Origin of the sequence: Nostoc sp. (assembly GCF_036919895.1) — a bacterium.
In the GTDB taxonomy this organism is placed as follows: Bacteria; Cyanobacteriota; Cyanobacteriia; order Cyanobacteriales; family Nostocaceae; genus Nostoc.
The window spans coordinates 1-44,379 of the sequence record NZ_JBALBW010000021.1 but is presented as its reverse complement, the minus strand read 5'-3'; the positions used below and the strand labels follow the sequence as shown (position 1 = coordinate 44,379).

The following is a 44,379-nucleotide window of genomic DNA, read 5'->3' as shown; positions in this document are numbered from 1 at the left end:
TATGTGGATGATGGGCTATTGACTTGCCGAGCCAAAAAAGAAGGTTTATCCGCCACAAGAGTAGCAGCAGCTTTTCAAAAAGTTGAGCAATGGGATTTAACTTGCATCATTAGGGCGGGCAAGATGCCCACCCCACAAGAGTTATGAGTTTTATGCTGTTAAAACTCTCCAGCTAAGGCTGCAACACAACGTTCGCAAATTAAGGGATGTTCTGCTGATTCTCCCATACGAGTAGAGTAGTTCCAACAGCGATCGCATTTTTGCCCTTCTGCGTTCACTATCCCAATTCCCCAATCTTCCGTTTGCAGTGTATATTTTAATCCTTGCAATCCTTCAGCAGAATCTAGTAATTCCACCTGGGAAGTCAGCAATAAATACCGCAGTTCGTCAATCCCGTTACCCTTCACAGGATTAAAGGCTTTGATAGCATCACCTAATTGTTTGTGGGGTATATGAATCAAAGCTTTTGCTTCCAGGGAAGAACCAATGAGTTTTTCTATCCTGGCTTGTTCTAACACCTTGTTAACATCGGTGCGAAGTTGTCGCAGTGTTTCCCAAAATTCTGCCAATTCTGGATTACGCCATTTTTCCTCAATCTGCACCCAACCAGCTTCAAACACAGATTTATAAGGTGTTTTGTAAGGGAGATATTGCCAGATATCCTCGGCGGTGTGGGATAGTACTGGTGCGATCGCTCGTGCTAAATTATCTAAAGCTATTTTCAGCACCGTTTGACAACTGCGACGGCGAAAAGCATCTTTTGCACTGATGTACAGCCTATCTTTGGCAACATCTAAATAAAAGTTGGATAAATCCACCACACAGAAATTCTGCACGGTTTGGAAAAAGCGGAAGAATTGGAAACTCTCAAAGGCTTCGGTTACTTCCTCAAATACCTCAGTTATGCGGTGCAGCATATAACGGTCAAGTTCTGGCAATTCCTCAAAGGAAACTGTATCTTTTTCTGGGTCAAAATCATCCAAGCTACCCAGCAAAAACCGCGCCGTATTGCGAATTTTGCCTCTAACATCATTCATCTGCTTGATGATGTTTTTCCCAATGCGGACATCGCCGGAGTAATCTACCGATGATACCCACAATCTCAAGACATCTGCACCGTAAGCCGGTTCTACTTTTTGATTTTTACCACCTTCAATGATTGTATTTGGGTCAACCACATTTCCTTCAGACTTGCTCATCTTCCGGCCTTGTTCGTCTAAAGCAAAGCCGTGAGTTAGCACAGTTTTGTAAGGTGGAATGTCATTTACGGCTACACTGGTGAGCAAGCTTGACTGAAACCAACCGCGATGTTGGTCGGAACCTTCCAAATATATATCAGCAGGGTAGCGTAACTCTGGACGCTGTTGGACTACAGATGCCCAAGATGAGCCTGAATCAAACCATACATCCATTGTGTCTGTACCTCTGCGGTAAGACTTACCATTATTGCGATAAGATTCCGGTAATAACTCCTCAACGGATAATTCCCACCAAGCATCAGAACCTTTTTCAGCGATAATTGCTTGAGCGTGGTTGATAACTTCCTCATTCAGCAGTGGTTCTCCCGTGGCTTCATCGTAGAAAACGGGAATAGGTACACCCCAACTGCGCTGACGAGAGATACACCAATCGGAACGTTCCGCAACCATTGGTGTGATGCGATTTTCACCTTGGGCTGGAATCCATTTTACCGTTGCGATCGCCTTTAATGCTTCTTCTCTAAATCCTTCCACAGAAGCAAACCACTGTTCAGTGGCGCGGAAAATCGTCGGCTTCTTCGTCCGCCAATCATAAGGATACTTGTGAGGATATGCTTCTTCTTTCAACAAAGAACCAGCCGCATTTAAAGCATCAATCACCGCCTGATTACCATCACCCAGCACATTTAACCCTGCAAACTCACCCGCTTCTTCGGTAAAATTGCCGTTGTCATCCACTGGTGCAAGGATGGGTAAACCGTAACGCTGACCAACAATGTAATCTTCTTGACCATGACCGGGTGCAGTATGTACCAACCCAGTACCCGATTCAGTTGTGATGTAATCGCCACCCACAACAATCGGACTTTCGCGGTCATATAGAGGATGACGGTAAGTAGTATGTTCTAAGTCATTCCCCTTAAATGTGGCTTTGACAGTTAACTCAACTCCCAACGTTGAAGATAAACGTTCGACTAAATCAGCAGCAACAATGAGGTATTTGAAATTATTCTGCGCCTCTGGATGGGAAACTTCCACCACTGCATAATTCAAATCTGCATTCACCGCCACCGCCAAATTCGCCGGAATAGTCCAAGGTGTAGTTGTCCAGATAGCCACACCCAAATCAGACTGATATTCCGCCAACAGTGGTTTTACAGCTTCCGCCAAACTTGTGATTGCAAAAGCTGCATAGATACTGCGGGAAACGTGCCCTTCAGGATATTCCAACTCAGCTTCAGCCAAAGCGGTTTTAGAACTCGGACTCCAGTGAACAGGCTTTAAACCGCGATAAATGTAGCCTTTTAAGAACATCTGACCAAACACGCCAATTTGAGCCGCTTCATAAGTCGGCTTCAGAGTTAGATAAGGGTTGTCCCAATCACCCCAAATACCGTAGCGTTTAAAATTTTGGCGCTGATTATCTACCGTAGCTAAAGCAAATTCTTCCGCTTTATGACGCAGTTGTAAAGGCGTTAAATTTTGCCGTTCTGCTGACTTCATGTTCTGCAAAACTTTTAACTCAATCGGTAAACCGTGACAATCCCAACCAGGAACGTAGCGAACTTTACGCCCTTGGAGCATTTGGTAGCGATTAATAATATCTTTGAGAATTTTATTTAAGGCATGACCAATATGGAGTGAGCCATTAGCGTAGGGAGGCCCATCGTGCAGTATAAATAATTCGCCGGGGTTATTTTCAAAAAGGCGATCGTAAATTTTATTTTCTTCCCAAAATTTTTGGATTTCCGGCTCGCGCTTGATGGCGTTTGCCCGCATCTCAAAGTTAGTCTTGGGTAGGTTTACAGTATCTTTGTAACTTCCTGATTCGGTCACAGTCTCATGCCTAGAATTAGGTGTGCAGGTTTTATCAATTATAGAAGGTGACAACTCTCACCGCTAACTGCAAGCAGTGTAGCGAGAGCATCTCAGATTCACATAAGAGACTTGCTGCTTCACGGGCTGACTAATGTCTAAGCCTCCACAGCCAGGAATCGGTAGTTCAACCGATCCACGCTTTAAAACGGCAGTCGCTCCACTTAGGCGAAGCCCAGACGCTCGCAGACTCGCTAACGCTTTTAGCGTCTCCCCTTGGGAGAAGACCGCCTTTGTAATTAAAATTATATAGATGAAAAAGAATTCAGAATTCAGAATATTTTGCTTACGCATAACTTGACGCAGACTCGCTATCGGCCAAGTGGACTTGAATCTGAATTCTGACTCCTGAATTCTTTTTTCCTAAATTAGTTTTGATCCAAGCGCAGTACTGCCATAAAAGCTTCCTGGGGTACATCCACAGTACCTACAGATTTCATCCGCTTTTTACCTTTTGCTTGCTTCTGTAAGAGTTTCTTCTTCCGACTGATGTCACCACCGTAGCATTTGGCTAGTACATCTTTTCGCAAAGCGGGGATATGTTCGCTGGCAATAACTTTACTGCCAATAGATGCCTGAATTGGCACTTTGAATTGATGGCGAGGAATTAGTTCCTTGAGTTTTTCTGCCATTGCCCGCCCAACGTTGTAAGCTTTGTCTCGATGGACAATCATCGCCAAGGAATCCACCGGATCGCCGTTAATCATAATATCCAGCTTCACCAGAGGATTTTCACGGTAGCCAATGATGTGATATTCCATACTGGCGTAGCCGCGCGATCGCGATTTCATTTGATCGAAAAAGTCAGTCACAACTTCCGCTAAGGGAAGTTCGTAAGTTAGGGTGGTTCGTCCTTGAGTGAGATATTTCATATCTTTGAAGATGCCACGGCGGTTTTGTGACAACTCCATCAAGCTGCCAACATAAGTTTCTGGCGTAATCATCTCTACTTTGACGTAGGGTTCTTCAATTCTTTCGCGATCGTTGGGAGAAGGTAAACGGCTAGGATTATCGATGTAGAGTTCCTCTCCTTTGAGAGTGATCACCTTATAAACCACCGAGGGGGCTGTAATGATCAAATCGAGATTATACTCTCGCTCCAGGCGTTCTTGGACGATTTCCATGTGCAGCAAACCCAAGAACCCGCAACGGAAGCCAAACCCCATCGCGCTCGAAGTTTCTGGTTCGTAATGCAGCGCTGCATCGTTGAGTTCCAGCTTTTCCAAGGCTTCCCGCAAATCTTCAAATTGATCCGCATCAATGGGGAACATCCCGCAAAAAACCATTGGGTTCGCTTCTGCGTAGCCTGGTAAGGGTGTCTCCGCTTTCGCCTTACTGAGGGTAATTGTGTCTCCTACCCGTGCATCAGCTACGGCTCTAATTGACGCTCCCAAATAGCCTACTTCCCCAGCGTGCAATTCTTCAACTTGCTTTTGAGTCGGAGAAAGAACGCCTAACTCATCAATTTCAAATTCCTTACCGGATGCCATTAAGTGAATGCGATCGCCTTTTTTGACAGTGCCATCCATCACCCGAAAATACACAATCACTCCCCGGTAGCTGTCGTAATAGCTATCAAATATTAACGCTCGTAAGCGTTCATTTATGGTATTAGGCGGTGACGGTATCCGTTCAACAACTGCTTCTAAAATCTCATTAATCCCAATTCCCTCTTTAGCAGAAGCCAGAATCGCCCCACTGCAATCTAAACCGATAATTTCTTCAATTTCGCCAATTACCCTTTCTGGTTCAGCCCCTGGCAAATCGATTTTATTCAAAACCGGGATAATTTCCAGGTTACTCTCTAACGCTAAATAGACATTTGCCAAAGTTTGCGCCTCCACACCTTGAGACGCATCTACGACTAATAGCGCTCCTTCACAAGCAACAAGAGAGCGAGAGACTTCATAAGAGAAATCCACGTGTCCCGGAGTATCAATTAAATTCAGCACATACTGCTGACCATCTTTCGCTGTGTAATTCATCCGGGCAGCTTGCAGCTTAATCGTAATGCCGCGCTCCCGTTCCAGATCCATGTTGTCGAGAAACTGTTCCTTCATCTGTCGGTCTTCAACAGTGCCAGTAGCTTGTAGCAAGCGATCGGCGAGGGTTGATTTCCCGTGGTCGATGTGAGCAATAATACAAAAATTGCGAATGCGAACTGCGGGAACGTCAGTCATATACTATCTTTGCCTTAGCAGCAACCAAAGTTAAAAGAGCAATTTACTTAATGTATTTTAATGCTTTCTTAGCCAAGAAGCTCTTTGCTTTTAGTGCTGAGTTAGGAGTTTGGAGTTAGGAGTTTGGAGTTAGGAGTTAGGAGTTTGGAGTTTGGAGTTTGAAGTTTGGAGTTTGAAGTTTGGAGTTTGGAGTTTGGAGTTTGGAACTTTCTCCATGCCCAATGCCCCATGCCCAATGCCCAATGCCCAATTCCCAATTCCCAATGCCCAATGCCCAATGCCCAATTCCCAATTCCCAATGCCCAATGCCCAATGCCCAATCCCCAATCCCCAATCCCCAATCCCCCTCTTCACCCTATCTTTAACTTTCGATCTAAATAGGTGGACTTTTAAGAATATTATGAAAGTCTATTTGTTGCTGCTAGTATTCAACAGCTAGGAGCGTACAATAAATGTAAATAAGTACATGTAGGGATCATGTAGGGATCGTGGGCAATTGCGACTCGTAATTCCCCATAATCACTGATTTATCGGCAAAACTTCTAAAGCCATTGTCTAGCCAGTTATATGAAAAATGCGATTTGAAACTTAAAGCTGTTACTTTGGCGCTATTTCGGGGAACTATTTAACTGTCCCCTTGAAGATTTTTCAGTGAATTAGCCCAAATGATGAATATAACTACTTTACAAAGCTTTAGACAAAACCAATTCACAGTATATCAAACCTATGAATATGCAAGAGAGAACTACCGAAGCGGAAAACACACGAACCGATAAGGTAGAAATTGCTGTCCGCCTGGATTCCGAGTTACTAGAGCAAATTCAGCATCTCACCAACGATCCAAGTAAAGTGATTGAAGTAGCAATTCGCCAGTGGTTGCGCGGTGAAATCCTCAGAGATGACGAACTGACGCGCACCCCTGTGCGTACCCCCGTTCCTCCTCGAGGTGAATGGAACGATTGATGCCATCATTCATTTGCCAATAAAAGTTAAAAAAGGTGAAGTTTGCGAAGCTGAATTTCAGAACACTAAGAAATATCCAATAAAAACAAAAAAGCTGTAAAAATTTATGCAAAAATTTGAGCAGCTTTAGTACAATTACGGTCGGATACCCTTTGTCTATCCAACTCAATTAATGACTATTACTGCCAATTCCCAATTGTCGAATGTATTTTCCCAAAATCTGGAATCTATTGCCAGTAAGACTGATGGCTCATTACCAACTCTAGGAGCCGAGTTGGTGTATACACAAGATGGGGCAGGGCGCTATCTGACCTTTTGTTGGCAGCACAGCGAACTCCTGGGGTTAAATACCGAAAAAATAGTTGACGAGTTGAACCAGACCCAAACCTTTGCGCCGGTGGATAAGGTTAATTATTTGGAACGATTGCACCGAATTTTGACAAATTTGGTGCCAGAAAGGTTTCAGTGTTGGTTTAGCTACCACCAGGAATTATTTGAGTTGGACTTAGTTATTAGTCCGATTATGCCGAGTTTAGGAACAACTGCCACTACAGTTTTAGTGATGGGACGGTTAGTGCAAGCAACGCTGAACAAAAAACAAGCGCGTGTAATATGTAAAACACCTACACAAATAGAGTTGGCTTTACGATCGCAGCAACACCAAAAACTGGTAAATCGCATTACCAGAAATATCCGCCGGACATTGGATTTAGATATAATTTGGCAGCAAACAGTTGACAGTTTGGGGAAAGCACTGCGGCTAGAACGCTGTATTATTTGTCCTTATCAACCCTCTAGCTCAAAAGTAAAAGTGAAGGCTGAGTATCGCCAGCCAGAACTCCAATCAATGCTTGGCTCGGAAATAGATATAGCTTCTGAGCCTGCTTTTGCTCAGGCTTTGACAAGCCTAGAACCAGTTGTGATGGAAATGGCTGGATACAAGGAGTCTGGGCGGCAGAAAACTTTAGTGGTTGCAACTTGCTATCAAGACCAAGCTAATGGATTGGTTGCCTTGAATTGGCAGGATGAATGTTACACATTAACAGAATCGGAATTAGAACTAGCAAAAGAAGCAGCAGATCAATTGGGAACTGCGATCGCACATGCTACTTTATATGAAGAATTAGAAGTCGCGCGTCAAAGAGCCGAAGAAGCTTCCCGCCTCAAAAGCGAGTTTCTGGCTAATGTATCCCATGAAATTCGTACCCCCCTCAACGGGATGATTGGCTTTTTGAAGCTGATTTTGGAAGGGATGGCAGATGATCCAGAAGAACAAAACCAATTTTTGGCAGAAGCTCATAGTTTATCGATACATCTGCTAAATATCATCAACGATATTTTGGACATTGCCAAAATCGAAGCGGGCAAAATGGAGCTAGCTTACGCTCCAGTCAAGCTAGATGAGCTATTCAGTGCTGTAGAAAGTTTCATGCGTCCCCAAGCAGAAACGAAAAACCTCAGCTTTCTGATGCAAATGCCTCCTACCTCTGATGAAATTATTGTCCAAAGCAACTACCAACGATTGCTACAAGTGATGCTCAACTTACTAGGTAATGCCATCAAATTTACCCATGAGGGCGGCGTAACCGTCAGCGCCGATTTAGTACTCAAAAAAACAAAGCCGAACTTTCAAGATCGGGAATTTCCCGGCATGGTAAGAGTCCGTGTAGCAGATACTGGCATCGGTGTTTCTCTAGACAAACAAGATAAACTGTTTCAATTATTCTCTCAGGTAGATGGCTCCCGGACTCGCCAGTATGGTGGCACAGGTTTAGGACTGGCAATATCCCAGAAGCTAGTGGAGGCAATGGGCGGCGAGGTACATTTTTATAGTCTTGGCGAAGGACTTGGTTCAACAGTTACATTTACAGTGCCACTATATCAACAGCCAGTCATGGTTTCATCTGGTGATAGCGACTCAATAAATAGTGCTGAATGAGTCATTGGTCATTGGTCATTGGTCATTAGTAATACTAGGTTTGGGATTTTAAATTTTAAAGTTTTTTAGTAATTATTTAGTTAAGAAATCACAAAATTGGGGATGGGAGATTGGAAAGAATTATGCCCCTAGTCCACACAATTGTATAATTATGGGCTGAGTTGTGAAGAACAAAACACAACAAACACCTAAATGTTGGCTTTTGTTTTGCTCTACTCAAATTTGCGAAAAATAAATTTTTGACCCCTTTTTACTTAAATCCTGTCTTCCGTCAGACTGCAAAGCAGAACCTAAAAGCTAAAGTAAAGTAGGAGGCTCAGACGAAAACTCTGTTCCAGACAACATGAAAAATAAAATTTTGGATAATGGTTAACCAGTAACGGCGTATAGGGTACAGTAATCACCATTATTCAATGCCCCATTCCCCATTCCCAAACCTCCATTCCCAATGCCCATCATTAACTTAGCAGGTCTAAAACTATGGAACTCACAATTGACAACGTTGAAACAGTCTTAGATGAAATGCGCCCTTATCTCATGTCTGATGGCGGCAATGTGGAACTCGTAGAACTCGATGGCCCTGTTGTAAAACTGCGCCTGCAAGGTGCTTGTGGTTCTTGTCCCAGTTCTGCAATGACCCTGAGAATGGGTATTGAACGTCGCTTAAAAGAAATGATTCCTGAAATTGCGGAAATTGAACAAGTAATGTAGGGACTGGGGACTGGAGATTGGGGACTGGGGAAGAATGGATTTTTTCATTCATAATTTATCATTAATACCTAATCCCCATTTCCTAACCCCTAGTCACTCGCTATGCCTCATCCTCTTTACATTGCTTTTATCTGGCATCAACATCAGCCTCTGTACAAATCTCCTGGTAGTGGCGTTTCACTATCTCCGAGTCAGCAGTACCGTCTACCTTGGGTACGTTTACATGGGACTAAAGATTATTTAGATTTGGTATTGCTCTTAGAGCGGTATCCTAAGTTGCACCAAACGGTAAATTTAGTACCATCGCTGATATTACAACTCGAAGATTATATTGCTGGGACTGCTTTTGACCCTTACCTCACAACCTGCTTGACACCGGATGAACAACTCACCCAGCAACAGCGCGAATTTATTATCCAACACTTTTTTGATGCCAATCACCATACGCTGATTGACCCACATCCCCGCTATAGTGAGTTGTATCAGCAAAGGCAGGAGAAGGGGCAAGCTTGGTGTTTAGCAAATTGGGAATTGCCAGATTATAGTGATTTGCTAGCTTGGCACAATTTGGCTTGGATCGATCCGCTATTTTGGGATGACCCGGAAATTGCGACATGGTTAAAACAGGGTCGGAATTTTACTTTAAGCGATCGCCAACGCATTTATTCCAAACAACGAGAAATTCTCAGCCGCATTATCCCTCAACATCGCAAAATGCAGGAGGCGGGGCAGCTAGAAGTTACTACCACGCCTTACACTCACCCGATTTTACCCTTACTAGCTGATACTAACTCTGGTCGGGTAGCTGTGCCTAATATGACACTACCTCAGCAGCGCTTTCAGTGGGAAGAAGATATTCCCCGCCACTTACGGAAAGCTTGGAACTTCTATCAAGACCGCTTTGGACAGATACCTCGTGGTTTGTGGCCTTCGGAACAGTCAGTCAGCCCGACAATCCTTCCACACATTATTAACCAAGGATTTAAGTGGATATGCTCAGATGAAGCAGTCTTAGGGTGGACGCTGAAACACTTTTTTCATCGGGATGGGGCGGGAAATGTCCAGCAACCAGAACTGTTGTATCGGCCCTATCGTCTGCAAACCGCAGAGGGTGATTTGTCAATTGTATTTCGCGACCACAGATTATCAGATTTGATTGGCTTTACCTACAGTGCCATGCCAGCAAAAAAGGCAGCAGCAGACTTGGTGGGACATTTGCAAGCGATCGCAAAAATGCAAAGAGATAGTCAAAGCGATCAACCTTGGTTAGTTACCATTGCCTTAGATGGCGAGAATTGCTGGGAATTTTATCCCGAAGACGGCAAACCCTTCTTAGAAGCTTTGTATCAAAGTTTGAGCGATGAACCCCGCCTTAAACTCGTCACTGTCTCCGAATTTTTGGAAGAATTTCCCGCCACAGCCACCATTCCCGCAGGACAACTACATAGTGGTTCTTGGGTGGATGGCAGTTTCACCACCTGGATTGGCGATCGCGCCAAAAATCGGGCTTGGGATTACCTGACGGAAGCAAGGGAAATGTTGGCAAGTCATCCCGAAGCGACGGAAGAAAATAACCCAGAAGCATGGGAAGCATTATATGCCGCAGAGGGTTCAGACTGGTTTTGGTGGTTTGGTGCAGGACACTCCTCAAATCAAGATGCCATTTTTGACCAATTATTTCGAGAACACCTATTTGGGATTTATAAGGCATTAAACGAACCTATACCGCCCTATCTCAAGCAACCAGTGGAAATCCACGAAGCACAGACAAACCACACCCCACAAGGATTTATTCATCCCGTCATTGATGGTAAGGGTGACGAGCAAGATTGGGACAAAGCTGGACGCATAGAAATCGGCGGAGCGCGGGGAACGATGCACAACAGCAGTGTCATCCAGCGACTTTGGTATGGGGTGGATCACCTCAATTTCTATTTGCGGCTGGACTTTAAAGGCGGCGTTGCACCAGGAGAGGATTTTCCCACAGAATTGAATTTGCTGTGGTTTTATCCAGAAAAAACAATGGTTAATAGCCCGGTTCCCTTGGCAGATTTACCAGATGCAGCCCCACTTAATTACCTTTTTCACCATCTTCTGGAAGTTAACTTACTCACGCAATCGATTCAGTTTCGGGAAGCTGGAGACAATTATCAATGGCAACCGCGTTTCAGTCGCGCTCAAGTAGCAATAAATAGTTGTTTAGAATTAGCAGTACCGTGGGCAGATTTGCAAGTTCCCCCAGATTATCCTCTGCGCTTGATTTTGGTGCTTGCAGATGAAGGGCGTTTTTGTAATTACTTGCCGGAAAATGCTTTGATTCCTATTGAGGTACCTTAGAACTCAATACCGTTTTTAACTTCTTACCCCTGTGCTATCTGCGTGTTTGCTAGTCAAATAAATTACTTTTAAACCGCAGAGGCGCAGAGAACGCAGAGACAAAAGAGATTTTTGGGGTTACTTTAAAAGCGCTAGTTCTACAGAGATTTATTTTTACTTTTTAAATTTTTAACAGAAAAGTAGTGATGATTTAGCAAAGTTACAGTAAGATTACTGTTATCAATAAATATTCGTCGTAAGATTAGAGACATTTCATAGCAGATAACCTATACTAATGAATCGCTTTTCTCAGAAAATAACGAATTCTCAAGAGAGCATTTCACAGCAAAGTCAACTTGGCCAGATGTGTGGTTCCAAGAGGCTGTTTCGCGATCGCTATGAAATATTGCAAGTTCTAGGTAGAGGTGGTTTTGGCATTACATTTTTAGCCAAAAATGCCGTATTACCAGGGAATCCTCTGTGTGTGATTAAACAGCTTTGTCCGAAAGTGACTAGTCCCCAAAGTTGGCAAAAGGCATGTGCGCGTTTTGAAAAAGAAGCAAGAACTTTAGGTCAACTCGGTAGTCATTCGCAAATTCCCATGCTATTAGACTACTTTGAGTCCAATGGGGAGTTTTTTTTAATTCAAGAATACATACCGGGTTTGACTTTGGCCCAAGAAATGCGGCGAACTGGGCCTAAAAATGAAGCCTCGGTTAAACAGTTTTTACAAGAATTATTACCAGTATTACAGTATCTTCATAAACATCATGTGATTCATCGGGATATTAAGCCCCAAAATTTATTGCGGTGTGAGTACGATCGGCGGGTAGTGCTGATTGATTTTGGTGCGGTGAAAGAACAATTAGTTGATGCTTGTGAAAACTCTGCCAATCAAGCGGCAAACACCAACTTTATTGGTACTAGAGGATTTGCGCCACCAGAACAATTTTCTCTGCGTCCAGTTTATGCCAGTGATATTTATGCACTAGGTGTAACTTGTATTTATATGCTGACCGCTAAAAGTCCTTTAGAATTTGATTATCATCCAAATACTGGTGAGATATGGTGGCAAAAAGAAGTAAGTATCACCGATAGTTTCGCCCAGATTTTAGGAAAAATGGTGAAGATAACCTTAGCCGATCGGTTTAAGGCTGCTGATGAAGTGATAAAAGCTTTAAGTTATGAAAGCTATTTGCCTACTTTAGCTAACTGTCTAACTACGCAAAAATTAAGTAATAAAAGTATTACACAATACGAAAACTCTAACGAAACTCCTGATGTGTACCTGCCACCTGTTGCCAGAACTGCTAGTGCTATTCGGAAATGGCGAGCAAGGCTTAAGTAAACGACTTCCAAATAAAAATTACGTAAAATATATCTCAAACTCTGATTTCTCCGTGTCCTCTGTGGTTCGTTATTCCGTAACTCTTGCGTAAGTCCTACTTTTGTTACTTTAAGTATTGGCGATTTAAAATATCAAAAACAAATCTAGTAAGCATTGTGACTATATTTAATAGTCAGTAATGGTTAATTTATCGGGGTTTCACTTAATTACTGAGTCAATTGTTGCTTGTCAATATACAAGTAAAATTACTACGGCTAGCAGTTCAAAAAAATATTTCTATTCAGATTATTATATAATCGGAAGAATAATTAATTTTATGGCTCTCGTAGTTTTCCACAGATAAGGAAGACTGACTACTATTTACAAACGCTAACTATATAAGTAATTCCCCAATCCCCAGAACAGGGTTTTCTACCACAAGTAAGCGAGAGTCAATTTTCTTAAGGGACAGTTCGGGGCAAACTTAGCCTAAGTTATCATGCAGTCGCGCCTGTCAGAGAATGATCTGCTGCTTAAATCCCGATTGCCTAAATCCCCTGAATCCCAATGGAAAGAAGTTTTGCCAAAGTTGTAGCGCCCCGTTGGTGTCACTTTTAAGAAATCGCTTCCGTGTCATCCGAGTCCTTTCAGATGAGGGGGGATTTGGCAGAACCTATCTATCAGAAGATGTCGATAAACTCAATGAACGTTGTGTTATCAAGCAATTAGCTCCTAAGTTTCAAGGAACTTGGTCGCAAAAAAAGGCGATGGAGTTGTTTGCGGAAGAAGCACAGCGACTACAAGACCTTGGGGAACATCCCCAAATTCCGACTTTGATAGCTTACTTTGAGCAAGATGGCTGTCTATATTTAGTGCAGCAGTTTATCAATGGCGAGAATTTGTTAAAGGAGTTGCAACAGCGCAAGGGGTATAACGCTAGGGAAATTCAATCTCTTTTGCTAGATTTATTGCCCATCCTAAAATTTATCCACGATCGCAAAGTCATTCATCGGGATATCAAGCCAGAAAATATTATCCGCCATAAAAGTGATGGGCGATTAAGTCTGATTGATTTTGGTTCCTCAAAGCAATTCACCGCAAAAGTTCAGCAGAAATCTGGCACATCCATTGGTTCACATGGTTATTCTCCCCTAGAACAAATTAGAGATGGGAAAGCTTTTCCCGCCAGTGACTTGTTCGGTTTGGGGGCTACCTGCTTTCATCTGTTAACGGGAAATTCACCCTTTCAGTTGTGGATGGAATCTGGGTACGCCTGGGTGAGTAATTGGCGAGAATATTTGCGGAGTCCGTTAAATCCTGAATTGGATTTTGTCATCGACAAGCTTTTGAAAAAAGATATCTATGAACGTTACCAGTCAGCCGAAGAAGTTCTTAGAGACTTGACTCCAAAACAACTCCTCGCATTACCACCAGCCGGTAAGTCATCTGGGAAAATACCACCAACGAAAGCCCCATATTTACCAAAAAGTTATCCCTTAGTGAGAATTTTAATCTTGGTAAGTGCTTTCATTTTGTTGTTCGGATTCCAAGAATCTTGGTATAAACATTTTCGCCGGATTCAAACCAGTTTAGTCACCAAGCTAAGTCAGCATAATAATTCTGGCAAAAATGAAGCGCTTTTAGGTCAACCGCCAAAGATTACTTTAGGAAAGGTTTCCTTAGCTAACACCCTCCAAGGACATGAAAACTCAGTTTTATCCGTCGCCATCAGCCCCGATGGTAAAACCATTGCCAGCAGTGGCGGCGATGGCACAATCAAACTTTGGAATCTCGCAACCGGAAAAGAAATCTCTTCACTCAACGCCTATTCTCAACAGGTAAATGTCGTAGCGATTAGCCCAGATGGTAAAACTTTGGTGAGTGGTAGTGATGACAGCACGATCAAAATTTGGAATTTAAAAACGCGAAAACAAATTCGCACTTTAGAGGGGCATTCTGACTCAGTTCATGCCCTAGCTATTAGTGCTGATAGCGAGACTCTGGTTAGTGGTAGTGATGACAACACCATCAAAATCTGGGATTTAGCAACAGGAGAGCAAATTCGGACACTAGTAGGGCATACATTCTGGGTGCGATCGGTAGCCATCAGCCCTGATGGTGTGATTCTTGCTAGCGGCAGTTTTGACAAGACGATCAAAATCTGGAATCTCACAAAAGGTTATTCAATCCGCACACTAGAGGGAAATTATCAAACAGTAACATCTGTGGCTATTAGCCCAGATGGGAAAATTTTAGCCACTGCTAGCCGCGATCGCACCATCAAACTTTGGGATCTAGTTACAGGAAAAGAAATTCGCACACTAGCGGGACACGCCAACACAGTTACAACCGTAGCCTTCAGTGCCGATGGTAAAATGATTGCTAGTGGTAGCCGCGATCGCACCATCAAACTCTGGAATTCAGCCACAGGAGAGGAAATTCTTACATTGGCGGCGCACACCAACACTGTGACATCCGTAGCCTTTAGTCCTGATAGCAAGACTCTTGTCAGTGGTAGTGAGGACAACACCATTAAGATTTGGCAGTTGTCTCAGTAAAAACCTCTCCTCTGGTAGAGGATAATCAGAAAATAGTCAATCTATATTTACCATTTTCCTGTGGGTTTTTGGAAGTAACAACTATATAGTAAGTATCATCTTCAGGCAACCTAGCTCGGTCAATTAAAGCGCTGTACACTCCATTTTTGTCTTTGTCTCTATCTATAGCGATCGTCTTTCCTTGAGAATTTAGCAAAGCTACATAAGGAGAAAATTCTTCATCAACACTATCTACACGAATACTTATAAGCTGATTTTTTTTCCCTTGGAAATTAGAAACATTGTAAGCGCCTCCATTTTGTTTCAGGGTTGAGCTTTTGGCACTTAGTTGACCGGATTCATCTAAAGTATAGCTAGCTCTATCATTCCTCAGAGCCAGACTATAGCGACCTATCTCTCCGGGATCTCGGCTAGTAACTGCAATCTTGTAAGTGCCGTTCATCGGCAGTCGTGCAAAAATGAAAGCATCATCCCCATCACCACTTTTTTGCAAAGTCCCTTTTTTGACGATCACATTGTTATTAGGATCGTGCAGAAACAACAAAGGATTTAAACTCAAGTTATTCGTTCTACGTGTATCATTACTGCCAATCAGCCTAATTTGGACTAATTGATTTTCTCTACCTTCAAACTCATAGAAATGAAAATATCTACCTTCAGATTTAAAGTCATTCCTACTCAGAATACCTAATGCGACATCTACAAAGTTAATCTTCTTATAAGTAGGTGTTACGGGCGAAGAAACTGGTGAATTTCCACTTGTAGCTATATTAGACCCTGACTTGCGAACCCTCCCGGAGCCACTATTAGAACGATTGGTATTTGAGTTAGAAACTCTATCTCCAGACGATCTAGATCCATTACTATTGGAACGATTAGAATTTGAATTAGAAGCCCTACGCCTAGATGGTCTAGAGGTATCATCATCTGAAGCGCTGGAAGCTTGCTGAGAATTTTCTGTAGTAGACGATGTTCGATTAGCCTGTATTGGTGACTCAACCGATGTCTTCTTTCTTGGAGATACTGACGCTTGAGAAGCCGGAAGTTGCTCAATTCCTTTTTCTACCGCTTCTGGTTGTCTTTCATCTGGTGATTTAGCAATTATAAAGTCTTGATAATTTTGAGGTTTTGCCAAAGCACTTATAGGCAGCACATTACTTGCGATCAACAAACTACTACTCAAGGAACAAATTAAAATGTGATTTAATTTGCGGCGATAGTTTTTGGTTTCTAGTAGCATAATTACGCTCCTAATTTTGCTGATGATTTGGTCTTGACTAGATAGACAAATTTTAAGTCTAAAATTTTATATTCCAATTTAGACTACTAATATATCGTGGTGGGAATTTACCTACCTCTAACAAAGGCATTTTGCCTAATTTTTTTGAGATAGTAACTGGATTTTTGCCAACCTGTACTAGAGTGAATTTGAACCTCGCATGACTAGAAGTCACGAGTGTGCAGCTTGCAGAAATCAATTTTGGAAGTATATGTTGAGCTAAAAACTGAAATTGCTGCTTTTGGGATTGTTGCCAAGAAGCCGATATATTTTTGCTCAATTGAGCTAGATGTTGCCAGACTACGAAATCGGGAATTCATATCTTGAATTTACGCCAATCAATTATTCAAAAGGCATCGTTAAAGCACAACTTCTCTCAAGTTATTTAAGTTGTTCAATACCTAATAAGGTAAGGGGATTGGGGATTTGTACAGTATCTCGGTAATATTTACTAACAACAGAGATTATACTGCATGACTTAAGATGAATATATACTCCCATTGAAATGGATTCCCAGTATGCTCTGTTGTGTGAATCCCGATTGCCAAAAACCCCTGAATCCTGATAAAAACAACTATTGTCACAGTTGTAGAGCGGAATTGATCCCCCTGCTGGGAGGTCGCTATCGTCCGACTCAGATGTTGTCAGATGAGGGCGGATTTGGTAGAACCTATTTGGCAGAAGATATACACAAGCTGAATGAATGCTGTGTCATTAAGCAATTTGCACCAAAACTTCAGGGAACTGGGCCATTAACAAAGGCCATTGAGCTATTTAAACAAGAAGCGAGCCGACTGCAAGAACTCGCAGAAAATCCGCAAATACCAACTTTATTAGCTTATTTTGAGCAAAATGGCTATCTGTTTTTGGTACAGCAGTTTATCGATGGGCAAAACTTGCTTAAGGAATGGCAGATGCGGGGAAGCTATAGCGAAACAAAAATTCGCGAACTTTTGCTAGATTTATTGCCAGTTCTGGAGTTTATTCATCTGAAAGGAGTGATTCATCGGGATATCAAACCACAAAATATTATTCGCCGTCAAAGTGACGGGCGGTTAGTGCTAATTGATTTTGGAGCCTCCAAGCAGTTGGCGGCAACAGTGCAGACTAAGATGGGCACTGTTATTGGCTCACACGGTTACACTCCACTTGAACAGATGCAAGATGGAAAAGCTTACCCAGCTAGTGATTTATTCAGTTTGGGGGCGACTTGTTTTCATTTACTAACAGGGGTTCGCCCATCTAACCTGTGGATACAGGAAGGCTATAGTTGGGTAGGATCTTGGCGACAACATTTGAGCAGTCCCGGAAGGGAAAAGGTTTCTGTATCTATAGAGTTGGGTGAAGTTTTGGATAAGCTGTTGCAACGAGACATCCAAAAGCGTTACCAATCGGCTGATGAAGTCATAGCTGACTTGACACCTGGGCTACCACCTTCGTCATCAGTGCCCCCTACTATACTTTCAACAACATTTACAGCTACACCAGCAAATCAAGAGCCAGTTTCACCAAAACTAAATAACACGCTAAAAAGTAAACTGCTATTAGGTTCTAGTCTTTTGGTGTTGGGATTGGGAGGAGTTTGGTATTTCCAGAGTCCCCCCAATCCAAAAACTGAACCTTCTTTGCCTATTTCTCAGCCGATTCCGTCACCAAAAAGCGTCTCGGAAAATTATCTTCTGCCCAAACCCCTGAAGGGGCATTCCAGCGATGTCAATTCTGTAGCTTTCAGTCCTGATGGCAAAACTCTTGCCAGTGCTAGTGATGATAAGACAATCAAGCTATGGAATCCGGTAAGTAGAGAGGAAATTCACACTTTAGAAGGACATTCCAATTGGATTTGGACTGTAGCCTTCAGTCCTGATAACAAGATCCTCGCCAGTGGTAGTGCGGATAAGACTATCAAACTGTGGAATGTGGAGACAGGAAAGTTAATTCGTACTTTAGAGGGAAATACCGATGGAGTGACTTCTGTAGCTTTCAGTCCTGATGGCAAAACTCTTGCCAGTGGTACTGCTAGTAAGGATATGAAAATCAAACTGTGGAATTTGAAGACAGGAAAGTTAATCCGCACATTACAGGGACATACTAATGGTGTTGGATCTGTGGCTTTTAGTCCTGATGGTAAAACTCTAGCCAGTGGTAGCTGGGACAAGACAATTAAATTATGGAATCTGAAGACAGGAAAATTAATCTGCACTTTGGCGGGAAATGCAGACTCAATTCTTTCAGTTGCTTTTGCCCCTGATGGTGTCACTCTAGCCAGTGGTAGTAAAGATAAAACAATTAAATTGTGGAATCTGAAGACAGAGAAGGAAATCCGCACCTTAAAGGGGCATAAAGATAAGGTTAATTCTGTCGCTTTTTTGCCAAGCAGCGTAAATCCAAATGGTGTAATCCTTGTGAGTGGCAGCAGTGACAAGACAATTAAACTGTGGAATCCGGTAACAGGAAGACAAATCCGCACTTTAGAGACGGGTTCTGGATATATTTATGCGATCGCCATCAGCCCAGATGGACAAACTATTGCCGGTGGTGGAAGTGGTGAGAATATTCTTAAGCTTTGGCAGACGATTCACTGAAAATGATTCTGACTTCTGTTAGTGGATAGCTAAGGTTTAGCCCATTCTGACTTTTAAATTATTCTTCAATTTCCAGTTTTTTTGTATATATGTAATTGGTAAAAAATGGAAGATTCAGTATTCATTATATTTCTTTCCTTTGGGTTTATTTGGGTTTTGATGGGAGTTGTAGGTTGGATTGCATTTCTAAAATCTGAGGGTGAAGAAATTAAGTTTGGTAAGTGGGGACTTATAGTTGCTATTCCAATCCTAATACCAATAATCTTTACTTTGATTATTGGTATTTTTTATCATAAGTAAATAAGCTATTAGTTAACTTGTGAATTGCACCCTTGACCAAAATTACTGTACTTTCTCCACCAGAAAGTCCTATTTGATTTACGAATTATAAATTATTTAATTGTTTCTCCCCGTGGTAGATAGTCCTTCTACTATCAGAGATGGAGTATAACAAGAACCATTCCAATCACCATCGTTGCCCAATGCAACCAATTGCTTCAGGGCTGTGTAAACATTACCTGCAACCATCGTATCCTTAACACGCCCAATTACTTGACCATTTTGGACGCGGTAGCCTAAATCGACATTGATCGAAAAATCTCCAGAAATACTGCCGTCACCACCCAGCATTTGATCCACAATCAAGCCATTATCTAGTTGTGTAATTAAATCTGGTAGCGATACCGAACCTGGCTGGATCAGAAAATTAAATAATCCAGGAGTGGGATAGCTACCTAAACCAGGGCGAAAACCATTTCCAGTGGTGTCAGTACCTAGTTGGCGGCCAGTGGTGCGATCGCCATAAAAATGCTGTAAAGTACCATTTTCGATAAATACTAAAGATTTAGTCGGAGTGCCTTCATCATCAAAAGGGCAACTGTAAGGCCCGGCTTCTGGATCTTGGTAGAGGGTAAGACTGGGTGCAACTACTTGGTTCCCCAGGCGCTCTGCCCAGGGGGAAGCTACTTCTAAGACTAGCTTGCCATTCAAAGCTGATTGCACAGTATCCCAAAGCATATCAGCAGCTTTAGAAGTGAACAAAATCGGGACACGACCAGTAGGGGGTGAGACATTTTCTTTGGCCCAAATTAACCGTTGTAAAATTTGGTTAGCTAATATCTTGGGGTGGAGTTTCCCCCGCTTGGTTTGACCATCAGAAACACTTAAAAAATCATCGCCCCGCACCCATTCTGCTGATACATAGCAGCTAAGGGTAGTATCAGTATAGTGACAATCTAAACCTTTAGTGTTGACTAGTCTGGTGGTTTCAATATCACATTCCCAGTCACCATTGCATACAACATCGGGATAGGCATCGCGGATAAGTGCGATCGCTTCCTTGCCCCAATCTACCAAAATCTCTACTGGTACAATTTTCCCTAAATCTTGGTAGAAGGGCTGAAAGTTAGAGCCTAATTCTACGGTTTCCGGTTCATTCAGTTGACTTAATGCCAGAGCTTTTTCTACCATCACTTCGGCTAAGACAGAACCGTAAGCCACCGTGAGTCCCGGACGACCGTTTCGCCAAAGCCGTAATGCTGTACCTTCAGATTGGTTGGTTTCTAGTTGTTTGAGTCGGTTTGCCTCAAAAAACACTGGACGAGAAAGCGATCGCGACTGATACACCTCAGCAGCTTCTGCTCCAGATTTTATAGCTAGTTCCAGCAACTGTTCGGCTAGTGTATCTTGTGACAAATTTTCAGAATCCATGACCCTTAGTGAATTGTGGATTTTGAACCGCATATCAACGCTGAAAGAGAAAGTGCGATCGCTAAAAGCCGGCGATCAGGCTTTCTGCTGATGGACGCAGATAACTATCCAAAAATCATCAGCGTTTCCCTACAGTTACGATTGAAAACCGCAGATCAACACTGATGGACGCAGTTAATTATCCCAAATCATTGTCATGTCTCAACGGATCTTGTCATTTGTCATTGGTCATTTTTCATTGGGCATGGTTATTCTCCTTTTCGCCCTTGTCTCCCCCAATCCCCATTTTCAAAGATTAATCTCTTGCAACAGCCAAAAACCAGCAAAAGACTGTGCTTTGGGATCGGACTGCACACCAATAAAATGCACTCCGTTAGCTTTTTGCTTGGCTTCTTCAAAACCTTTAGCCTCTGCTAAGACTTGAGGTTTTTTGATATTTGCCACAATCCAGCTTTCATTAACACCGGTTTCTAAAAGCAATCTCGCCTCTTCACTGGTATCAAGTTTCAAGAAAGCTAACTCCAAACCAGACATCCAGCCAGCCAAGGGTAACGCTCTCGATGAGAAAATCAAAATACCAGGAATCCGAGCTTCGGGTGAAACTTTCGCCAACTCTAAAGGGAAAGCTTCACCAAAGCCAATTTCCCACTCTGGCATCTCTGCAAAATCCGCAGCATCTAAGGTAACAAATACCCACTGTTGTCCTTCTAAAGCATCTGGTAAACGTTGCGGCAAAGGTTTCTCCAAGCGGACTGAGGGATTAGTCCCTCCTTGATACCCTGGTTCATGAGGATACACTTCCTCCATGCGCTCTTCTAACCATTGGTTGAGAACCAAAGTGCGGCGGCTAGGCTGGGCGGGAATGCCTATATCTTGGCAGGCTTTAGTAATCATGTTGTTCATTTGGCGACGGAAAAAACGGATTTTAATTGGTGCTTTTCCAGCTTGGTCAATAGCCTCCTGCAATGCTGTCCGCAACCAGCCCGAATTTACCTGGGTACTGGGACAATATTGAGCATAGCGAAACAAAGAATCTGGTTTTGTGCCGATATCCAAGGGGCTTTCGCAGACTAAAACTTCCCAAATTTTTTTCTGATTAGCATCCAGAATTGGACGAGAGTAAAAATCGATTTCCCAAATACTGCCCATGTTTTGCGGTAAAAGTCTGGCTGTTATGTTTTCCTGATATGTTGATCATACGAGTGTTGGGGCAGGATGTAGCATCGAACGTTTTTCTGATTAGCCGCATTCTCCGCCGCGATCTAGCCGTAGCCGATTTTGATGAATTCCGTAGAGACTTGGATAGCCTCTATGAGCTAGTTGAGCCAGATCGTTCTGGTGCCAATGCCGATTATATCCCCGTGCTGCGTGACGCTGACCCGGAGCGATGGGGAGTTGCCTTTTGCTCGGTAGACGGACAGCGATATGCACGCGGTCACGTCGATGATTTTTTTTCCATTCAAAGTACCTCTAAACCAATCACCTACGGTTTAGCATTGAAGGAAATCGGTTCTGTCCGCACCCATGAATGGATTGGCATGGAGCCAAGCGGACGACCCTTTAACCACCCCGAATTGCTGCCAGATCAGCGACCCTATAATCCGATGGTCAACGCTGGTGCAATCATGACCTGCTCAGTACTTGCTTCAGCCTTTGAAGGTGCCTTACCAAGGGAACTTATTGATTATGTCGCTAGCATTTGGGAGCGGATGTGTGGCTCCTTAGTACGGTTGTCTGAAGAGACGATGCTTTCAGAAAAAGCAACAGCCGATAACAATTTTGCCTTAGCCTACCTGATGCGGGGACGTAAAGGGCTGCCCGCACCACTGGAAAACACGCTCGATCTCTACTTTGGACTGTGTTCGTTAGAATTAACTTGCGATTCAATGGCAGTCGCAGCCGCGACGCTAGCTAACGGCGGTGTTTGCCCGATCACAGGAGAGCGCGTCTTCAGTGCTGAGGTTGTGAAGTCTGTGCTGTCACTCATGGCTAGCAGTGGTATGTATAACAACGCGGGTGAATTCTTTTATCACATTGGTATCCCTGCTAAGAGTGGTGTGAGCGGTGTAGTGATGGTGGTGATTCCCAATTTCGGCGGCTTCGCTACCTTTTCACCCCGATTAGATGCCTTCGGTAATTCAGTGCGCGGTGTACAGTTCTTCCGTAAACTGGTAGCTAACTTTACGTTTCATACCTTTGACAACATCAGTGGTGGATTCAATGGCTTCAAAAAAGACCCAACCCGCGCTGGTTTTCCCCAAAACAATGGACGGCTAATCCGTTGGGCTGCCGATCTGGGGGATATGGAGATGCAGAAGCTACATGCCCTGTTTGTGCGGACACTGGCTGCGGTAGCATTGACCTGCGGCGGCTTAGACGAGGCAGGCGTTCATCGGGTACAAACAATCTACGCTGGGTGTATGCGTGGTTTCCTCACACGCGAAGAACTGACTACCTCTGCCGTCTTTTCCAGTTCGGTTACTGCCATTGATGAGTTGTGCGAGGAGATAGCGAAAGCACGCGATCGCTTAGATACACGCGCTGGTGAGCTACTGTTTGAGGGCGCGTTGCTGCTGCTGTCGCGCACAGGCGCAAAGGTGAGTGCTGCTGCAACGCCTCGCCCACAGCTTTGACTTGTCTGAGGAAACAACGGAGTTCCTTGTTGCTCGCTGGGATAAGATGAATCTTGAAGAAGTTCTTGCTACACGCGGTGTTGATCTCTCAACTCCGGTAGAACCAGAAGTGAGCAACGCAAACGAGATCGCAAACCAAACTAACACCGAAAAATTGCATTTGTCGCGGGAAGAAATGGTTTTCTATGTCCGCGATTCATGGGAATTTGCTAGCCGCCACCGAGAGCAGGTAGCCAAGCAGATGTATGCACGCCTGCTATGGACGGATGAATCTGCGGCGGTACTGTTCATTCACACTGATATGGAGCATCAGTCTGAGCTACTGACGCACATGCTTGATGTGGCAGTGTCTAAACTCGACGTTCTCGATGAAATTACTGATACGGTACGCGAATTAGGACGGCGGCATGTCTCCTACAGCATCCGCCCCGAACACTACTCGACGGTGGGAGCAAGCTTGCTCTGGGCGCTAGAGCAGACGTTAGGCCCGCAACGCTGGACAGATAAAGTCGAAGCAGCATGGAAATTAGTTTACACAATACTCATGAGTGTAATGCTTGAAGGCGATCAAGAAGCTCGTAATGGCCTGTAAATAACCTTTTGAGGCGTTTGGTGTGCTGACATCACTACTATTTATTAGTATTATCAACTGTTGAGTATATGCTGTGTTGTGTTGAGATTGCAGAAAAAATAGCGATCGCAATCTATCCCCTCAATTCCCTCGATTTATCCAAACGCCTCTGAGTCCAGCGGCTTTAGCTGCATAGTAGTCTTCTACAATGCTATCGCCAATATGCCATGCTGCCTCTGGAGAACATTTATGTTTATCTAAGGCAATAGCAAAAATTTGCGGGTCGGGTTTAGCTGCACGTACCTGGGTAGAAATGGTAACGGAGGTAAAAAACTCTCTCAATCCCAAACTTTGCAATACTGAGTAAATTCGGGAATCAAAATTGGATAGTACCCCCAAAGTAATCCCTAACCGCCGCCAGTTGATTAAAGCTGGTAAAACATCAGGATAGACAAACCACGGTTCGCCAGTGCCAAAGTGGATGTAAAGTTCGCTAAAAAAAGCCGAAAAGTCAGAAAATTCCTTGAGAACACCTGCATTTTCAAAAGTGTTCAGGGCAATTATCCGCCACCAATCAAACTCGCGTTGAGGAATATCTTGCAGTTCTGCATCTAGAAATATCGGCGGCGGCGCTGCTTTAAAGCTTTTGATGAAGGCTGTATTCAATGTTTCGGCCGGAACTGTAACACCAAATTCCTCGGCTATCTGACTATAAACTTTACCCACACTGCCTTTAACATCGAAGAGTGTGCCCACAGCATCTAAAAAAATAACTTTCGGTTGTTCCATCAAAGTTTGAAGATTTTGAATGTGGAATTTTAGATTTTGGCTTGTTAAAAGCTTCTGTGGGTAGAGTTTAGCATCTCTTAAGTAAGTTGGCGGAAATAAAGGAAATCATTGGTCATTGGTCGTTTGTCCTCATTCCCAATTCCCTATTCCCAACCTTCAGTTATTGAGAAAGCGTTTCTATAATTGGACGCACCAGCCAATTAAAACCAACTTTGAGTTGATGGTCTAAAGTTGGCAACCTATATAAATAAGCCATCCGACGGGCGACAGATGCTAAGGGGCCATCTAGTTTAATTCCCAAACCAGTAAGGGTGGCGTTATCTTTACCCAATGCCATCATCTCTCCTAACTGTTGGTAGTGGAAGGGAAGGAGGGGACGATTACTGAGACTTGCCCAGATATTCCAAGCAGTATAATCAGCTTGTTGAAAAGCCGCTTGTGCCGTGGCGGGAACTTGCTGTCCTTCAACATCATGACAGTCTGCTAAATCTCCCAAGGCAAAGATTTCTGGACGATCGATTACTTGCAGATTGGGTGTAGTGCTGATTTGACCGCGCTGGTTTTGCTTGAGGGGAAGAGATTTCACTACGGGCGCAACTTTATTTCCCACAGTCCAAATTACCAAATCTACGGGAATCGTATCTAACTGGTTTTTGTACTCTAGTGAAATGCTATCTTGCTCTATTGATTCGATTTTGGTTTCTAAATCGACAAATATGCCACGGGCTTCTATTGCTTTTTTTGCTGTTTCCCGATTAAACTCTGGGGAAGTTCGCAAAATTTGATCGGCAATTTCAACGATCCGAAAGCGTCCTCTTTCACCGAGTCTGTCAGCTAACTTACAGGCTAACTCTACACCACTGTAGCCAGCGCCAATAATTGCCACCCGAATTTTATCAGCATCGGATTCTTCTAAAAATCGCAGGCGTTCTTCTAAACGATAGGCATCAGAGATGGTGCGGAATGGGTAGCCGTAGGCCGCCGCACCGGGGACTAAATCTAGCGGTGTCTCACCTCCCAAGGCCAGCACTAAGCGATCGTAAGGGATTTGTGGCCCTTCTTGGATATTTACCCGTTGCTGGTCGATGTCAATTCCAGACACAACACCTTGATAAAAACGCACCCCTGTACCTTGTAAAAGTTCTTCAAAGGGTGGGGCAATTTCCCAGGTTTGCAGTTCGCCAGTAAGTAATTCGTAAAGTAAAGGGGAGAATAGGAAGCGATCGCTTTGATCTACTAAAACAATTTCGGGTTTTTGCGTAGATTCCCAAGGTAACTGGCTTAAGCGCAAGGCTGTATAAAGACCACCAAAGCCCCCACCAAGGATACAAATTCTAGAATTTTGTTGAGTCATGGATTTAATCTATAAAAGGATCAATACTAGTTGGGCAATTAACTTCAGTCTAGTCAGTTAAAGCGGACTTTTCAAAATCCCATCAAGTTTTTGACAGATTAATCATTAATTGTCACAGTTATCTGACAGTCGATTCGCTATAGTTAACGGCTAACAGGCAACGGCTAAAAGGAGTTAAAGAGATGGAAATTAAGCCAACTGACCCATCGCTAGCACTCATGGATATTCCCCCTGGCTATCTCAACATTATGGGTTACGTCGATCAATCAGAAGTTAATGGCCCTGGTTGTCGTGCAGTTGTCTGGGTACAAGGTTGTCTTCGTGAGTGTCCTGGCTGCTTTAATATTAACTCTTGGTCATTTGAGGCTAACCAACTGATTGCTGTTGATACTCTTGCCGAAAATATTCTCAGCAATCCGCACAACACTGGTGTAACATTTTCCGGTGGAGAACCCTTTTGGCAAGCAACTGCACTAGCTTCTTTAGCCCGTAAGGTAAAAGCTGCTGGGTTAAATGTAATGTCTTTTTCTGGGTTCACTCTCAAGCAACTACAGTCTCAATCTGCGCCACCAGGTTCCCAAGAATTATTAGAACAACTTGATATCCTGATTGACGGGCCTTTTGTCCAATCTCTGGCAATTAATTCTCCTAACTCTCCAGTTTCTTCTAGCAATCAACAGGTTCGGGTGTTCAATCCGGCTTTTCAAGACCAGATTACTTGGGCTAGCGACCAGATAGAAGTCCACATCCTCAAGGATGGTGGACGCATTGTTACTGGTTATCAAGGGGGGCTGGAATTAACCTAAAAGTAATTTTTAAGTAGCAAATGAGTAGCAGCTAATTAAAAATCGGGGCATTCTGCGTTAACCACCTTCGTCTAAACAATTACATTTGTAGAAATAATTCAAAATTCATAATTTATCTTTTTAAACTACGAATTTTGAATTATTTGAAGGGATTAGTATCAAAAAACTAATTTTTTTGGCTGAAAACTCGATACACTATCCCAATAATTAACCTGGTTAATATTCACCTTAAGCAAAGCAATATCAGGTTCGTCTAGTCCTTTAGGAAACCAGGTTTGGAGTTCCGGCTTCCATAAATCTCGCATTTTGTTGCGGTCTTTTACAAGTTGTGATGTCCCTGAAATGGAAACGTATCGCTGCTGTTCGGGTGATGAGAAATTAACATTTACTTGCTCATGCTGCTCAATCTCAGTTACCTTATGGGAACCAGAATAAGTAAAGAACCAGAGCGTGGCTTCAGAGTTAATTTCACCACTTTTCGACATGGGGTAACTATGCAAACTTCCATCATCATCGACTGTGGTAAACATACCATAATCAATATCTTTGATTAGTTCATGCAGTTTTTGAATCTCTTGAGTGCGGTCTGTAGAAGTTGCCATTTTTGTACTCTTTTCTCTATTTGCTACTGAGCTATAATTTTTGATTACAACCATTTTTCAGTATTAACGTTTTTAGTCACAATTACGTGACCCTAGAGGTGGAATTCTCATATAATTTGCTCTTATAGTTATATCTATAGAGAGATTTTTTGAGAGTGAATATTCTGTGTACACACAACTTTTAATCGTAGTAAGGTGAATTTTATGCTTATTTACTTAGACATAAATTTTATATTTTTTTCCTTAGCGTAGCGCCTTCTCTACAAAAGGCTCTGCCAACTGCATAGTTACGCTGCATGTAGCCCATTCTGACTTCTGAATTCTTTTTTAATCTCGCCGAATTATCTACTGAGAAAGCATTCAAGCTTTTTGAGAAAGTCAAATTTTTTATATGACACCCCGCAGCGATACCTACGGCTGGCTACGCTCTTGTATTGCTAAATTAACCAAGTAAATCAAAATGAAGCCTAGCTTGCTGTGGTCAGCGATAGTATCTATTTTTACTTTGCAGGATGCTTCCTACTCCTAGCACGCTATTTATATCGTCAAAATACCTATTTACGACAATCCAGACCGGAATTATTACTAGTTGGATTGTATCAGATACTTATGATAGTTTAAGCATTAACCACAATTAGAGGTTGAAAATGGCGAGTACATCCAACGTCCAGATTAACATCGCCCTGCGAGAGGCTGGTTTAGATGACGATGAACTGCAAGCCCAAACGCAGAGACTATTGCAACAGATGCTAGAACTGGACGAAGTGGAAGATGCTAGTCTTTTCCGGGAAGCAGAAGCACCGGCAGGGAGCAAGTCATTTACAGGGCTGGCTGTGGGTTGGCTAACAGCGCAGGTGAATGCCAAGAATATTAAAGCACTGATGGGATTTTTAAGCGATCGCCTTGGTAGCAAAACTATTGAACTAGAAATCGAGGCTAATGGCAAGAAACTGAAAGTCAAAGCCAGCAGCCGGCAAGAGTTAGAAGCAGCAATTGAAGCAGCACAGAAGTTTGTAGCAGGGTAAAGTATTTCAAATGGCAAAAGTAGCATTGCTGATTGGGGTGAGTGAGTATGAGCCTGGGTTAAACCCGCTACCTGCTGCTGTCAAAGATGTTGAAGCGATGCAGCAAGTGCTGTTACACCCAGAAATGGGCGGCTTTACTGAGACAGATATTATGATGTTAAAAAATCCCCAGCGCCAAGATATGGAGGAAGCAATTGAAAGTCTCTTTGCCCATCGTCAAAAAGATGATTTGTTAGTTCTCTTTTTCTCCGGTCATGGCATTAAAGATGACACGGGCAGACTTTTCTTAGCAACCCGCACCACACGCAAAACTCCCAGAGGAGATTTAATTCGTTCATCAGCAGTAGCAGCCAGTGTTGTCCATGAAAGCATGAGCCGCAGCCGTTCTAAGCGGCAAGTTGTCATTTTGGATAGTTGCTTTAGTGGTGCTTTTGCTGAGGGTTTATCAGCCAAAGACGACGGGACTGTAGATATCCGTGAGCAATTAGGCGGAGAAGGGCGAGCGGTTCTCACATCATCTAGTTCAACTCAATATTCTTTTGAGCAGCAGGGGTCAGACTTATCAATTTATACCCGTTATTTAATAGAAGGAATTACAACAGGTGCAGCAGACTTAGATGAAGATGGCGTTGTCTCCATTGACGAGTTGCATGAGTATGCCAGCCGGAAGGTTAGAGAAATGCAGCCGGCGATGAAGCCAGAAATCTACACAAGTAGAGAAGGCTTTAAGATTCGACTTACAAAAGTTCCTCAAGGCGATCCTAAACAGAAGTATCGCAAAGAAGTAGCACGATACAGTAATCGTGGAGATGTTACTTTTGTGGGTCGCAAGATTTTAGATGCACTCAGGAATCGCTTAGGAATATCCGAAATAGAAGCAACTGCAATTGAAGATGAAATGTTAGTAGTTGCTCGTCAAGAATTTCGAGAAAAGTTACACCGATATGAAAGAGACTTCACAGAGGCACTACAGCAGCAAGTAGCTCTCAGCGAAGATGATATCAATATGCTACGTCTGAATCTTCAGCAAATTTTGGGGCTGAGGAATGAAGATACAATGCCAATTGAGGCACAGGTCACTACACGAATTGAAGTTTATAAGCAGTATCTACAACAGTATAGGCAGTCGTTAGCTAAAGCAATGCGACAAGAGTATCCCCTAAGTCAATCTACTCGCCATCAATTGCAACAGATGCAGCAGGAATGGCAACTTAAGAATGAGGATATAGCTGCAATTGAAAACAGCCTTACAGCAGAGGTGAAGGCATATCAACAAAAGTTACAGCAGTATGAGCAAATATTTACAATAGCAGTGCAGCAGGAATATCCTTTGAGCGAAGCAAAGCATAACCAACTGTGGCAACAGCAGCAACTCTTAGGTTTAAAAGCTGAAGATATTCAGCCAATTACAGCCCGAATTACAGCAGAGATAGAGGCATATCAACAAAAATTGCAGCAGTATGAACAAGTAATAACTCAAGCAATTGAGCATCAGTACCCGTTTACAGAAGAGATTCGTGAAGAGTTAAGGCGATATCAGCGCGTTTTAGAACTTGGTGAAGAAGTAGCACAAATTGAAGAAAAACTTGTTCGAGAAAGAGAGGCAAATCAACCTCAAACTAATCCTAATTTGTTGCCTCAACTAAATCAGCTAGTTCAGGAATCAAAAGTTAGACCAAAACAAGAGCAAATAGAAGGATTAGAACCAGATACTTTATATATTTCTGCTAATTTAAACTTATCCAGTAAACTACATCAGCAGACAGTTCAACATTCAAAGTCCCAACCTCGACAAAATAAGTTGTTCATAGGTATTGTAGTAGGAGTTTTATTTGTCTCTGCAATTTCAACTTATCTGCTTATAAAGTCTGCTGTAAAGATACCTGTGCAACCTCAATATTATGGAGAAACACAGCCACCTACAGGTATTGATAAAGACAGGTGGCATCAATGTCGAGTTGTTCAACAAGTTGTTCTGTACGATGAAAAAATACCAGGAGCTAAATCTAAAGCTCAAAATTATAAAAGTGAAATTCGCTTACCACCAAAGGGTCAAAGTAGTATTTGGAATAAATATAGTTGTTATAGTATTCCCAAAATTTATGATTGGTAGGCATCACTGTGCACACATCACATTTCAACTTTTGATTTAATATTACTTGGCTGATTTAATCGACCAGAGTTAAAATCACTATTTTCCACCAGAATAGAATAGATATCGCCAAGAGATTGGCTAGTAATTTGGCAAATAATCAGGTCATTTCCTTGAAGATTAGCAATAAATAACTAAAAAGCAGGTCTGCTTTTTGTTTCAGTTAAGCCTGAAAATGGAAATGAAACAATAACAACATCACCTTTTATAAATCCTGCCATGCTGCATCTTCTTGTGATCTTAACCAATCTTTTTGCAATGATGATTCACTATCCTAGATCCCCGACTTCTTGAAGAAGTCGGGGATCTGAGCCTTTCGGTAGAGAGAGGCGGACAAATGTATGCCTATACTACAGCAGTAATTTTTGTAAAATAATATAATGCTTGGGCATTTTTTGCCTAGGTAATATCCACATCATTAAGATTAAAAGTTCGACAAAATGCAGATTTATCAAATTTTCAATCGATTAAACAACAGGAAATTCACTAAATTGCTCAGTCAAACAGTGGCTTTAGGCTTAGGTGCTATTGTTCTCCTCTCAAGTACTAATGCCAATGCTGCCGAGCAAGTTGTTTTAAAATATGGTACTTTTCGGGGGCAAATCTCTGTTCAAGAATTAAGTCAGTTTACAGAAACTGGCAAGACTACCCCGACATTACAAGCTTATTTAGAGGCAGCCAAACAAGACCCAGAAATAGCTCGTAAGGCACTGAAAGCCCCAATAAAAGCCGATCCTGCTTTTTTAAATAACTTGCTGTCTAGCTGGGCAGGGCCAATTTTAGTTAACCAAATTGGTGAGGTAGTTCACCCTCCCGTAGGACAACTAGATCAGCAGGCGCTGCGAAGTGCTTTAAGTGCATCTATTCAACAAAATGGTGAAGTTACACTGCTTGGAGCTATTCAGAATTATCCTAATACTTCTGTCGAACTTGAAGGCGATCGCCTCATCTCTGTTTATGAACGCCTAAGTGGTCTTGCAAAACTCTTATGAGGGCTAGTTACTGCTGAAATTTAATACCCATGAGTCTATCTTAGGGTTCTATGCTGTGACTGATGAATTCCCTAACGTAATTGTAGAGTTAGGGAAAAGTTTATATGACAACTGACATTTCTAGAAATACTAACAAAGATGTTAATGGAGCGCTGATAACTGGTGTTCTACTGAGTATTGTGGGGGTGATTGCGATCGCAGCGCCTAATTTCACCACTCTATTCGCCGAAACTTGGATTGCAGCAATTTTGATTTTCGTTATCGCGTCTCTTGACTGAACCGAACAGTATCGAGAGTCGAGCAAGTGAGTCAGATGGAAAACCAATTCCCAATTTCCAAACAAATTTTACAAGATATTGCAGCAGCGATGCCTACGGCTGGCTATGCCTACGCCAAGAAAATTGCTAAATTAACTAAGGAAATCAAAATCAAGGCCAGCTAGCTGCAATCAACAATGGTATCTATTGCTACTCCCTTCTCGGATATTCAAAACCATTGGGCACGCTTATTTATTACAGCCTTAGCCCAACGTGGTATTGTTAGTGGGTTGCCTAACGGCACCTATCGCCCCGATAACTCACTCACTCGTGCTGAATTTGCCGCCATCGTCGCCAACGCATTTAGGACAGTTACCAAGAAGCGTCAATATATCCCCTTTGTTGATGTTCCAACTAGTTATTGGGCAGCAGGCGCTATTCAAACAGCTTACGAAAAAGCATTTATAAGCGGGTTTCCTGATAAAAGTTTCCGTTCCGCTAACCGAATTACTAGAGTGGAAGTTTTAGTTTCCTTGGTAGCAGGCTTAGAAATTGCCACCAAAATAAAACCTGACCTCCTCTCAGCACTCCCACAAATTTATCAAGATTATATTCAAACTCCTGAGTATGGTAAAAATCAGGTAGCCATTGCCACTAGTGCAGTATTGGTGGTTAGTTTCCCAAATATCAAATTACTCAATCCCAATCTTGCAGCTACCCGTGCAGATGTGGCAGTGATTATTTATCAAGCTTTGGTGTATTTAGGTCAGGCAGAAAAAATAGCTTCTATTTATCTAGTACAGCCACCAATACCAACACCGACACCAATACCAACGCCAACACCGACACCAATACTGACACCGACACCAATACCGACACCAACACCAACACCGACACCAACACCAACGCCAACACCAACGCCAATACCGACAGCAGCAGGTAGCGTTAGGTTAAATCATATCAGGGAATTTCGGGGGGCGTGGGTTGTATCTGTGTGGAATGGTGATTGGCCTTCAAAAGCAGGACTTCCTGTTGCTCAACAGAAAGCTGAACTCACCGAGATTATTACTAAATTACAAGCACTAAACTTTAATGCCCTGATTTTCCAAGTGCGACCGGAGGGAGACGCTTTATATGAATCGCAATTAGAGCCTTGGAGTGCTTGGATTACAGGAACTCAGGGGAAAGCACCAGAACCATTTTACGATCCTTTAGCGTTTGCGATCGCAGAATGTCACAAGCACAATATTGAACTTCATGCTTGGTTTAACCCCTACCGCGCCAGCACTTCCACCGACCCAGCGAAAACAGTCCGTCCCCACATAGCAGCTACTAATCCAGAAAGCGTTTATTTGTGGAAAACTCAACGCTGGATGGATCCAGGACTAAAAATAGTTCAAGACAGAGCTTACAACGTAATTCTTGATGTAGTGAAGCGCTACGATGTTGATGGCATTCACTTAGATGATTATTTCTATCCATATCCCATCGATGGGCAGTCTTTCCCCGATGAAAAAACATACTCTGTATATAAAGCAGGTGGTGGTACACTCCCCCTTGGCGACTGGCGACGGGACAATGTTAACAGAATGGTACAGCGCCTCTACCAGGGAATAAAAACAACCAAACCCGACGTAAAATTTGGTATTAGTCCCTTTGGGATTTATCGCCCCGGACAACCCACTGGGATTACTGGGTTAGATGCTTACAACGTGCTGTATGCAGACTCGAAAAAATGGTTAGAAGAAGGCTGGATTGATTATATTGCGCCTCAACTTTACTGGCGTACAGACCAACCACAACAAAGTTATTCCGCGTTGCTACAGTGGTGGACACAGGTAAACACAAAGCAAAGACACGTTTACGCTGGTAACAATTTGACAGAACCAAGCAATAAGAGTCGAGAAAGTGATGAGATTGAAAAGCAGGTGAAAATTAGTCGTAGCCAAGCAGGACGTTTGTCACTGGGGAATATCTTCTTTAATCTCGCTGTTTTGACGGAAAATAGTCAGGGCATAGCTGATAAATTCCAAAGTCTGCTTTATAACAAACCTGCGCTACCGCCAACTTTGCCTTGGCAAGATACAACACCACTACCTCCACCTATTGGATTACAAGTCAATAACCGCAAACTGAGTTGGCAGCCTGGAGATAATCAGCCAGTTCGTTCTTGGACACTTTATCGGCAAACTGGCGATACTTGGACAATTCAACGAATTTTGTCTGCTGGTACAACCTTTGCTACCGTCCAACAAGCGGGAACTTATGCCGTATGTGCGGTGGATAGATTGGCGAATGAGAGTGCGGGAACAGTAATTACAGTGAGTTGAACAAAAATGCTGCATCTGAGTGCGATGTCTACGACAGGTTACGCCTACGCATTCAGATGCAAAGCGCTCGCTCGCTGTTATCCTATTGTTTAGTATGAGTGCGATCGCATTCATAAGTCTGATAGGACAGACTTTAAAGGGATTAAGCTACGTTAAATTTAATGCATTTTTATTGACTTATATATTGATTAAAGCAGGAATATCACTGAGTTTGTGCGGTGGAATAATGGGTATGCCAGCATCACCAAATCTTGTCCATAATAACAGGATGGAAAATTAGGGATTCACCTTTGGGTAGATTTAGACAGAATCATCAAAACTGTATATTTGGATGGGATAACACATAATTTGTCACAAAACCTCATGCTAAATCAGTAATTTCAATATCAACAGATGAAATTTTGATGTAATTCTACTTAATTGTTCCTTATCCTCATAAGCCATGACATCCCCTGAGCCTCAAACTGATTATGGAGACAAAACTCCACAAACCTCATTTGAGCCACCTTCTGGAAAACGGCGGTGGCTTTGGTTACTTTTACTTGCACTACTATTGTTAGGGGGCGGAACAGCCCTAGTTTGGCGTTTACTCACTCCCCAAAATTCAGCGCCTGCAACTGCTAACACTCAATCTCAAGGGGTAAGAGTCAAAATATCCACAGTCCAAAGCGGCATAATTGAGGAAAGTTCAGATTTTATTGCTAGCCTGAAGTCCCAGCGCTCAATTATCCTCCAGCCGAGGATTCAGGGTCAAGTTACCCAAATATTTGTCAAATCGGGAGATTTAGTCCCCGAAGGAGCGCCAATTATCCAAGTAGATCGTACACCACAAGCTGCGATCGCTCCTAACAATGCCGCGCCTCAAGCATTTTTATTGCAACTAGAAAATGCCCGCACTATACTCAAATCTCTGGAAGCCCAACGTTCATCCTCCGTTGCGAATGTGCAATTGGATCAGCAGACCTACGAAAAGTATTCCATTCTAGCTGAACAAGGAGCCGTCTCTCGACAAACTCGCAATCAGCTTGCCGATCGGCTCGCCAATGCTAAGACTAGTCTTGATGCAATTGATTCCAGGATTCAAGCACAACGAGCCAATATATTGCAAGCTGAAAAAACCTTACAGCAAGCTAATGTAAATACTCAAACACAACAAATCCAGTCCGACAAAATTACTGCTCCTTTTAATGGCACAGTTGGTAACATGGCTGTGAAAGTAGGCGATTTAGTTAATACTTCCACACAATTACTTAATCTCACCCAAAATCGACCTTTAGAAGTCAATATCTCTGTGCCACTACAGCAAGGGCCGCAATTGCGTAAGGGAATGCCAATGGAAGTTATGAATACACAAGGTCAAAAACTCGGTAGAAGTAGGGTATTTTTCATTGCGCCTAGTGCTAATAATGAAACACAAGGGATACTTGTTAAAGCACTTTTCGACAACCCGAACGGTCAGCTACATGCAGATCAATTGGTAAGAGCTAGATTATTTTGGAATCAGCGCCCCGGAATTTTAATTCCCACACCAGCAATGACTCGTGTAGGTGGGGACACTTTTGTTTATGTAGTTGAAACAGAAACATCTCCCCAAGGTGGATCTCAAGAAGTCGCTCGGCAAAAGCGCGTGAAACTAGGCGAAATCAAAAATAATAATTACCAAGTGATTGAAGGATTACAGCCAGAAGATAAAGTTATTATCTCAGGGTTGCTCAATCTTAGAGATGGTGTTGCGATCGTTCCAGAATCTTAATTCAGGATGAGGGTATACATAATGCCCAATGCTCAACATAACAGCGATCGCTAAATTTAACCTTGGTATAGTACTTTAACAGCAGATAATCAGTTAGGTGAATCAAAAAACTAGATTAATCTATGTCATCAGAAGAAGATTTTGACGCGATTTTTGCCATTAACGTTAATGGCACTTTTTTTACCTGCTAACAAGCCGCGCAACAGATGGCAGAAAGGGGACGGATTATTAACTTTTCGTCATCAACTACGGTAATGATTTAAGTAATATAGGACTCCTATTTTATTTTTGACACATAGATAAAAGCAGACATTCCCAAACTAGCTTGGGTTGAGCGTAACTAAGCAAGTATTTGCGAGATTGTTCTAGCTGGTTAATAATACTGGGTTGATGCCAGCGCTGCCAGTAGAATTGCTGAAGATAATCAACTAACCACAGTTGAGCTTCTGTATCTAAATCTTTATCAATTTTTTTGGCTAACTCCAAGGCTTTGCGGTATGAAGCAGGGGCTTTTTTCAAGTCTTCGAGTAACTCAGGGGGAATAGCTTGTAATTGCTCGTAAGATGCGATCGCACTTCCCGCACTACCAGCTGCTATACTCAGTACTGCCTGATTTTGCAAAATTCCTTCATGACCTGTTTGTGTAAGTACAACAGCCAAAGACTGGGCATCTAAGCGATAAAAAGGAATGCGTTGACAGCGCGACACCAAAGTTGGCAAAACAGACTCAGGTGTAGGTGCAATTAAAATTAACGTCGCCTGTCCCGGTTCTTCTAAGGTTTTAAGTAAAGCATTGGCTGCGGCTTCTGCCATTGTTTGGGCTTCTTCCAACACCACCACATTTCTTGGTGCTTCCAAAGGCGGCCGACTCAGAAACTCGGTAATTTCCCGAATTTGTTCTAGCCGAATTACAGGTGGGGCTTTACGCTTAAGTCCTTTCTCAGCCGCTTCTACTGCTGTTAATCGTTGTCCTTGATATTGGTATGTCGGTTGCACCCATAACAAAGCTGGATGGTTCCCCTGACGCAAACGGTTTTGTAAAGTCGCAGTGACTCTCATCTCACTAGAAAATAGCAATTCTACAAAGCACCTTGCTGCTAAACTTCTTCCTACACCATCTGGCCCCACAAATAGATACGCCGGAGCAACCCGGTTTTGTCTGACAGCCTGAGTGAGTAGTTCTATACCTTGTTGTTGTCCTATAAGTGGTGCAAATGGGTTAATAATTTAGTACCTTCGTCAAAAAAAGAGGATGAAAACATAGATATGTGTAATCTATCTATGGTTTTTTATAACGACACATCAGAAGCTACAAAAAGCTGTATATTTTAATATATTACCATTTTTCCAATTTTTTCGACCGTAAATAATCGCTCTGACAAGATTATTTTATTATTTGTACTTGTCTATTTCATCCACATTTAATTCATTCAAATTTTAATTTAAAAACAAGTTTGGGAAGTGTCAAAGAGCGATGTCTAGCGACAAGCCCCACGCGTCTACACATGTTTGCAGTTATGATGACTAATAAGGAATAGCTTTTGCTTTATCGGATTTAGGAAGCCTTAGATGTTGCACAAACAGTTTATTTATTGCTGGCAAAAATGGTTACTTCCCGTGTTAATCCGTGCAGTGCTAACAATTTGTCTCACAACAGGAGTGTTGGGGATCTTGGGAAGCACTGCTTCTATGAGTAATGCTCAACTGGTAAGTACCACTAAGCATATCCAGGATAAACAGACACCATCAAAACCAATAGCGCTAAATGCCACTGTATATCACAGTCCCGATTGTAATTGTTGTGGCGGGTGGATTGACCACTTAAAGACACAAGGTTTTCAAATTACAGACTTTCCCACGCCTGACATTGAAACAGTTAAACAAAAGTATAACGTGCCGGATAACTTATCATCTTGCCACACAGCAATTGTTAATGGATATGTCATCGAAGGACACGTCCCAGCAAATGATATTAAACGTCTGCTTCAAGAAAAGCCAAATGTTGCTGGTTTATCTGTTCCCCAAATGCCTATAGGCACTCCTGGGATGGAGATAGGAAATCAAAAAGACCCGTTTACTGTGTTTACCTTCGATCGCAATAACTCAGTTGCGGTATTCAATAAGTATCCGTCCTCTTGAGATATTCAGAGGATATTTTAAAAGTGGGTTTTCTAATCTATTTTGACGATTAGAAATTACCTAATGCTTTTAAAACATCCTCACACTATCTAGAGACATCTTAACTAGTTATAACCAGTTTTAAGTAACTGCGACAAATGACTAAACCATCTCCCAAACCAGAAGTGAGATGCTAGAGTGGAAATTTTTTGAGAAAGAAGCTCAATCGCATGGTTACAATCTTGCAGACTTGCATCAATTCCCATTGCGTGATAAATTTCGCGGGCATTGCAAAAGGCTTGCATTGCTTCTGATTTTCGATTAATTTTTTCTAACACCAAACCTAAATTAAACCAGGCGTTTGCTTCTGCATTTTGGTCATCAAGATTCCTTCTGATTTCTAATGAATACTGATGAAATTCAACCGATTTTTGATACTTTCCGAGAGCTTTATAAGCATTACCCAACCCACTTAAGGCCATGCCTTCGCCATTGCGATCGCTAATTAATCTTGCTAGTTCTAACCATTGCTGGTAAAACTCAATTGCCAGTTGGTACTGCCCCAATGATTCATAAGTATTGCCCAAACTTCCCAGGCAAATACATTCCCCAGTCCAATCGCCTATTTTCTTTGTTATACACAACCACTGCTGATAAAACTCAATGGCGCGATCGTATTTGCCCAGGTATTCATAAGTATTGCCCAAACTTCCCAAACAAATACCTTCCCCAGTGCGATCGCCTATTTTCCTGGTGATCCTCAACCACTGGTGATAAAATTCGATCCCTCGCTGGTATTTTCCCAGTGATTGATATGCGTTGCCCAGCCCAGACAAAGACTTGGCTTCCCCAGTGCGATCGCCTATTTCTCTCGCTATGTCCAACCACTGCTGATAAAACTCAATTGCTAGGTGGTATTCCCCAATTGAATGATAAGCATTGCCCAAACCTGCTAAACAAATGACTTCCCCGTTGCGATCGCCTATTTCTCTGGCTTTGTGCAAACACCGCTTTTCAAACTCAATGGACTCGATGTTATTTAGGCTCCCTGTTCTAATTACTTGTGTCATTCTCTATAGAAAACGAAATTTTTGCTTGATAGGCTGTTGATTATACAATTTTCTGTGCTTACAGCACAGAATAACAGAACTTATAGGCACAAGTTCTGTCAAAATATAGAAATCGTTCTTCAACATTAAAATTTCTTTTATACACAGTGTTCGCCGTGTGTAAAAGGCTTTTATTTATATTGGTAACAAGCGCACAAATACAGTATACTAATCAATTTCGCTTTTTAAAAAAATATAAGAAAAACCAATCAATCAGCAGCAGCATAATCGGGTAATGCGTTGAGTTGTAAATTAACAGCACTGAGATAATTTTGGTCGTTTAAAAGCTGTGATGGTAATTTATCTGCGTTAACAGCAGCCTTCACCAAATCTTTTGCCATAATATTTCTGTTCTGAGTTTCAAATACTAGTGTTTCTCCACTAGGAATACCGTGCTGCTTTAGACCTCCTTGATAAGCAAAAGTAACTAGATTGAACGGCTGGAAGTAATTAATATAAGTAGAGTTACTAGGTAAACTGTTAGAGTTAATAGCGATTGTTTCACTACTATTGTTAGTAGCTACTTGAGCTACAGCGATTCCAGGTACAAGAGTAATAGAAGCAAAAATAAGCGCAGAATTTATTAAAGTAGTGAGTTTCATAAGCTTATTTTTAGGTAAAATGCGATCAGTCTTCTTTAGTAATAGAGTCCTCTTTATTATTAATCTCAGCTTCCTTCAGTCAGGTCATCTGATCGGTTGATATATGACTCACCCAGAAGGGTGAGCGAATTGAGTGATAAAAAGTCCGTTAAATCCAGACACATTACATATAGTATTATTATCAGTTTGTATAATTAGAAACTCAAATACCTGCTGATGTCTAGCTAAAAAGGCGATCGCAGTATCAGAGATATCATCCTACTTTTCTCGCGAGGGTAGATTGCATAAAGCTTATGCAGCCTAAGTTTGAACTATAGAAGCAATGGTGGGTTTATTTAATAGAGAAGCGATCGCAGTTCCGTATGAGCGATCGCCATAATCAATCCCTAACCACAGGGATTGATTATGAGTATTATATTTGTCGGCACACTTTAACGATTGCAGTGCTAGCCCCCTCACCCCAACACTCTTAATACGTAAAAAGTAAGTAATAGCTCTACTTAGCATAAGTGAACAATCACCTCTGTAAATGAGCTTTTTTAAGTTTTCAGTCGTAAATGTAAACTACAAGGAGTATATTGTCAGTTTCACCTCATAAAAATGCATTTATCTCAAGAAATACTACTTATTAGTGAATTTACCACTCAACGTCAACTTCTAAATAACTGACCTCTCTACCGAACAACTAGCTGAAGCTCAAATCACCAAATATGTCCCCATTGGTCGCCCCAAAAGCGTCGCTATCTTCATTGACAGAGAATATCTTCGATCGGGATACCAGATGAAAATATTTTGTTATTTTGACACAATATCGACACAATAATAACATATCTAAAAAGTGAACAGTAAATTATAGTTTTAAATATTCAGCATAGTTTTTGCCTAATAACTATGCTGCTTATAAACCTAATTTTTCTTAATCGAGTATTAACCAAAGGAATACCATTGCATAACTTTTTGTAATCAAGTATTCTCCAACAGTTAATACTTAATTAAATAACTAAAAAATCAATGCGAGGTAACAGTGAAATTTTTTAACTTCTATAAAATTAGCTTGGCTTCAGTGTTGCTAGCTACCCCTTTATGTATTTTTTGTCTAAAAACACTTGCAAACACTCCAACTCCTCAAAAGCCAGGAGTTATTATTAATAGCGGTTCTACCAATGCTTGCGGCTATAGAATTCGCGTATTTCCGTCAGGGAAGGCGACTTACACTGTTTGCAACCGGAAAGGTGCAGGTGAAATTAAAGTGAACACAGCCACTAAATTTTTCAATGATATTTCAGTAGCTCAACCACTGTCAAAATTACCAAATATCTCATGTGCGAAATCTGTTTCGTTCGGGACATCAACTGAAATCAAGTATCAAGGACAAAAATCTCCAGATATTAGTTGTCCCAGTAATGATTCTAAAGTAACAAATCTGCATAATGATGCCGAAAGCATTCAAAAAGAATTGAACTTTTCAACTTCTAAAAATTCATAGTCAAAAGCAAACCTGATAGATAGTTCTCTCAATTTTTGTGTGAAGCTGTGGCTGAAAAATTGGAATATTGAGTAAATTAGCAACTCATATACGATTTCGTGTTTCATCTTTCAATGACATACTATACACCATATATATAGGATTCCTATTTGATTTCTGAACAAATCTCCGTATACTCATTTGTTCCCTGTTCCCTACCTACGCAGATAAGTTCAAGAATCAAAGCGGATTCCTATATTTAGGATTTTTCAAAAATAAAATTGGATTGTTATAGAGCGATCGCAATAAACTATATTATCCATATATCTGCTTTATGGGCAGTCGTCATCATTTTTCTTTCTAACGGTACAAGACAAAAAACTAAAAATGGTGGAACTTGAGAGTAGTGTAAATATCGTAAATTATGGACGCTACCAAACGCCTTGCTACTCTAAATCGCATCCGCAAACTTAGCCGGTTGATGGATACATCAATACGTATCCCTCTAACGGGTTTTCGGATTGGAATAGACCCAATTATTGGTTTAGTTCCGGGTGCTGGCGATTTAATCAGTACAGCGTTTTCAGCTTACATCATATTTTTAGCTACCCGTTTTGGCATCCCACGTAAAGACTTAGCCAAAATGATCTTTAATGTTGGTTTGGAAACAGTCGTTGGTACTGTGCCTCTTCTCGGTGATTTATTTGATGCTTTCTATAAATCCAATATTCGTAATTTGGCAATTTTGGAGCAACATCTGACAGTAGTTGAACCCGAACTAAAACAAGTGTCTGATGAGCTTTCCTCTGGTAAGTTCAGCTAAATTTAAGTTAGTTGCGATCGCATTCCTAATCTTGGCACTCCTGATGGCTAGCAAAATCAAATATTTAAATCTAAGAGAGCCAAACGAATTTGTTCCATACGCCTGCGGTTGACACCAAGATCCGACTCTCCCACGCGAGATGCAGAGCGCAAATGAATTACTGACTCGTTTGGAGGTAAATAAAACTCTACGTCATCAACAAATTTGAAGATGCGGCTTTTAGAAAGAGCATGAATGTAATTAGGAGTCTGTTCTACAATTTCTGTGCGTGGTACAACACTAATAACTTTTAGTAAGATTTCTCTAGCTGCATTGCGGTCTAGATGATAATTAATCGGGTTGATGGTATGTTTGGAATCTGCGTTTTGACTCACAACACAGTTATCTGAAGCCGGACAAGAACTAAGATGACCATTATCAACTCCCAAGCTAGAAGACGCAGCCCAAGTAGCAGCAGGAAATATTAAACTACCAATCAAAGTTATGAGTATTGCAAAGATGACACTCCGTAAGAATTGCTTTCGGAAGGTTTTTAGCAGATGTGACATGATAAATTAACTCCTCACGTTTAAATAGCACTCAATTATTTGCGGTAATTCTTGGATGAGCGTTGCGAGTTGTCGGTTCTGCTCTACACAATATCATCCATCCAACCGCATTCCTTCCACGCATTTAGCTAAGGCTACATCCCTCGACCACAGGAACTAGGGATATAGCTTCGCCGTAGTGCATGGTGTCTATATATCTACAGCTTATGCTCTGAGAGTTTTTTTACTCAACTGCCAATTTTTCAAACATCTTCTAAGCAGGACTGAGAGTTCTTTGCAAGTTATCAATTTTGTCTTGAGAAAAACTTGTTCTAATTAACTTTCCTCCAAAACGATTAAATTCTGCAATTATTTTCTCTAGATTATCGTTGCAAATTATAACAAACAATGATGAAGAATTTGGTTTTAAAGATTCTTCAACCTCTGTTAAAAAACTACCATCAAATACGCCCTCTTTAATAGTAAGAGCGCGATGAAAGAAAACTGCGCTGATGATTCCACCCCAGAGTTCATTACTCAGGTCTCCAGGTTCAACTAAATCGTGATATGGTTTAACCCTAATTTTGCCAGCCGCATTTTTGGTAATTACAACTGCATCTTTCAAATCTACTAAGTTTTCTTGCTCAAGTTTGAGTAGTTCTAAAAGTACTTCATCTGCTTTATATTTGTCATCAAAATTGACTACAACTAATTCACTCATAATCTCTTGGTATTGTAATTGTTTGAAAGAAAAATAACTTTTTACTGCATCTACATCTTACCTCATCAACTGCTTATTTTAGTTTCCGATACGTGCGATCGCTGCATTTACTGATTTGGCTAATTGGCAAAGGAAAAGTTAGACCAACGAAACCAAGTTTTAGGTGGAGTTTCAAGACTTGTGTGTACACCGTAGCCTTTTTAAGGGGGTTAGGGAGGATCGCTAAGTGCCTAAAATCACGGTGAAATACTTTTCAATCGCTCTTTCCCAACTTTTCCTCTCTGTGAGACACTGCCTGAAAGCTTGATTTACAGGAGAGCAACACCAGTAGGTGAGCGAGTCTTTCGATCCGCTACGCCAACGAGCGCGTCATATCCGTTTAAGACAACTAACTAAAACGTGACCAATAATTCAGATTTTCATTGACCATAAACCCACAATTATTAGTAGGGGTGTACTGCATTCCCTGCTGATTCCAGCTTTGACTCGCAAGAATTGGCTGGTATCAGCTTTGTTGTGGCCAACGTTATGAAAGTTTGATGGTATAGATGAATACAGGAATAATCGAGTCTTACAGTAACGGGTTTTTAGAAGTTGTACCAGAGAGCGATTATTGGCAGATTGTAGCTATACACATCAATGGCCAAGCCTACTGCCCTACTCCTCAGCTTTATCGTTCAGAAAAAGTGGCATTAGCAAAAGCTACACAGATTTATGATTGGCTAGCTGTCCATGAAGGAGAAATTAGCGATGGGGTTTGTAACTGCACTGAATTGAAACTCATTCTATGGCAGCAATCGAAAGTTTCTTAGCGCTCTTCTATGACTCTGGAGAGAGAATAATCCAAGCGATTAAAATCGCGGCTACACAAACAAAGTCCGCCTGCGCGGACTAACGCTAAAATAGGGTTTCAAATTTAATCTGACGAGAGTAATAAAAGAGCGTTAGTTGACCTTGTATTAATGACTTGCGTTGAGTAATAGAACACGAGATGCTAAAAATATAACCTCGCAAACTATAGCGGTTCCCATTCAGATGCGGTACAACATTACATCACCAGGTGTAGGGGCACGGCAGTGCCGTGCCCCTACGGGTGTACCTCACATAAACG

Annotated in this window: 39 protein-coding genes; 23 read left to right on the top strand and 16 right to left on the bottom strand. The window is 42.0% G+C overall.

Annotation, left to right across the window (positions count from 1 at the left end; all coding sequences use genetic code 11):
- Positions 1–158 precede the first annotated feature (158 nt).
- The 3 genes from ileS to V7K55_RS03160 all read right to left on the bottom strand — a co-directional run bounded on the left by ileS (position 159) and on the right by V7K55_RS03160 (position 5,588).
- Entirely contained in the window at positions 159–3,035 is a 2,877-nt protein-coding gene (gene ileS, locus V7K55_RS03170; RefSeq protein ID WP_334828112.1) for an isoleucine--tRNA ligase, read from the bottom strand.
- A gap of 407 nt (positions 3,036–3,442) precedes the next feature.
- Positions 3,443–5,254, bottom strand: coding sequence for a translation elongation factor 4 (gene lepA / locus V7K55_RS03165; RefSeq protein WP_334828110.1), 1,812 nt, complete (start codon positions 5,252–5,254; stop codon positions 3,443–3,445).
- 136 nt (positions 5,255–5,390) lie between these two features.
- The gene (locus V7K55_RS03160; protein WP_334828108.1) at positions 5,391–5,588 is read right to left on the bottom strand and encodes a hypothetical protein; all 198 of its coding nucleotides are present in this window, start codon (positions 5,586–5,588) and stop codon (positions 5,391–5,393) included.
- 392 nt (positions 5,589–5,980) lie between these two features.
- Between V7K55_RS03160 and V7K55_RS03155 the strand changes: the two genes are divergently transcribed.
- The 6 genes from V7K55_RS03155 to V7K55_RS03130 all read left to right on the top strand — a co-directional run bounded on the left by V7K55_RS03155 (position 5,981) and on the right by V7K55_RS03130 (position 15,068).
- Positions 5,981–6,217, top strand: coding sequence for a hypothetical protein (locus tag V7K55_RS03155; protein ID WP_334828106.1), 237 nt, complete (start codon positions 5,981–5,983; stop codon positions 6,215–6,217).
- 172 nt (positions 6,218–6,389) lie between these two features.
- Positions 6,390–8,156, top strand: a complete 1,767-nt coding sequence (locus V7K55_RS03150; protein ID WP_334828104.1) for an ATP-binding protein — start codon at positions 6,390–6,392, stop codon at positions 8,154–8,156.
- Positions 8,157–8,636: 480 nt separating this feature from the next.
- Positions 8,637–8,867 (top strand): NifU family protein, encoded by a 231-nt coding sequence (locus V7K55_RS03145; RefSeq protein WP_334828101.1) that lies wholly within the window; start codon positions 8,637–8,639, stop codon positions 8,865–8,867.
- A gap of 102 nt (positions 8,868–8,969) precedes the next feature.
- A complete protein-coding gene (locus V7K55_RS03140; protein ID WP_334828098.1) occupies positions 8,970–11,204 on the top strand; it encodes a glycoside hydrolase in 2,235 nt (744 codons plus the stop codon).
- 274 nt (positions 11,205–11,478) lie between these two features.
- The gene (locus V7K55_RS03135) at positions 11,479–12,531 is read left to right on the top strand and encodes a serine/threonine-protein kinase (RefSeq protein WP_334828096.1); all 1,053 of its coding nucleotides are present in this window, start codon (positions 11,479–11,481) and stop codon (positions 12,529–12,531) included.
- A 500-nt stretch (positions 12,532–13,031) separates the two neighbouring features.
- Positions 13,032–15,068 (top strand): serine/threonine-protein kinase, encoded by a 2,037-nt coding sequence (locus tag V7K55_RS03130; protein WP_334828094.1) that lies wholly within the window; start codon positions 13,032–13,034, stop codon positions 15,066–15,068.
- Between the two features lie 25 nt (positions 15,069–15,093).
- Here V7K55_RS03130 and V7K55_RS03125 read toward each other — a convergent pair whose 3' ends face one another.
- Together V7K55_RS03125 and V7K55_RS03120 are read right to left on the bottom strand one after the other, a co-directional pair.
- Positions 15,094–16,308 (bottom strand): peptidase, encoded by a 1,215-nt coding sequence (locus V7K55_RS03125; protein ID WP_334828092.1) that lies wholly within the window; start codon positions 16,306–16,308, stop codon positions 15,094–15,096.
- Between the two features lie 203 nt (positions 16,309–16,511).
- Positions 16,512–16,667 (bottom strand): hypothetical protein, encoded by a 156-nt coding sequence (locus V7K55_RS03120; protein ID WP_334828090.1) that lies wholly within the window; start codon positions 16,665–16,667, stop codon positions 16,512–16,514.
- 198 nt (positions 16,668–16,865) lie between these two features.
- Here V7K55_RS03120 and V7K55_RS03115 point away from each other — a divergent pair, with 198 nt between their 5' ends.
- Together V7K55_RS03115 and V7K55_RS03110 are read left to right on the top strand one after the other, a co-directional pair.
- Complete coding sequence (locus V7K55_RS03115) at positions 16,866–18,929, top strand: serine/threonine-protein kinase (protein WP_334828088.1); 2,064 nt, start codon at positions 16,866–16,868, stop codon at positions 18,927–18,929.
- Between the two features lie 105 nt (positions 18,930–19,034).
- Positions 19,035–19,229: a hypothetical protein gene (locus tag V7K55_RS03110; protein WP_094330521.1), complete on the top strand. Its 195-nt coding sequence runs from the start codon at positions 19,035–19,037 to the stop codon at positions 19,227–19,229.
- Between the two features lie 96 nt (positions 19,230–19,325).
- Here V7K55_RS03110 and V7K55_RS03105 read toward each other — a convergent pair whose 3' ends face one another.
- Complete coding sequence (locus tag V7K55_RS03105; RefSeq protein ID WP_334828085.1) at positions 19,326–20,639, bottom strand: TldD/PmbA family protein; 1,314 nt, start codon at positions 20,637–20,639, stop codon at positions 19,326–19,328.
- A gap of 15 nt (positions 20,640–20,654) precedes the next feature.
- Between V7K55_RS03105 and V7K55_RS03100 the strand changes: the two genes are divergently transcribed.
- Positions 20,655–20,804 carry a hypothetical protein gene (locus V7K55_RS03100; RefSeq protein ID WP_181154487.1) on the top strand — a complete coding sequence of 50 codons (150 nt, stop codon included), beginning with the start codon at positions 20,655–20,657 and terminating at the stop codon, positions 20,802–20,804.
- A gap of 123 nt (positions 20,805–20,927) precedes the next feature.
- On the opposite strand, the gene V7K55_RS03095 is transcribed toward V7K55_RS03100, so the two are convergent.
- Positions 20,928–21,788, bottom strand: coding sequence for a Tab2/Atab2 family RNA-binding protein (locus V7K55_RS03095; protein WP_334828082.1), 861 nt, complete (start codon positions 21,786–21,788; stop codon positions 20,928–20,930).
- Positions 21,789–21,826: 38 nt separating this feature from the next.
- Here V7K55_RS03095 and glsA point away from each other — a divergent pair, with 38 nt between their 5' ends.
- On the top strand, positions 21,827–23,272 hold the full coding sequence (gene glsA, locus V7K55_RS03090; RefSeq protein ID WP_334828079.1) for a glutaminase A: 1,446 nt from the start codon (positions 21,827–21,829) through the stop codon (positions 23,270–23,272).
- Positions 23,241–23,864 carry a globin domain-containing protein gene (locus tag V7K55_RS03085; RefSeq protein ID WP_334828077.1) on the top strand — a complete coding sequence of 208 codons (624 nt, stop codon included), beginning with the start codon at positions 23,241–23,243 and terminating at the stop codon, positions 23,862–23,864. The genes glsA and V7K55_RS03085 overlap by 32 nt, the downstream gene beginning before the upstream one ends.
- Before the next feature lie 120 nt (positions 23,865–23,984).
- Here the strand turns inward: V7K55_RS03085 and V7K55_RS03080 are convergent, their stop codons facing one another.
- Complete coding sequence (locus V7K55_RS03080; RefSeq protein WP_334828075.1) at positions 23,985–24,632, bottom strand: HAD-IA family hydrolase; 648 nt, start codon at positions 24,630–24,632, stop codon at positions 23,985–23,987.
- A 160-nt stretch (positions 24,633–24,792) separates the two neighbouring features.
- Positions 24,793–25,986, bottom strand: coding sequence for an NAD(P)/FAD-dependent oxidoreductase (locus tag V7K55_RS03075; protein WP_334828073.1), 1,194 nt, complete (start codon positions 25,984–25,986; stop codon positions 24,793–24,795).
- Positions 25,987–26,168: 182 nt separating this feature from the next.
- Here V7K55_RS03075 and V7K55_RS03070 point away from each other — a divergent pair, with 182 nt between their 5' ends.
- Positions 26,169–26,792, top strand: a complete 624-nt coding sequence (locus V7K55_RS03070) for a 4Fe-4S single cluster domain-containing protein (protein WP_334828070.1) — start codon at positions 26,169–26,171, stop codon at positions 26,790–26,792.
- A gap of 158 nt (positions 26,793–26,950) precedes the next feature.
- Here the strand turns inward: V7K55_RS03070 and V7K55_RS03065 are convergent, their stop codons facing one another.
- Complete coding sequence (locus V7K55_RS03065; protein WP_334828068.1) at positions 26,951–27,394, bottom strand: pyridoxamine 5'-phosphate oxidase family protein; 444 nt, start codon at positions 27,392–27,394, stop codon at positions 26,951–26,953.
- A 647-nt stretch (positions 27,395–28,041) separates the two neighbouring features.
- Here V7K55_RS03065 and V7K55_RS03060 point away from each other — a divergent pair.
- The 7 genes from V7K55_RS03060 to V7K55_RS03030 all read left to right on the top strand — a co-directional run bounded on the left by V7K55_RS03060 (position 28,042) and on the right by V7K55_RS03030 (position 35,903).
- Positions 28,042–28,419: a hypothetical protein gene (locus V7K55_RS03060; RefSeq protein ID WP_334828066.1), complete on the top strand. Its 378-nt coding sequence runs from the start codon at positions 28,042–28,044 to the stop codon at positions 28,417–28,419.
- A 10-nt stretch (positions 28,420–28,429) separates the two neighbouring features.
- Positions 28,430–30,532, top strand: a complete 2,103-nt coding sequence (locus V7K55_RS03055) for a caspase family protein (protein ID WP_334828064.1) — start codon at positions 28,430–28,432, stop codon at positions 30,530–30,532.
- A gap of 530 nt (positions 30,533–31,062) precedes the next feature.
- Positions 31,063–31,563, top strand: a complete 501-nt coding sequence (locus V7K55_RS03050) for an alpha/beta hydrolase (protein ID WP_334828063.1) — start codon at positions 31,063–31,065, stop codon at positions 31,561–31,563.
- A 104-nt stretch (positions 31,564–31,667) separates the two neighbouring features.
- On the top strand, positions 31,668–31,841 hold the full coding sequence (locus tag V7K55_RS03045; RefSeq protein ID WP_334828061.1) for a hypothetical protein: 174 nt from the start codon (positions 31,668–31,670) through the stop codon (positions 31,839–31,841).
- A gap of 35 nt (positions 31,842–31,876) precedes the next feature.
- Positions 31,877–32,005 (top strand): hypothetical protein, encoded by a 129-nt coding sequence (locus V7K55_RS03040; RefSeq protein WP_334828059.1) that lies wholly within the window; start codon positions 31,877–31,879, stop codon positions 32,003–32,005.
- 12 nt (positions 32,006–32,017) lie between these two features.
- On the top strand, positions 32,018–34,150 hold the full coding sequence (locus tag V7K55_RS03035) for a glycoside hydrolase family 10 protein (RefSeq protein ID WP_334828057.1): 2,133 nt from the start codon (positions 32,018–32,020) through the stop codon (positions 34,148–34,150).
- A 442-nt stretch (positions 34,151–34,592) separates the two neighbouring features.
- Positions 34,593–35,903: an efflux RND transporter periplasmic adaptor subunit gene (locus V7K55_RS03030; protein WP_334828055.1), complete on the top strand. Its 1,311-nt coding sequence runs from the start codon at positions 34,593–34,595 to the stop codon at positions 35,901–35,903.
- A gap of 282 nt (positions 35,904–36,185) precedes the next feature.
- On the opposite strand, the gene V7K55_RS03025 is transcribed toward V7K55_RS03030, so the two are convergent.
- Positions 36,186–37,130 carry a DNA polymerase III subunit delta' gene (locus V7K55_RS03025; RefSeq protein ID WP_334828114.1) on the bottom strand — a complete coding sequence of 315 codons (945 nt, stop codon included), beginning with the start codon at positions 37,128–37,130 and terminating at the stop codon, positions 36,186–36,188.
- A gap of 342 nt (positions 37,131–37,472) precedes the next feature.
- Here V7K55_RS03025 and V7K55_RS03020 point away from each other — a divergent pair, with 342 nt between their 5' ends.
- Positions 37,473–38,042, top strand: a complete 570-nt coding sequence (locus V7K55_RS03020; RefSeq protein WP_334828053.1) for a DUF411 domain-containing protein — start codon at positions 37,473–37,475, stop codon at positions 38,040–38,042.
- Between the two features lie 104 nt (positions 38,043–38,146).
- On the opposite strand, the gene V7K55_RS03015 is transcribed toward V7K55_RS03020, so the two are convergent.
- The 3 genes from V7K55_RS03015 to V7K55_RS03005 form a co-directional block, all read right to left on the bottom strand.
- Positions 38,147–39,091, bottom strand: coding sequence for a tetratricopeptide repeat protein (locus V7K55_RS03015; protein ID WP_334828051.1), 945 nt, complete (start codon positions 39,089–39,091; stop codon positions 38,147–38,149).
- Positions 39,092–39,339: 248 nt separating this feature from the next.
- Positions 39,340–39,732, bottom strand: coding sequence for a hypothetical protein (locus V7K55_RS03010; protein ID WP_334828048.1), 393 nt, complete (start codon positions 39,730–39,732; stop codon positions 39,340–39,342).
- A gap of 300 nt (positions 39,733–40,032) precedes the next feature.
- Positions 40,033–40,239: a hypothetical protein gene (locus tag V7K55_RS03005; protein WP_334828046.1), complete on the bottom strand. Its 207-nt coding sequence runs from the start codon at positions 40,237–40,239 to the stop codon at positions 40,033–40,035.
- A gap of 517 nt (positions 40,240–40,756) precedes the next feature.
- Here V7K55_RS03005 and V7K55_RS03000 point away from each other — a divergent pair.
- Complete coding sequence (locus tag V7K55_RS03000; RefSeq protein WP_334828044.1) at positions 40,757–41,218, top strand: hypothetical protein; 462 nt, start codon at positions 40,757–40,759, stop codon at positions 41,216–41,218.
- A 403-nt stretch (positions 41,219–41,621) separates the two neighbouring features.
- The gene (locus V7K55_RS02995; protein ID WP_334828042.1) at positions 41,622–42,020 is read left to right on the top strand and encodes a DUF4112 domain-containing protein; all 399 of its coding nucleotides are present in this window, start codon (positions 41,622–41,624) and stop codon (positions 42,018–42,020) included.
- A gap of 56 nt (positions 42,021–42,076) precedes the next feature.
- Here V7K55_RS02995 and V7K55_RS02990 read toward each other — a convergent pair whose 3' ends face one another.
- Positions 42,077–42,568, bottom strand: a complete 492-nt coding sequence (locus V7K55_RS02990) for a DUF1499 domain-containing protein (RefSeq protein WP_334828040.1) — start codon at positions 42,566–42,568, stop codon at positions 42,077–42,079.
- Positions 42,569–42,821: 253 nt separating this feature from the next.
- Positions 42,822–43,268 carry a DUF1269 domain-containing protein gene (locus tag V7K55_RS02985; RefSeq protein WP_334828038.1) on the bottom strand — a complete coding sequence of 149 codons (447 nt, stop codon included), beginning with the start codon at positions 43,266–43,268 and terminating at the stop codon, positions 42,822–42,824.
- A gap of 548 nt (positions 43,269–43,816) precedes the next feature.
- On the opposite strand from V7K55_RS02985, the gene V7K55_RS02980 reads away from it, so the two are divergent.
- The gene (locus tag V7K55_RS02980) at positions 43,817–44,080 is read left to right on the top strand and encodes a hypothetical protein (protein WP_334828037.1); all 264 of its coding nucleotides are present in this window, start codon (positions 43,817–43,819) and stop codon (positions 44,078–44,080) included.
- Positions 44,081–44,379: the final 299 nt, after the last annotated feature.

Excerpts from the sequence above, each read along its gene's own strand:
- V7K55_RS03065 (WP_334828068.1), bottom strand. The coding sequence starts at position 27,394 with ATGGCAACTTCTACAGACCGCACTCAAGAGATTCAAAAACTGCATGAA.
- V7K55_RS03045 (WP_334828061.1), top strand. The coding sequence starts at position 31,668 with ATGACAACTGACATTTCTAGAAATACTAACAAAGATGTTAATGGAGCG.
- V7K55_RS03070 (WP_334828070.1), top strand. The coding sequence starts at position 26,169 with ATGGAAATTAAGCCAACTGACCCATCGCTAGCACTCATGGATATTCCC.
- V7K55_RS03010 (WP_334828048.1), bottom strand. The coding sequence starts at position 39,732 with ATGAAACTCACTACTTTAATAAATTCTGCGCTTATTTTTGCTTCTATT.
- lepA (WP_334828110.1), bottom strand. The coding sequence starts at position 5,254 with ATGACTGACGTTCCCGCAGTTCGCATTCGCAATTTTTGTATTATTGCT.
- V7K55_RS03140 (WP_334828098.1), top strand. The coding sequence starts at position 8,970 with ATGCCTCATCCTCTTTACATTGCTTTTATCTGGCATCAACATCAGCCT.
- V7K55_RS02985 (WP_334828038.1), bottom strand. The coding sequence starts at position 43,268 with ATGAGTGAATTAGTTGTAGTCAATTTTGATGACAAATATAAAGCAGAT.
- V7K55_RS03095 (WP_334828082.1), bottom strand. The coding sequence starts at position 21,788 with ATGGGCAGTATTTGGGAAATCGATTTTTACTCTCGTCCAATTCTGGAT.
- V7K55_RS03020 (WP_334828053.1), top strand. The coding sequence starts at position 37,473 with ATGTTGCACAAACAGTTTATTTATTGCTGGCAAAAATGGTTACTTCCC.
- V7K55_RS03110 (WP_094330521.1), top strand. The coding sequence starts at position 19,035 with ATGGAAGATTCAGTATTCATTATATTTCTTTCCTTTGGGTTTATTTGG.
- V7K55_RS03135 (WP_334828096.1), top strand. The coding sequence starts at position 11,479 with ATGAATCGCTTTTCTCAGAAAATAACGAATTCTCAAGAGAGCATTTCA.
- glsA (WP_334828079.1), top strand. The coding sequence starts at position 21,827 with ATGTTGATCATACGAGTGTTGGGGCAGGATGTAGCATCGAACGTTTTT.
- V7K55_RS03005 (WP_334828046.1), bottom strand. The coding sequence starts at position 40,239 with ATGCTAAGTAGAGCTATTACTTACTTTTTACGTATTAAGAGTGTTGGG.
- V7K55_RS02995 (WP_334828042.1), top strand. The coding sequence starts at position 41,622 with ATGGACGCTACCAAACGCCTTGCTACTCTAAATCGCATCCGCAAACTT.
- V7K55_RS03055 (WP_334828064.1), top strand. The coding sequence starts at position 28,430 with ATGGCAAAAGTAGCATTGCTGATTGGGGTGAGTGAGTATGAGCCTGGG.
- V7K55_RS03035 (WP_334828057.1), top strand. The coding sequence starts at position 32,018 with ATGGTATCTATTGCTACTCCCTTCTCGGATATTCAAAACCATTGGGCA.
- V7K55_RS03060 (WP_334828066.1), top strand. The coding sequence starts at position 28,042 with ATGGCGAGTACATCCAACGTCCAGATTAACATCGCCCTGCGAGAGGCT.
- V7K55_RS03115 (WP_334828088.1), top strand. The coding sequence starts at position 16,866 with ATGCTCTGTTGTGTGAATCCCGATTGCCAAAAACCCCTGAATCCTGAT.
- V7K55_RS03040 (WP_334828059.1), top strand. The coding sequence starts at position 31,877 with ATGGAAAACCAATTCCCAATTTCCAAACAAATTTTACAAGATATTGCA.
- V7K55_RS03130 (WP_334828094.1), top strand. The coding sequence starts at position 13,032 with ATGATCTGCTGCTTAAATCCCGATTGCCTAAATCCCCTGAATCCCAAT.
- V7K55_RS03030 (WP_334828055.1), top strand. The coding sequence starts at position 34,593 with ATGACATCCCCTGAGCCTCAAACTGATTATGGAGACAAAACTCCACAA.
- V7K55_RS03015 (WP_334828051.1), bottom strand. The coding sequence starts at position 39,091 with ATGACACAAGTAATTAGAACAGGGAGCCTAAATAACATCGAGTCCATT.
- V7K55_RS03125 (WP_334828092.1), bottom strand. The coding sequence starts at position 16,308 with ATGCTACTAGAAACCAAAAACTATCGCCGCAAATTAAATCACATTTTA.
- V7K55_RS03150 (WP_334828104.1), top strand. The coding sequence starts at position 6,390 with ATGACTATTACTGCCAATTCCCAATTGTCGAATGTATTTTCCCAAAAT.
- V7K55_RS03145 (WP_334828101.1), top strand. The coding sequence starts at position 8,637 with ATGGAACTCACAATTGACAACGTTGAAACAGTCTTAGATGAAATGCGC.
- V7K55_RS03080 (WP_334828075.1), bottom strand. The coding sequence starts at position 24,632 with ATGGAACAACCGAAAGTTATTTTTTTAGATGCTGTGGGCACACTCTTC.
- V7K55_RS03105 (WP_334828085.1), bottom strand. The coding sequence starts at position 20,639 with ATGGATTCTGAAAATTTGTCACAAGATACACTAGCCGAACAGTTGCTG.
- V7K55_RS03075 (WP_334828073.1), bottom strand. The coding sequence starts at position 25,986 with ATGACTCAACAAAATTCTAGAATTTGTATCCTTGGTGGGGGCTTTGGT.
- V7K55_RS02990 (WP_334828040.1), bottom strand. The coding sequence starts at position 42,568 with ATGTCACATCTGCTAAAAACCTTCCGAAAGCAATTCTTACGGAGTGTC.
- V7K55_RS03155 (WP_334828106.1), top strand. The coding sequence starts at position 5,981 with ATGAATATGCAAGAGAGAACTACCGAAGCGGAAAACACACGAACCGAT.
- V7K55_RS03120 (WP_334828090.1), bottom strand. The coding sequence starts at position 16,667 with ATGAATTCCCGATTTCGTAGTCTGGCAACATCTAGCTCAATTGAGCAA.
- V7K55_RS02980 (WP_334828037.1), top strand. The coding sequence starts at position 43,817 with ATGAATACAGGAATAATCGAGTCTTACAGTAACGGGTTTTTAGAAGTT.